Raw genomic sequence first — 56,958 nt, forward strand, 5'->3', positions numbered from 1 at the left:
TTGCGCGGGTCTCTTAAACACACCCACACCCCCACACCCCCCTACGTGGGGTTCCCCCCGGGCGCGCCCGCGGCGGCCGCCCCCCCCCCCGACGCGGTGCCCGTCAGTTCCGGTACCGGAACAGGATTCGGCCCCTGGTGAGGTCGTAGGGGCTCAGTTCCACCAGCACGCGATCCTCCGGCACGATCTTGATGTAGTTCTTCCGGATCTTGCCGCTGATGTGCGCGAGCACCTGATGGCCGTTGTGCAGGCGCACCGTGAAGGTGGCATTGCGCAGGCAGTCCACCACGATGCCCTCGATCTCGATGCCCTTGCTCTTGTTCGGATTCGTCATCGCAGCACCAGTTCCAGGTTGCTGCTCACCGGTCGCGCGCCGAGGCCTTCGAGCAGGGCGGTGGCGGCGAGATTGGACTCCTTGACCTCGGCCGAAGCGGTGCCGACACCGCGGTCGTGCAGGACGCCCAGGGTGTGCGCCAGCAGCGCGCGGGCGATGCCGCGGCGGTGCCGATCCGCCCGGACCGCCAGCAAACCGAGGCGTGGCACGCGGCTGACCTCCACCACGCGCAACAGACCCACGTATCGATCGGACTCCGCGGCCGCCACGTATTTCGACGGATCCACGATGGTGTCGCCGGGCCCGCCGAGGTTTTCGACGGGCATCTCCTGCCAGCCGACACTCGCCCCCACCTCGTCGCGGATCACGCGGTCCACCGCACGCAGCGGACCTTCCGCGGCTCGACCGGCGGGGACGATCGTGACTCCCGGTGGTGGTTGCACGTCGTGCAGTCCGGTGGTCCGGGGATCGGTGGGTAGGAGGTACTCCCATTCGCGTCGGCGCGTCACGAAACCGGCTCGCTGCCAACGCGACAGCAGGTCGGTGTCGTGCTCGTCGACGACGGTGTGCAGGGGTCTGCGCAGGGTGGGAAGCATGGCGGCCGCGATCCGGTCGAAGACCGCGTCGTGCCAGGCGTCGATGCTGACGAACAGGCGTCCGTCGGGTCGGGTGGAGAGCTCGCCGTCGCCGACCACTCGATCGTGGTCCACGGCCTGCCAATGGGTCAGTGCGACCCGGGTGACCTGCACGGCGGAATCATCCGCACGCGAGGTGAAAGCTGAAGTGTTCATTGTCGTCACCTTTCGGGATGCCTTGTCAGGCAGGCGCTCCCGGCGACGATCGAATCGCGCGCCTACCCGTGACGACGAGAGGGAGCCCCAAACATCAGTGCTGTGTACATGGGTCTCACCTCCTCAGGTGGTGTCACGGTCGGTCAGCAGGCTAGCAGGACTGCCGGATCTCGCGACAATTGTTTTTTGACCAGGGGTTTCGCATGGCTAGCGTCGTCGATAGGCGACCCGAACCGGGGCGGCAGGCCATTTCGTGCCGGTCGCGCCCGGCGTGGGGCGGGGTGTGCCGGTGGTCAGCTCCAGCTCGAACCCCGCGAGCACCCGGCACAGGATGACCAGCATCTCCGCCTCGGCGAACGGTTTGCCCAGGCAGCGGTGGGTGCCCGCGCCGAAACCGATGAGCGAGTTCAGGTTCGCCTTGCCGTCCTCGCCGAGGAAGCGGTCCGGGGCGTAGCCGAAGGGGCAGTTGAGGCCGTCGGTCATCCGGTGGGTCTGCGCGGGTGCGGCCAGCACCAGAGTGCCCTCGGGAATCAGGTACTCGCCGACCTGGGTGTCGGCGGTGACGCGGCGGGCCAGCATCGGGGCGATCGAATGTTGGTTCTCGCTCTCCTTCATGCAGGCGGTCAGCACGGTCATCCGATCCACTGCGGCGCGATCCAGGCTGCCGTCCTTGACGATCCGGTCGGCCTCCTCGCGGGCCCGGGCCAGGGTTCCGGACTCCAGCAGCAGGTCGGTGAGGGTCCAGGCGAGCTGACCGGCGGTCGTCTCGTAGCCCGCCCACGCCAGTAGCAGCACCATGTTGACCAGGATGTCGTCCGGGACCGGGGTGCCGTCCTCGTAGCGCTGGGTGACCAACTGCTGCAGGAAGTCCGGTTCCGCGAGCGGTCGGGTGCGGCGGCGCTCGATCATGGCTCCCAGTGCAGACTTCAGCCGGACGGCGGCGCGCTGGCTGCGCACATTGCGCGGGGTCTTGACCCAGCGCGGGATGAAGGTCATGCCGTCGGAGAAATTGCGGAACTCGCGGTAGAAGTCGGCGCCCATCTCCTGGGCGACCTGCTCACCGAGGAAGCAGGTGGAGGCGATCCGGAAGACCAGCGGGCCGAATTCGGCGGTGAGGTCGAATTCGCCCTTCTCCCCGAGGGATTCGAGGAAGGCGTCGGTCACCGCCTCGATGGTCGGGATGAACCCGCTGATCTGGGCGCGTTGGAACAACGGGATCAGCACGCGCTGCTGCCGGCGGTACTCGGATTCGGAGGCGAGACTGTAGAACCCGGGTGAGAACATCTTCTCGAAGAATGGTGTCGCGCCCTGGGTGGAAAAATTCTTGCTGTGGAAGAAAACCCATGAATTCTCCGCCCCGAGCATCACCACCGTGTCATTGCCGAACACGCGCATGCGGAAGGTTTCCCCGTGTTCGTCCAGCCCGCGCTGAAATACTCGCTCCGGGTTCCGCATGAACTCGGGTCCGAGCCCGACCAGGGGCAGACCACCGGAAACCATGGGCGGCAAGGCATTCGCAACTGTCATGAATCAACGCTAGAAACCCCGCCCCCGAACCTCCATCCCCCCGCACCGCGCCCCGACCATCAGCACCGGTCACAGCCCCGGACCGAAATTCCGGTCCGGAAATCCCGCTGATCACCGATTGACGACCCCCGCCACCGACTGGCAATGTCGCAGTCGACGAACGGATTCGAGAAGGGGTCATCGATGCCGAGAAACGTCGAATCAGCGGTCGCCGCCGGGGCGAGCAAAATCTCCACACTGCTCGGCCCGCGCATGATGCGCCGCCTCGCCCGCTTCAACAAGCGAGTCACCAACCCGATCCAACTACAGTGGGCGACCCGCATCGCCAACTACAGCGTCCTCGAACACGTGGGCCGCAAGTCCGGCAAGCACTACCGCACGCCCGTCATGGTGTTCGTGGACAACGACCGCATGTCGGTACTCGTCAACTACGGCACGAACTCCGACTGGGTCCGCAATATCCGCGCCGCCGGTTCCGCCGGAGTCATCCACCGCCGCAAGCACTACCGCTGGGTCGACGTCCAACTGGTACCCACCGATTCCGCCAACCTCCCCGAAACCGTCCGAGCAACCGGCACTCCCGACCACCACGCCCTGACCGGCACCCTGACACCGGTACATGGACCCCACGCCTGAGATCCGCACGACCGGCGGGCTGGTGCAAGGCCGCCGCGACCACACCCTCTCGGTCTTCCGGGGCATCCCTTACGCCGAGCCCCCATTCGGACCGCAACGCTTCCGCGCACCCCTGCCCGCTCGACCGTGGAAGGGCGTCCACAACGCCCTGGCCTTCGGCCCCGCTGTGCCACAAAGGTCGCACCCCGGCGCGGTCATGACCGCCGAGTCCGGCTGCGCCGCTGACGGTTCCGACAATTGCCTGACCCTCAACATCTGGTCACCGGACCTCACCGCCTCGCTGCCGGTGATGGTATGGATCCACGGGGGCGCATACCTCGAGGGCTCCGCCGCGAACCCGCACTACGACGGTGCCGCACTCGCTCGATGCGGTGTGGTGATGGTGAGCCTCAACTACCGCACGGGCGTCGAGGGATTCGCCCACATCGCCGGAGCACCCGACAACCGCGGCATCCTCGACCAGATCGCCGCCCTACGCTGGGTACGCGACAATATCGCCGCATTCGGCGGCGACCCCCGCACCGTCACGGTATTCGGACAATCCGCCGGCGCGGGCTGCATCGCAGCCCAACTCGCCATGCCCATGGCACAGGGCCTGTTTCGGCGCGCGATCCTCCAAAGCCTGCCCGGAACGTACTTCACTCCCGAACTGGCCGCCACGATCTCGACAACCATCGCGGCCGAGCTGGGTGTTCGCGCCACCCTCGACGACCTGTCCCCCAGTCCCCCGCGCACACTCCTCGACGCGACCTACGCGGTCATCGACCGCATGCCCGGCCTCGTCGATTCCTGGGGCCCCATGGCCCTGACCCCAACCCCGTTCTCCCCCATCGTCGACGGCAGCCTGCTTCCCCAATCTCCTTGGCGCGCACTCGAGAACGGTGCGGCCCGGGAAATCGACCTCCTGGTAGGCCACACCCGAGACGAATACCGCCTCATCGCCACCCATTTCGGCCTCGACATCACAGAGGCGCTGGTGACCCGCACCCTCCACGAGCTCGCGCCCACTCCCCACGGTGCGGCCTCCTACCGCACCGACCACCCCGCCCTCTCTCCCGCTGAACTCCACGAACTCGTCCACGCCGACTGGCTCTTCCGTATGCCCACCCTCCATCTGGCAGAAGCCCACCACCCGTCCCCCACCTGGCTCTACGAACTCACCTGGTCCTTCAACGAATCCGAGGGTGCCTCCCACAGCCTGGACTTCCTCCTGCTCTTCGACACCCTCACTCCTGCCGACATTCGCAATCACCCCACAGCCCATCCCACCGCCCTCGCGGAACTTCCCCGTATCTCCCACGAAATCCGCACCGCCTGGACAACATTCGCCGCCACCGGCACACCCGGCTGGGCGCCCTACACCCCCGACCAGGCGCTCACTCGCATCTACTCCGCGACCCCCACCACCGCCCCCTACCCCGAATCCTGCTCCCGCCGGATCTGGCAAACCCACCCCTTCGACGTCCTCCCCCTCTCGGATTCAGGACCAGGGTGTACTCATGGTGGCGATCCGGACAAAATTCCGCGCTGATTACACCTTGATCTTGGTCGGGGAGTTCTCGGGTCGGCGCGGCGTGGGCTGTGACGGGGGCGGGAGTTGCGGCGATAACCTGAGCGAAAGGTGGCGGTCAGAGCGTGGGATGGAGGGCTGTGGTGGGAATCGGAATGGGTGCGCGGGGAGTGCGGGTGGTGCCGGTTGCCGCAGTGATTGTGGCGTTGGCTGCTGGGTGTTCGGGTGGGGCGAGTTCGAGTGGTGGCGCGGGTACGCAGGCGGGTGGGACGAGTGCGGGGCCGGTGACCACGGTGCCTGGTCCGACGGGGACACAGGCGAATTCGAGTTCGGTCGCGCCTACTACGACTGTGCCCGTCGGGGTTTCGGGGTGTAAGACGGCGGAGTTGGGGGTGGCGCTCGGGCGGGGAGATGGGGCGGCGGGGAGTACTTATGTGCCGATTGTGTTTACCAATAATGGGTCTCGGGCTTGCTCGTTGACCGGGTATCCGGGGGTGTCCTATACGCAAGGGGCTAATGGGGAGCCGGTGGGGCCTGCGGCGACGCGGGAGGCATTCGAGGGGAATGACGGGGGTGTGGCGGTGGTGATCGCGGCCGGTGGGCGGGCGGCGGCTACGTTGCGGACGGTCAATGATGTGGGGGTTTATCCGGCGGATACGTGCGGTCCGGTGGCGGTTGCGGGGTTGCGGATTTATCCGCCGGACAATACCGAGTCGGTGTTCATTCCGATGGCGCGCCAAACCTGCACCAAGATAGGCATTTTGACGATTCGGGCGGTAGCGGCCTACAACGGGTGACGGCGGCGTTATTCGGCTGCGGCGCGGATGATTTCGGCTACGGCGGCCGGCTGGGAGACGTAGATGGCGTGGCTGCCGGGGGTTTCGTGGACCTTGGCGCCGATGCGTTCGGCCATGGACTGCTGGGCGGCCGGGGGGATCATGCGGTCCTCGGTGACGTGCAGGTACCAGCTGGGCTTGACGCGCCAGGCCGCCTCGCTGATGGTGCCTGCCAAAGCCTCGACACCCCAGGGCACTTGGGAGTCGGCGAGGAATGCGCCGTCGGCGGGTGAAAGGTCCCCGGCGAAGGAGGCGTGGAACTTGGCGCGGTCGAGGAAGAGGTAGCCGTCGACGGGCGGCAGGATGGGCGGCTGGGGACCGTCCTGCGGGAAGGTGGCGAGCAGGCTGTTCACCGATTCACCCTGGTCGGGGGCGAAGGCGGTGATGTAGACGAGGGCGGTCACCGACTCGTGCCGGCCTGCCTCGGTGATGACCGCCCCACCGTAGGAGTGGCCGACCAGGACCACGGGGCCGTCGATCTCGTCGAGGATGGCCTGGGTGGTCGCGGCGTCGTCGGCCAGCGACTTGGTGGCGTTCTGCACAATGCGGACCCGGAAGCCGTCGCGGGTCAACTCGTCGTAGACGGCTCGCCAGCCGGAACCGTCCACGAATCCGCCGTGGACGAGGACGACGGTCTTATCGGTTGCGGGCATGTCATGCTCCTTCGAGTCTGCGCTGGTCGGACACCAATGAACCTAGACACGCTGCCCGCGTACGTAATCCGTCAGATGACGTATGTGAGGCCCGCTGCGCGGGGTCAGTCTTCGCCGGTCTGCTGCCGCAACGCATCGCGGAGCGCGCCCCGGCGGGTGATTCCGAGTTTGTGGAAGACACGCTGCAGATGCGTGGACACCGTTCGCGCCGAGACGAACAGTTGCGCACCGATCTGCTTGTTGGTCAGTCCGATGGCCGCCAAGTCGGCGACGGCACGCTCCTGCGCGGTCAGTGGGGACGCGCCGGGACCGGTCGCTGACCCGCCTGCGGCACGCAGTTCGGCCTGTGTGCGCCGCGACCAGGGCTCGGCCTTCAAGTCGGCGAAAACCGTTGCTGCCGAAGACAGATGAGCCCTCGCAGCCACGGTCGCACGGTCACGTCGGAGTTGTTCGCCGTAGAGGAGTTCGATGCGAGCCCGGTCGAAGATCCACCGCTCGGTGCCGGGCGTGGTCAGCGCCGTATCGAACAGCGCGGCGCTCTCCTCGGGATGGGCGAGTGCCCGAGCGGCCTTGGTGATCATCGCCAGGCGCGGCGAGAATTCCTCCAGTGCAGCAGCTTCGGCTGCGGCGGCATGTGCCCGCGCCTCGGTGAGCCGTCCGCTGCGCGCCGCCGCCTCGGTGAGGTCGAGCACCGTCCACAGCGCCTGCGGGGTGTGGCGCAGGAAGGTTCCGGGCGGGTTGATGGACGCGGCATGCCGGTAGGCGTCGGCGAACGCGGAGGTCGCCAGGGCGTGCGCGCACCGGATATGAGAGGCGTAGTGAGCCAGCGCCAGCAGATTGCGCGGTGCGGCGAACATCAGCAACTGCTCGCTGATCCGCTCCATCGTCTCGATATCACCGCGCGCGGCCGCGACCATGCCGCGCAGGAACTTCCCGGGCCCGGCAGTGGTCAGATAGCCGAGGTCGTCGCACAACCCCAAACCCTCGCCGGTCACCTCGAGCAGGTGATCCCAACGGCCACAGAAGTAGTCGTCGTTCCCGATCAGGAACAGCGCGTCGATCCCCCGCGCCACCGCACCCCCGGCCCGCCCGTCCTCGATCACCCGCTGCAGCGGTTCCCGCACCCGCCAGATCCGATCCAGGTACGCCCCAGCCGTCGCGACCCGCACAATATGCACGGGATCGGCGGAGAACCGCAGCTCCTCCAACGCGGAGTCCAGATCCCCCAGCACCTTCGGCCCGGCATGCACCGGGTCCACGAACGGTCCGCTCAGCAGCGACAGCGTATCCATCGGTTCCGGCATCAACGTTTCCATCGCGGCCGTGATCGCAGGCCACAACTCCGCCCGCCCGCTGTAGAACCCGATGTAGAGCAGCGTATGCAACGCCTCCACCACCGTCTCCGGATCATCCTGCGCCGCATCGCCGCTGTGCAGGGCCGCCAGCAGCAGGCGGCTGGCGGTCGCGACATCGCCTTCGGCATTGAGCAATTGGAAGGCGGCGGCCAATGCGACCGCAAGCGAGTGGCCTCCGCTAGCGGATTCCGATGCGGCACGCAGCAATCGGCCGGTGTCGGAGAGGTCGCCGGTGAGCAGTGAACCCAGATACGCCGCTCGCGCGGTCCTACGCGCCCGATCGGCGACGGCCGGGGAGAGCTCGGCGGCGCGCAGCATGGTCGCGGCCGCGCGGACGCTGTCGCCGTCGTGCAGCATCCGCCGCGACACCGCTTCCAGCAGGCCCGCCACGTCCTCGTCGACATCGATCGCGGCCTGCCCCAGATGCCAGCCCCGACGCTGCGGCGACCGCGCGAACATGTCGGCCAACAGCAGATGAGCGGCCCGCCGCTCCTCGCTCGTCGACAACTCCACCACGGCCGACCGGATGAGAGGATGCCGGAACTCGAGCCGCCCCGTACCCGGATTGACACGCACCACCCCCGCCCGCTCCGCGGGTGCCAACCCGTCGGCACCGACCGGGCCGTGTGTCCATTCGATCGAGCCGGGTTCCGAGCCCGCGAGGACGATGAGGAGGAGGGTGCGGCGGGTGGGTTCGGGGAGGGCTTCGATGCGGGCGGTGAAGAGGCGTTGCAGGCGGCGGGTGAGAGGGAGGACTTCGGGGAGACGGCTACCGGGGCCGTGAGTTTCGAGGGCGATGGGCAGTTCCAGCAGGGCGAGGGGGTTGCCGCGGGCGTCGGCACGCAGGCGGCGACGGACGGTGTCGGGGAGGGCGGGGAATTGGGATTCCAGGAGTTGTTCGGCGCTGCGGTCGTCGAGGGCCGCGACCTCGTGCACGCGGAATCCGCTGCGGGTGAAGGCATCACCGGATTCGGAGCGTACCGCCGCCAGCAGTCGGATGTTCGCACCGTCCAGGCGGCGGAGCGCGAAGATGAGCGCCATGCTGCTGGAGAGGTCCAGCCATTGCACATCGTCCATGACCAGCAGCACCCCGGTGCCCTGCGCGCGAGCCCAGATCCGTAGCAGCGCAAGCGTTGCCGCGCCCGCCAGCAGCGTCGGCGGCAGGTGGCCCGAGGCCGATCCCATGATCACCCGCATGGCCGTGCGCTGGGGTGCATCGAGCTCGTCGACGAGCCCCGCCATCGGTTGCAGCAGTTGATTGAGTGCCCCGAATTGCAGGTCGGCCTCGAATTCCAGAGCGGCGGCGCGTAATACGCGCTGCCCCTGCCGGTGCGCGGTCTCCGCCGCCGCATCCAGCAACGCGGTTTTGCCGACCCCCGCCTCACCGCTCACCACCAGAACGGTCTCCGCGTCACCCGCGAGAAACGCGGAAATCATCTCGACCTCGACCACACGCCCGAACAGCATCCGCCACCGCATCCGTACCGACCCACATCCTCGAGCATCATTCTCACCACGCCGCGAAACCCGATGCGCCCGAAATGCCGAACCTGCCCGGCAGAGACGCCCGCCACTACCCGGCAGAGACGCCCGCCACTCCATGCCCGACACGCGTGGATGTGACGTTCATCCAGTTCAGCAACGGTATACCAATTGGTATATTGGAAATGTTTGCTGGGCGGGCCCGGACATCCCGTCCACTCTCGATCGGCCCTGGCTGGACTACCTGGAGGGACGATGAATCACTTTCGAACGATGGTTGCCGGCGCGCTCGCGGGCGCGGCCCTGAGCCTGCCCGCGGCCGCCTTGGGCGCGGGCATCGCGGCGGCGGATACGACGCCCGACGCGTCACAGTGCCAAACCGGCCAGCGGACTCCCACCGCCGACCCGTTCACCTACGACTCCTGCATTCACGACGAATGGGGCAATCTCCGCCAGTGCCCACCATTCACCGTGGTGGCCCAAGCCCCGGACGGCGACGTCCGCTGCATCCCGCAGTAATCCGACCGCTCACCGAACCCGAAACACATAGCGCCACTGGAGGATCCGGGCGTGAAGATGGCACGTCCCGATCGAATCGATGTGGTATACCGATTTTCGGGTCGGCATAACCGGTGCCGGTGGCATTCACCAAGGGGGATTTGGTGCGGCTTTCACGGCGAAATGTCCTAGGGATCTTTGCGCTTTCGGCTGCCGCGGGCTTCGGCGGCCCCCTCGCGGCCGCCCGGCCGCCCGCCCCGGACCTAGTGGCAGGGCTCGGCGACGATTTCCTGTGGGGTGTGGCCATGTCCGGGTTCCAATGCGAGGGCCATACACCCGACAGCAATCAACGCCGCTATTTCACCCGGTTGTCCGAGGAGCTGCGACAGCACCCCGACTGCACGGACTTCTACACCCCGATACCCCGCCGACATCGCCCTTGCCGCCGGTCTCGGCGTCGGCGTGTTCCGGCTCAGTATCGAGTGGGCGCGGCTGCAGCCCACGCCCGGCGAGTGGTCCGAGGACGGTTTCGCCTTCTACGACGCGGTCCTCGACACCCTGACCGCCAACGGGATTCGCCCGATGCTCGTCCTCGACCAATGGGTGTATCCCGGCTGGGTCGCCGATCGCGGTGGCTGGCGCAATCCGGCGATCGTGGACGACTGGCTGGCCAATGCGCACCGCGTCGTCGACCGCTACGCCGATCGCGACCCGCTCTGGATCACCTTCGTCGAGCCGGAGAACTACATCAAGTACGAATGGCGCGACGGCGACCTGCCGACCCTCGAGATCCCGGCCATGGGACAACGAATCGCCCAGGCGCACAACACGATCTACGACCATATTCACCGGGTGCAGCCGACGGCCATGGTGTCGGTGACCATCCCGTTCCTGGCGGGCGCGGCCGAACCGATCATGAACCTCCCGATCACCGACCCGGTCGCCGAACGCCTGGACTACATCGGTATCAGCCACTACTACACCCCGACCGTGCAGGATCTCGCGCGCAATCCGTTCGATCTGGCTCAGCCCGGGTCATGGTCGGTGCAGCCCGAGGACTTCTACTACGCGCTGGCCTTCTACGCGCGCCGCTATCCGGGCAAGCCGCTGTTCGTCGCGGAGGCCGGGCTCTACGACATCGACGGCAAGGCCCGCAGCGACGGCTACGACCGCGCCGATCACCTACGCGATGTCGTCTATTGGGTACAGCGGGCGCGCGCCGACGGCATCGACGTCCTGGGCTTCAACTACTGGAGCCTCACCGACTCCTACGAATGGGGCACGTACGCAATGCGTTTCGGCCTCTACACCGTCGATGTCCGCACGGATCCGACGCTGACCCGGCGGCCCACGCCGGTCGTGGACGCCTACCGCGCGATCATTCGCGCGTCCGGGGTATCCGCGGACTATCGGCCCACCCGCGCGCCGCTGTCTTGCTCGCTACTCGACACTCCCGGCAGCTGTACCGATCCGGTGACCGTGCCGCACTAGCGCCTAATTCGGGGTGAGTTCGGAGACCAGGCGACTGCCGGTGAGTTTGTAGTCCTCGCCGACGAGTTCGTACATGCTGACGAAGCCGTCGAGGTCGTCGCTATCGTGGTCGCCGCGCACGATCCAGAAGTGCGGGATGCCGAGCATCGAGTAGACCCGCAGTTTGTCGATGGCCTCGCCGACCTGCACGGGCTGCCACACCGCTTCGACGACCGCGAACAGCGCCGCGGGAGCATGCGTGGTGCTGTGTTTGCCGGGGCGATGGCCCGGCTGGAAGACCACGCCGTCGGCCACGAAGTTGTGCTGCCCGATATCGCCGCGCGCGAATCCGCTGTCGGCGATGTATTGGTCGCCCGCTATTTCATAACCGTGCCCGCGCCAGAAATCGAGCACCTGGAACACGATCCGGGAATACCAGAACGTGACGGGCATGAGGCTGAGCTCCAATCGGCCGGATCGCAATTCCCAGGCCCAGCCGCGCGGAACCGCCGGCAGGGTGTCGAATTCGGCCCGCGTGCGCACGCCGCTACGAGGCAGGTCCAACTGATAAATAACCGACTCCCTCCACGGTCCGATGCCAACAAGACTGGAACACCCTAACCTCACTTCCCCTCCCGTGAGACCTCCACCAGCACCTTTACCGCTCAGCCGGGCGATTCGGACAGAAAGGACATGGAACACGCAGGCTCGCGCAACGCCCCCTTCTCGGATCCATTCGCATTGGACAAGCCTGCTCGTCACGGCGGGGGCTCCACGGGACAGCTACGGCAGGCCGCGCGGCAAGGAGTGCGACCGGCGTCACAACGGCGATTCTGGCGCCAAAATCGGCTGGCGCGCTGACCGGCAGCACGATAGCGTCGAAGCGTCCAGAGGGGGAAGCCGGAGCTGTCCGCGGATATGGTTGCAGCGCAATATCTTTCGCTGCGATCGCGACGGAACTACGTCGACGTAGAGCACGTCGAGGATGTTCAGGGGATTCATCCACGGCAAACCTCTGGGTGGGGTCGAATTACGGGAGGGACAATGAGGGCTCGAATCATTTCTGCAGCGGTGACGCTTTGGATCGCGCTCGCCGGAACGGTGCTGGCAGCAGGCAATGCGGCAGCAGCCGACTGCTCGACATTGGAAGCCAGGATCACCGCTTTTAATGCCGAGTCGGCAAAGTACAACGGCGAGGTCAATGCACTCAACGCCAAGGGCGGAGGCCCCAGTTGGCAAGTCGCACAATATGACGCATGGAAGGCTCGCCTACAGACGACCAGTGCTCAACTTACCGCCGAGAAGACGGAGTGCGAGGGCGCGTCGAAACCAAAGACCAAACAGGAGTACGCAACTCAGGCAACTAGCCTCGGCTATACTCAGCGGATATCACCGCAGCGAGCACCGTTCGATTCACACGGCGAGGATGCCTTTTCCAACGGCACCAACTACATTACTCCAGACAATACGAGCCACAATGTCACGAACGGATGGAAGATGTTCGATAGGCGCGGCAACAGAACCGGCACATATTCCTGGGATCTGAAGACGCGGATCGGGGCCTGAGGTGGGAAGTTTCGACATCGACTTCACTGGTGAGCACTCCGAGCGGGACAGTTCGCTGGCAGTGGGCATCATCAGGCTGCGCGACATGGAGGAGCGCTTCCATGCTCCGATCGGGTTCTGGACGATCGAGGACTATCGCCGCAGTTGGGACGTCGCACTGCGCAAAGTAATCGATGATGCCGGCATCTCCTGCCTGGTCACGTCGATGCTGGATCCAGCCACGGCCAACTTCATCCAGGTCTGGCCGTTGTATCGAGACGGTGCCACGGTGCATGTTCAAAATCGGCTGATCTTCCTCGCGGAGGAACCCTCGTTCGATGCGACGGCCCCCTGGGATTGCCTGGGACCCCGCTCTACCGTCAACGAGGACGGAGACCACATCTCGGAGTGGTCGGTCAGCACGGCAGACGTCGAACACTTTCTCATCCAAAGCGATTCGTAACCGACGATGTGAACCTCCGCAGCGCCAGCAAAGTCCCAGAGATCAAACCAAGTGAGCGACCGCTCACCAGATTGAGCGATAGCCGACAGATTGCCATGTGCGCCCGGCGGTTACATCAAACCCCTTGTTACACATACCAACTCGGATAGCCCCGAGGTGACCAGTCACACAGCGGCGAAACGGCCATTCCGGTTGAATGGCCGTTTCGCGGTCCGTAAAGTTACTCATCAGTTAGGCACGATGGTGTTCCTACCTCGGCCCGACATTCTGCTAGGGGGCTAGCAATAACCGTCCGCATCCACCGACGCATGTCGGACGAACTCCGTTGGGTACCAACAGGTTCGTTATTAAGGAGGGGACGATGGTTTCGTACATCGTCACGGGCGGCACCGGTTTTCTGGGCCGCCGCGTCGTCGCGGCACTGCTGGAGCGCGACAAGGAAGCCGTTGTCCACGCACTGACCCGCGAGGCGTCGGTGGCCAAGCTGCGCGAGATGGCCGACGGCTGGGGAGCCGGGGACCGCGTGTTCCCGCTCGTCGGCGATCTCGCCGCACCGGGACTGGGTCTGGCCGGCGGGTACGCCGAGGCCCCGCAGGCCGATCATGTGATTCATCTGGGCGCGGTCTACGACATGACCGCCGACGAGGACGTCACCTACGCCGCCAATGTGGCGGGCACCGGCGCGGTCATCGACCTGGCGCTCGAGCTCGGCGCGGTGCTGCACCACGTGTCGTCGGTCGCGGTCGCGGGTGACCACAAGGGCAAGTTCTTCGAGGACGACTTCGATCTGGGCCAGGGCCTGCACTCGCCCTACCACCGCACCAAGTTCGAGGCCGAGAAGATGGTGCGCGAAGCCGCGGGCCTGCGCTGGCGGGTGTACCGACCGGCCATCGTGGTCGGCGATTCCCGCACCGGCGAGATGGACAAGATCGACGGTCCGTACTACTTCTTCCCGGCCATCGCCGGGCTGGCGGCGCTGCCGTCGGAGCTGCCCATGCCGATCCCGGACCTGGGCGCCACCAATGTGGTCCCGGTGAACTTCGTGGTCGACGCCATGGTCGAACTGATCAACCGGCCGGGCCTGATCGGGCGGACCTTCCACCTGACCAACCCGACGCCGCAGCCGTTCGCCGAGATCTACAACGCGCTGGCCCGCGCGGCCGGCGCGCCGACCGCGATCGGCACCGTGCCGGGCTCACACACCGCGCTGCACGCCCTGGGCGGGCTGCCGGGCGTGCCCGCGGTGCGGGATTTCCTGTTGGAGCGCTTCGGAATTCCGGCCGAGGTGGCCCCGCACACCTCGTTCGAGTCGAACTTCGTCTCCGAGTCGACGCAGGCGCAGTTGCGCGGCACCGGCATCGAGGTGCCGCCCTTCGCTGACTATGCCGACACCCTGTGGAAGTACTGGCAGGCCAATCTCGACCCCGATCGCGCCCGACGCAACGAGGGTGAACAGCTCGAAGGCCGCGTAGTGCTGATCACCGGCGCCTCCACCGGCATCGGCTTGGCCACCGCGCACGCCGTGGCCCGCCGCGGCGCGACCGTGCTCATGGTGGCCCGCACCGAGGAAGATATCGAGGCCGCCGCCGCCCAGGTGCGCGCGGAAAGCGGTGCGGCACAGGCGTACGTCTGCGACATCACCGACGAGAAGTCGGTCGAGCTGCTGGTCAAGCAGGCGCTCGCCGATCACGACCATGTCGACTACGTGGTCAACAACGCGGGCCGTTCGATCCGGCGTTCGGTGCTCAACTCCACCGACCGCATGCACGATTTCGAGCGGACCATGGCGGTCAACTACTTCGGTGCCGTCCGGCTGATCCTGGCGCTGCTGCCGTCCATGCGGGAGCGTCGCTTCGGGCATTTCGTGAACATCTCCTCGATCGCCGTGCAAACCAAGGTGCCGCGTTTCGCGGCGTACGTGGCCAGCAAGTCGGCGCTGGACAACTTCAGCGAGATCGCCGCGGTCGAGAACGCCGATGCCGGAATCACGTTCACCTCGGTGCGCATGCCGCTGGTGCGCACCGCCATGATCGCGCCGACGGATCTCTACAAGTCGATCCCGGTGCACAGCACCGAGCAGGCCGCCGACATCGTGGTCCGGGCGCTCGAACACCGCCCGAGCCGCATCGACACCCCCATCGGCACCTTCGCCCAGCTCGTCGACACCGTCATGCCGTCGGTGAAGCGGGCCATCCTGCACCAAGGCTTCCGGATGTTCGGCGAATCCAAGGCCGCGCGCACCGAACCCAAGACCGCGGTCACCACCGAAACCGGTGTCACCGAAACCAGTGCCGCCGAGACTGATTCGGCCAAGCCGCAATCGCGCAGCCCGTTGCTCGCGCTGGCCCCGATCGTGCAGCCCCTGATGGGCCTGCCCGCCCCGGCCGCGCGCATCACCAACCGGATCCCCGGCCTGCACTGGTAATCCCCTCCCCCGCACCACAACTCACTACAACGCAGTTCGGCCCGGCGTGCGACAGCACGCCGGGCCGAACCCTTCGGTCGTAGCTGTCGCGAAAATTCACTGCAACGATTGATGCACTTCAGCTATCGTCTATCTGTTCGATTCAGCATTGACTCGACAGGGGGCGGAGTGAGCCACAAACAAGGAGTGCGCTTCGAGCTTGCGCCTGACCCGGATCAGACGCTCTTGATGGGGCGTCATGCGGGCCTGTCACGGGTGGTGGAGAACTTTTGCCTCGAAATCGTGCAGAAGAAGTGGGCGCAACGCCAAGCCGAGCAAACGTACGGATTCACCGGCGAGGATCTGACCAAGGCGCCCTGGACCGCACCTGAGCTCGAAAAAGAATGGCGCGCTGCCCATCCCACAAGGTTCCCATGGTTCGGTGCCGGCAAGTTGTCGTCGCGGGTGCCAAAGGAGGCATGTCGGGTACGCGCGACCGGCTTCGCCACCTTTCTCAAATCCAGAACCGGGAACCGCAAGGGCGCGCCCGTAGGATTCCCGAGGTGGCGCAAACGCAAGCACGGCAGCCGATTCCGTTACGACGGTGACCGCGCGAAACCGGTCGATACCCGAGCCGTGTGGTTGCCCGGCATCGGCGCGGTGACCACTCGGGAAGATTTGTCATGGCTCACCGTCCGGTTGAGCGTCAGCACTGCCCGAATTCTCGGTGCCACCGTCCGGGAGCACGCCGGGCGATGGTGGGTGTCCTTCCAGCTCGAAATCGACCGCGATGACCTCAACCTCCGCCGCGCTGTGCCCCAGGACGCTCCACAGACAGGAATCGACCTGGGGCTCACGACTTTTGCGACGCTACGCGACGACAACGGCGCCATCCAGGAAATCCATGCACCCAAGCCCTTGGCGCGGGCACAACGGTCATTGGCGCGAGCGAACCGAAAACTCGCGCGCTGTCAGCCGGAGTCGAAAAATTGGCACAAAGCAAGAATCAAGCTCGCCCGGGTGCATCTGCGAGTGGCCAACCGACGCAACGATTTTCTACACAAGACCACCACGAGGCTGACGAGAACCAAGTCGGCCATCGCGGTGGAAACATTGAACGTCAAGGGAATGCAGGCCAATCGTCGCCTGGCGCGGGCCGTCGCGGATGCCGGATTCCGTGAGTTCGTGCGGCAACTCGACTACAAGGCGGCCTGGTACGGCTCGCAAGTGTGGAAAGCTGATCGCTGGTTCGCGTCTTCCAAGACATGCGGCGACTGCCTGACCATCAATCGGGCCCTGAGCCTCGGCGATCGCAGCTGGCAATGTCCAGGCTGTGGGGTAATCCACGAGCGTGATCGTAATGCCGCCGGAAACCTGCTCGCGGCGATGCTCGCCGACACCGAGTTTCAGCAAACAGTACTCGCCGGGAAGTTGCCCGGAGAGGCTAAACGCCTCGTGGAGGCCATGTGAGACCACACTTCTCCGGAAGTCGGCTGTGGCCAATGAAGCAGGAAGGATTTCAGCGAGGGAATCACCTGGAGTCCATCTCAACGGTTTCGGATGTGTCCGTACTGGGCTGCACGAGAAGTCCGAGGAACAGCGCGCGAACCAGTAAGCTTCTACCCAATAGTCGAATTCGGCCCGGCATGGAACATGCATACCGGGCCGAACCCTTCGGTATCCACTAGGCCGAGGTGGGACAGAGGCGCCAAGTGCCATGACATCTGACGCCCCACGACCTGGGATACCAGGACCGCCCTGGGGCTTCGGATTGTGCCCGCCGAAACCGCTCGAGGGTTGGGCCCTTGCCCCTCCCCGGATCAGAGGTGGTCGGCGGCGAAGTTCGCCGCATCCACCAGGTCGCTGCCGTAGGCCACGTGGGCATTGGCATCGACGCCGGAGCCGCACACCGGATCGCCTCCGGTGCACCAGTCTCCGGTGCGGCCGAGGAACTGGCCGGGGACCGTCCAGCCGAGGCCGCGCACGGGATCACCGAAGAGCAGTACCGCCGCGACCCGACCGCCGAGCCAGTCGGGCAGTTGCACGCGGCCCGGGTACCAGGACACCGCGCCGGTGCCGAGCGCGGCCTGCACGACCGCCGCGCCCTGCGAGTAGCCGACCAGGACGAACTGCTGGCCCGGGCAGGCGGCGGCCTGGGCGACCATGTGCCCCACCAGATCCGCGGTGCCCGCGCCGACATTGAAGCTGTAATCGGCGGGATAGTTCACGCGGTAGGCGGTGGTCGAGAGGGGTAACCGGTCCTGCAGCATGCCGTATAGGGGATCGCCTATCTCGTCGCCGAGCCAGCCGGGTTCGCCTGTGCCCCTTGCCACTACCACGTCCACGGCGGCGCATCCGTCCGCGTGGGCCGTCGATGGTGGAATGAACACCGTCGCCGCGATGGTCACCATCGCCGCGAGACCCCATGCCGTACGCCATTTTCCAGGCAGCAGTACCTTCCGGTCGCCCATTGTCCTCACCTCACGTCGTTGTGAGAAGCCCGGTGACTCTTGTCATTGACTAGAGAACGATCACCGGGCTATGTGACCCAAGGTAGGAACGGACGAATCGGGCGGCAACGAATTCTACTGGAGAGTCACCTAATTGGTACCCAACCGTTTCATCATGAAACTTGTTATCTACGTGCTATTTTGGGGCTACGAAATGGCATCGGACGGGATTCGAACCACACCGCGAACGCCGCGCAAAATGGAACCAGTTCTCATAGTGTGTTGGTATGGAACGACTTACCGGGCTCGACGCGAGCTTCCTCTATCTCGAAACAGACACCCAGCTGCTGCACGTCTGCGCAATGCTGATACTCGACCCCGCCGCCGAGGGGGTGAGTTACGAGCACGAAGCCTTCAAGGCCGAACTCGGGCGGCGACTGCACCTCATTCCTGCCATGACGCGGCGGCTGCACAGCGTGCCGCTCAACCTCGATCATCCGGTGTGGGTGCGGGATTCGAACTTCGATCTCGACTACCACATCCGGCGGCTGGCCCTGCCCAGCGGAGCCGGGGACGCGGGGCTGGCCGAATTGGCCGCTGACATCGCCGGACGCCCGCTCGACCGGAGCAAGCCGCTGTGGGAGATGTGGGTCATCGAAGGCCTGCCGTACGGCAAGGTCGCGGTGGTGTCCAAGTACCACCACGCCATCGTGGACGGCATCACCGGCACCAACATGATGATGCACCTGTGCGATATGCAGCCCGGGGTCTCCTACACCCCGCCCGCACTCGAAATCGGTACGGACGAACCGGAACCCAATGATCTTCAACTGGCCGGTGAGGCACTGCTGAAGCTGCCGGGCCGACTCGGAATGGTCGGCATGGTGCCCAAGACCGTCGGCATTCTGGGCGGTCTGGTGCAGCGCCGGCGCGAGAACGGCAGCCGCGGCATGGCTTTGCCGTTCACCGCGCCGCGCACCCCGTTCAATCGAGCTATCACCCCGCATCGCGCCATTTCCTTCGTGCAGACCGAGCTGTCGGATATCAAGGAGATAAAGACCGCCTTCGGCGTGAAGGTCAACGACGTGGTGCTGGCCGTGGTCGGCGGGGCGCTGCGCAGCTACCTCGAACTGCACGACGAACTGCCCGAAACCTCACTGGTGGCCTCGGTTCCGGTATCCACGCACGAGACCTCGCGCCACGAGGAGGGCACCAACAAGGTGTCGACCATCTTCGCGCGCCTCTACACCGATATCGAGAATCCGGTCGCCCGCATGCAGGCCATCGCCGAGGACAATCGCGGCGCCAAGGAGGAACACCACCTCATCGGCGCCGACTTCCTGCAGGATTGGGCACAGTACGCGCCGCCCAACACCTTCCAGCTGGCCGCGCGGGCGTACTCCTCGCTCAAGCTGGCCGAACATCACCCGGTGGTGCACAACCTGGTGGTGTCGAACGTGCCGGGACCCAACTTCCCCATGTATTTCCTGGGAGTGCGGGTGGCCTCGATGTATCCGTTCGGGCCGGTGTTCCACGGCGCGGGCCTGACCGCCACCGTCATCTCCAACAACGGCCACCTGGACTTCGGCTTCATCGCCTGCCGGGAACTGGTGCCCGATGTGGGCGCGATCGCCGACGCCGTCCCCGAGGTGATCACCGAACTGCTCAAGGCCGCACGCGAAAAGGCCTGAGCTACAAGCGCTCCACCACCGATTGAACGGCCTCGAGGAACACCGGGACAAAGACGTCCGCCTCGAGTGCGCAGGCCGCGTGACCGGCCTTGGCGAGGAAGATCTCCGCTCCCGGAATCGCTTTCGCCATTTCCAGCTGACGGAAGACGGGCAGGGCCCGATCCCGCGTGGTGATCACCACCGCCGTCGGCACTTTCAACGTCGAGATCCATTCCGACGAATCGAATTGCCCCAGCACCACGAGCGCCTGTGCGAGCGCCCACCCGCTGGTGGCCCGCAATTCCGCCATGGCCCAGCGGTCCATCCGGCCCACCGGCCAGGAGGATTCCGGCAGCATCGGGAGTTTGTCGCGGCGCAGTTCCGCACGGCGGAACGACCATTCGGAGAACATCGTCGCGGTGGCCGCCCAGCCGCGGTGGAAGGCGCGCTCGCGCCACTTCTCCTGGAAGCGGTAGGTGGTGGCGGCCAGTACCAGCCCACCCACCCGATCCGGATGCCGGTGCGCGACCAGTTGCGCGACCACGCCGCCCATGGAATAGCCCGCCAGGATGGGCCGTTCGATACCCACCGCGTCCGCGACCGCGACGACGTCGTCGGCCAGATCATCGAGATCGAAACGCTCGGAACGGATTCCGTGCCCGTGCCAGCGCTGATCGAACAGCACCACCCGGTAGCGCTCGTTGAGTTCACGCAGGGACGGGAACCAGTTGAGCATGGCGGTGGTCGCCATGCCGTGCAGGAGCAACACCGTCGGCGAGTCCGCCGCCGGGCCCGCCAGATCCACCACGTAGGTGCTGCCGCGACCGGGTAGTTCCACCATGCTGCCCTGCGGGACCTCGGTCAGCCGCGAGATGCGCGGCGACAGCCGGCGGCCGCGGCTGGGCGCGGCGGGCGGCACGGTCGGATTCCAGCTGGGGTTCGTCATCGAAGGCCTCCCGGCACACCGCTGCGGCGGTCGAAAATGGAACACGTTTCACTTGATGATGCCATACCGGGCCGGGAGTGGCCGGTTACGGCTTACAGGGCTCCGGCGCGGCGACCACCGTGGTGACGACCACGGGCGCGGTCGGCGGGGGCGGGGTGGCGGGTGGCTCGACCGGGATCTCGTAGAGACGAATTCCGGTGTGGCGCAACTGCCCCGGGGTGATGGTGACGCCGGAGATGAAGGCGGCGTGGCCGTAGATATCGGTGACCTCGGCGGTGAACGGGCCCGCGCCCGCGCCAGAAATGCTCCAGTAATTGTCGTTGCCGCGCCGCAAGGGCAGGTAGTCGCCGCTGGAATCCGGCTTCAAGGAGACTTGCGCGATGGGATTCCCGGTGCCCGAGAACAGGATTCCGATCCAGCTGGCCGACGAACTCGGCTCGACCCGATACACCAGCTCCGGGGCCGGATTGGGGTCGCGCACCTGACCGATGCGGACCTGCGCGACACCGTCGGTGGAGTTGGCTATCGCCTCGAAAGCCGAACGGCTCAAATCGTATTGGTTGGGGCCGCAACCGGGGCAGCGGTCGACGACCTCGGCGCGGACACTGCCGAGCGGGCCGTCGATGTCGACGTAGGAGCCACACGGGGCGGAACCGTTGTATTGACCGGTCGGAACCCCGACGTAGTAGCCGTCCAGCGGCAGATCCGGCAGCGAGCAGGCCACGCCCTGACTGAAGGCATAGAAGCGAGCCTCGCCCGGTTGCGGGGCCGGTTGCGATTCCGGCGGCTGAATCTGCTGGGTAGTAACCGAACTCGGGGCCGGTGCGGCGGGAAGCGTGATAACGGTTGTGGTGGGTGTGGCGGCGTGACAGCTGAGCGACTGCGGCCGGATCCACCACGTGGCCAGCCCTACCACCACCGCTCCCGCTAGGATCGTCCACAACCATGGCCTGCCAGAATGGACCTCTTCGAGCCCCGTGCGGTGCATGGCTGGTCCCCAACCCTCCGAATTGTGTTTGCTGAAGCGATGCTGCCCGTCACATCAGGAAAGCAGTCGCCGCCGTTACGGCGGGCTCGAATCGGAAACTCGGACTGAAAAACACGGCGTGTTGGCGGTGTGTCATGGATGTAGAACCGGGAGCGGCTCCGCCTCGTATGTCCTGGTGTCCCCCCATAACGCACCCGCGGATGTCGGCCCGCCCCAGGAGAGTTCCGCCATGGCCCAGCTCGCACCCTTCTACCGGCAGGTGCAATCGCACTACGACCTGTCCGACGATTTCTACGCCCTGTTCCTCGACCCCTCCATGACCTACAGTTGCGCCTTCTTCGAGCGTGCGAGCATGAGCCTGGAGGAGGCCCAGCAGGCCAAGATCGACCTGGCGCTCGGCAAACTCGGGCTCGAACCGGGCATGACGCTGCTCGATGTCGGCTGCGGCTGGGGGTCGACCATGATCCGCGCCGTACTCACCTACGGGGTGCGCGTCATCGGACTCACCTTGAGCCGCAACCAGTTCGATCATGTGCAGACCCAGCTGCGGGAGCTCGGCATCACCGAAGCCGAAGTGCGCCTGCAGGGTTGGGAGGAATTCGACGGCACCGCCGACCGGATCGTCAGCATCGGCGCGTTCGAACACTTCCGCAAGGAGCGCTATCCGGAGTTCTTCGCCCGCTGCCACCGGCTGCTTCCTGCGGACGGCCGCATGCTGTTGCACACCATCATCGGCCGCACCCTGGCCGAGCTGCGCGCCAACGACATCCCCGTCACCCGCGACGACGCCCTGTTCCACATCTTCATGAAGCGCGAGATCTTCCCCGGCGGCCAACTCCCCCAACCCGACACCGTCACCGGCAATGCCGAACCCGCCGGATTCCGCACCACCCGCATCCAATCCCTGCGCCCCCACTACGCCCGCACCCTGGACCTATGGGCCGATGCCCTCGAAGCCCACCACGACGAGGCGGTCCACCTCACCTCCGAAGAGGTCTACCAGCGCTACCTCAAGTACCTCACCGGCTGCGCCCACTACTTCCGCGCCGGCCACCTCGACGTCATGCAGTTCACGCTGCAGAAGTAGGCAGCTCAGGCACTGTCGCGGCGAGTCATCAGGGCCGCGTCGAGGTGCCCCAGCACCGCGTGGCGCAGCGCGTCGAGTGGCGGCCCGGTGAGCGGCACCCGCGCCAGCGCGAGAACCGTGGTCGAGCGGGTCGGCGACGCCGCCTCGAGCGCCAAACAGCGGCGGGTTACCTCGTCGAGACAGCCTGCGGCCGTGGCGGTTGCGATGACATGGACATAATCGGGCCCCAAGGTGTGCGCGGCCGACCGGGCCAGCGTCCACAGGTCGTCGGCGCGCCGCTCCGGAGGCAGCAGCGCCGCGGCATGGCGGGTCTCGAAGTCGATCCACCGGGCAGCAGGCACGTCGTGGAACGCCGAGCCGAGTAGCACACCCTGGTCGATGGGTAGCACGGGTTCGAGCAAGACGTTGCCGAGGATCGCGTCGCCATGAGTTTCGGCTGCGGCGTGGAGCTTTCGCAGCGCCATGGTGGCGGCGGTGAGCGCGGCAACAGGATCAACCGCGAAATCGCGAAGCAATTCGTCGGCGGGTGCGCCCGGCAAGAGCGGAACCAGCAGCCTGCGGCCGACAGATCGAACCGTGTCGTTGCCGTTCCGGTTGCGGTGCAGCACACGTTCGCGGGCATGCCAAGCTCGGCCCGACAACACGCGGATCGGTTCACCGAATCCTGCCAGCCAGAGATTCCACAGCGGAATCAATACGAGAAAGCTTGGGCGACGCCACTTCTCGACCTGCAATGCCCGGTCATCCACCCGCAGGGTATGCATCGGCGCGGCGGATACCGCCCGAGCAAGCCACCGCGAGAAGGCCCCAGGCAGGCGCGCCGGCAGCACGGTGGAGATGCCCGGGCACGACACCGGAATCGGCGTCACCGCCGCAGCGGTTACCGACGCATCCGACGTGCGGGCGCGCACGATCGAGGCGGAATCGAAGGAGGCGGTCCCGGTGCCGTCCACCGGGGCGGAGGGAACGGCGGTCAGGGCTGGAGTGCGGAAGGTGTCGGGGTAGTGGGTGCGGCCGGACGGCTGGAGTACGGCCCAGACGTATTTCGCAAAAGTGCGGGTGTAGCCGAAGGGTTGGAGGTGCATTCGGCGGCTGGAGGTTCGGGCGGTGAGGTGGCGATCGTGGTGGAAGTGGGTGGGGCGGGTGCGGTAGAGGCCGGCGAGGATGGGCCATTCTTCGGACAGTTGGACGGATTCGGCGAAGGGGCCGAAGGTTTCGAAGGCTTCTCGGGTGCAGAACATGAAGGCGGACATGGCTTTTGCGCGGGGCAGCGGGAGGAGGCGGATGTGGTCCCAGAACAGCCACCAGAGGTGGGCGCGGAGGCCGCCGTCGAGGGCCGCCAGGCGGGAGAAGCCGCCGTCGAAGCCGTTGGCGTGGTGGGTGAGTACACGGGTGAAAGCGTCCAGGGGGACGTGGGTGTCTGCGTCGACGAAGACGAGCAGGTCGCTGCGGGCGTGGCGGGCGCCGAGGTTGCGGGCGCGGCCCGCGCCGGGGAGCGGCGATTCGAGCACACGGACGCCGAAGGAGCGCGCCAGATCGGCGGTGCCATCGGTGCTCGCACTGTCCACGACGAGGATTTCGATTCGGGCCGGCTCCGCGAAAGCGGCTGCGGCCAGCAGGGATCGGAGGGTCGAGGCGAGTGCCGCCGCCTCGTTGCGGGCGGGGACGATGACCGAGAGGATCACTGGGCTCTGTCGAACACGAACAGGTCGCGCCCGCCGAAGGGCACCGGTAGTCGATCCGGTTCGAAGGCGATCTCGCGCAGGCCCGCCGCGTACGCGGCCGTGCGCACGTCCTCGCGCGACAAAACCCGGCGCACGTGCAAAGCCACTCCGGCCGCCATCCCCGAATCGATGAACCCGACCAGGCGCGACACCTGAAATGCCAAGCGGCCGAAAACGAATCCTCGCGCCACGAGCGCCGCCCGGCCGAGCACTCCCCCGGTGGTGGACTGCAGCACCACCACCCGCGACGCCACCCGTGCCGTCTCCGCGAGCACGGCCGTCGGATCTGCCGGGAACTGCAGCACGTGCAACACCACCGCCGCCCCGAACGCGTCATCCGCGAACGGCAACACCCCATCCGCGCACAACACCGGTCCTACCCCGACGACATGCATGTCCACGACATCGGTCTCGACCACCTCCAGCCCGACCACCCGCCGCAGCGCGTCGGCATTGTGCCCGGTACCGGACCCCACATCGAGCACCCGCCCGCCCGCCGGCAGATGCCCGCGAATTCGCCCCACGATCCGAACGGCCCGCTCCCGAGCCGCCCGCTCCAATCGAGCCTTCACCGAACCCACTCCCCGCGCCCCCGACCCGATTCGACGATCCCGCAGTCCCGAGCTCCCACAAGCGATCTCCACCCCACCGCCCGAACATATCACCGCCTCGCGCCCGCCTTCCCCGCCCGACTACGCGACCGCGCGGGGGCTCCACGCACGCGGTGAGATCCGCCACTCGACGGTACCGATCGAGCAATGCCGGGTCGCCCGCAAACCTGCACGTTATTGCGTTGTGCGCGAATATCCGCGGTCGGATCGACTACCGGTACGTAAATGTTCCAACACGCTGTTCACACAATCTGACGCACAGCGCCAAACCGGAACCGACGGAACTCGATACCGATCGTCGATCACCTCAGCTAGGCCGCTCGCGGCCGCATTCGCGCCTTATCGGGGCCACTGACATCCCGTGCCAACCAGGTTTACCCAACCGTCCGCGATCGTTAACTGGAAGGGAACACGAGCCCTGGTCAGCGGGTCAGAGTCCCCTTGGAGAGACACCGGGTGGCGTGACGAAACCCACTGAGCTGCACAGTTGTTGGACTTCGAGCGGAATTGACACGAAGCCGCAGCGCCGCTAGCGTGTCGCCATAACGTTGCCGGTCAGATGACCAGCAACGCAGAAGGGTCGGGGAAGTTCTCGTGAACGGTTTTTCCACAGGGCCAGAGCTTTTCAAGCCCGATAACAATTCATCCGGTCGCGAAGCCATGCCGTCGCTAATTGCCGCGGTCGTCATCGATGAACTCGTGCGCAATGGCGTGAAATGGTTTGTCTATTGCCCGGGTTCGCGGAACGGTCCGCTGGGATTCGAACTCGCGCGCCGTGCGCGGGCCGGGGAAATCAAATTCCAGGTGCGACTCGACGAGCGTTCGGCGGCTTTCGTGGCACTCGGGATCACCAAGGCCGGCGGGCAGCCCGCGGCGGTCGTGACGACCTCCGGCACCGCGGTGTCCAACCTGCTGCCCGCCGTCACCGAGGCGAACTACTCCGATCTGCCGCTGGTGCTCGTCACCGCCAATCGACCGCCCGAGGTGCTCGGCACCGGGGCGTCGCAGACCGTCGAACAGACCGCGCTGCTCACCTCGCAGACCCGGCACGTGCAGCAGGTCTGGTCGGGCGAATCGTTCGGGCCCGAGGCGAACGGCATCCTCCGCTCGCAGGTGTGCCGCGCGCTGGGGATCGGGACCGGGCAGTTGCTCGGACGTCCCGGCCCGGTGCAACTCGATGTCCCGCTGACCTCCGGCCTGCCACCCGCCGGTGAAATCGCTTGTCCCCCGGGCCGATCCGACGACGCGCCCTGGATCCGCATGCCCGGTGCGGCTCGCCGCACCACCTCCGGTTCGACGGCCGTCGACCTGCGCCGCCCCACCCTGATCATCGCCGGTGACGGCACCGATCCCGCCGCCCTGCCGCCACGAATGCCCGTTATGGCCGAACCGACGGTGGAGCTCGGCGACCGCAAACGCCTGCACCCCTGGGTCCTCGACTACGTCGACCCCGAGCAGGTGGTGGTCTACGGCCGCCCGACCCTGCACCGCAATGTCGGGCGACTGCTGGCCCGCGACGGCGTGCGCGCAGTGCTGGCGAGCGGACCGGGCGACTGGATCTACGCCGCACCCGATATCGAAGTGCTGTCGGGCAATCCGCGATTCCACGGCGAAGCCGATGCGGCCTGGACCGAGGAACTCGGGCTGACCGACGCGATCGTGCGCGGACAGTGGACCCGGGTCATGAACGAGACCGCCGACCGCATCGGACTCGGGGTCGCCCGCGCGGTGCTCGCGGGCCTGCAACCCGGCGACCTACTGTGGCTCGGCGCATCCAATCCGATCCGCGATGTGTCGCTGGCCGGTGTGGTCCCCGCCGGGGTCCAGGTGCTGTCCAATCGGGGTGTCGCCGGGATCGACGGCAATGTGAGCGCTGCGATCGGCGCGGCACTCTCGGCACCGGATCGCACGGTGGTGGCGCTGCTGGGCGATCTCACCTTCGCCTACGACGCCTCGGGCCTGCAGACCGGACAGCTGGAGCAGGTGCCCGGCAATCTGATCCTGGTGGTGTCCAACGATGCCGGGGGCGGCATCTTCGAACTGCTCGAGCAAGGGCACACCCGCTATCGGCAAGAGCCCTACGGCGACACGTTCGAACGGATCTACGGGACCCCGCAGCGCGTCGACATCGCGCAATTGTGCGGCGCGTACGACGTCGCACACCGCCGCGTCGAACTGGGCGATCTCGGGATCGCGCTGCGGCAGGAGCGCCTCGCGCGACGGCTCTCGGTGCTCGAAATCCCGGTCGCGCGCACCGCTTTACGCGATGTGCACGCCACCGCGCGGCAGGCGGTCGACGCGGCCTTCGCATCGGCATCCGCCGAGGTCGCCGACGCCGCGCTCGAACTGGAACTGCAGACCCCCGAACTCACCGGAAACCTCGAGTACTCCTGATGAGCGACACCATGACTTCCGTTCCACTGACGCCCCTGCTCCTCCCCGAGGATGCGGATATCGCCGTCGCGACCCTGCAGCGCGCCCTCGAGGCGGTCCACCGCGGCGATCGGGCCATCGCGCCCATCACCGAGCCCGGCCAGGCGCAAGGGCTGCCCGAACGGGTTCCGGCCGGGACCGCGGCGGTCCTGTCGACCTCGGGTTCCAGCGGCGTGCCGAAGCGAACCATCCTGTCCCGCAAGGCCTTGCTGGCCTCGGCCACGGCCACCTCGGAGCGGCTCGGCGGTGCGGGCGACTGGCTGTTGTGCCTGCCGGCCGGATTCGTCGCGGGGTTCCAGGTGATCTCGCGGGCGGTGCTGAGCGGCACCCGGGTCGCGACGCTGCGCGAGGGCCGGTTCGATCCGGCCGGTTTCGCCGCCGCCGCACGCCGCATGCCGCCCGGTCGCCGCTACACCTCGCTGGTGCCCACCCAGGTTTCACGATTGCTCGCCGAGCCCGAATCCCGTTCCGCGCTGGCTGTTTTCGACACCGTCCTGATCGGCGGGGCCCGCCTGGACGCGGCGACCGACCGCCGCCTGCGCGAGGTCACCGACGCGGTGGTGACCTACGGAATGACCGAGACCTGCGGGGGCTGCGTCTACGACGGGGTCCCGCTGCGCGGGGTCGACGTGCGAATCATCGACGACATCGTTCACATCGGCGGTGACGTGGTGGCCGACGGCTACCTGGAGTCTCCGGGCGAGGTGCCCTTCTACGCCGAGGGCGAGACCCGCTGGTATCGCACCGCCGACCGTGGCGTGTTCACGAACGGCGTTCTCGTACCGACCGGACGCATCGACGATCTGATCAACACCGGCGGCGTCAAGGTCTCCGCGGTCGCGATCGAACAGGCCCTCGCCGAGCTGCCCGCCATCGCGTCCGTCGTGGTCATGGGCATCCCCGACACCGAATGGGGCGAACTCGTCGCCGCGTATATCGTTCCGCGCCAAGGTGTTTCGATGCCCGAACCGGAACTGCTGCGGGACCTGGTGCGGCAGCGGCTCGGGCGCGCCGCCGTCCCGAAGCGCTTCGTCGTCGGTACCGAGCTGCCGCTGCTGCCCAATTCGAAGATCGACCGCCGCGCCGTCCACGGACGGCTGACAACCGGAACGGAGCATGCGCGTGCGTGAACCCGTGCGATTTCGCCTCAGCGGCGCCAACGGCCCGGTGGGCCTCGACGGCCCGCTGATCTGCTACCACAGCCTCGCGGAAGCCGAGGCCGCGGTTCGCGCGGGCAACTACGGCAATCTCGTCGCCGGGTCCATCCCCTTCGACGACGATGCCGCCAACCATTCGCTGTATCTGGGCTGGCGCATCACCAATCGGAGCGGTGCGGACTCGAAGGCCAACGCGGCGGCCCATTTTCGCGCCGATATCGACTTCAACGACACCTCCATCGCGAACTATCTGCGCCTGATCGACGACGCGCTGCTGCTGCTGCGGTCGCCGGATTCGGCGCTGGAGAAGATCGTCATCGCGCGGTCGGAGCGCTACTTCTACGACGGCGTGGTGGACCCGGTCGCGCTCTTCGAGCGGATCGCGGCGCTGTACCCGAACGCGCGCAGCTACTTCGTCGAGCACCTGGAGCATCCGGGCGTGTACACGATGGGCGCGAGCCCGGAGTTGTTCCTGCGCAAGACCGGCTACACGATCACCATGACACCGCTGGCCGGTACCGTCACCCGCGATACCCGGCTGCCCGAATCCGAGGATCGGGCACGTGCCCAGGCCCTGCTGTTCGACGAGAAGTATCTGGCCGAGCATCGGCACCTGGTCGACTTCATGGTCAAGGGTCTGGCACCGTTCTGCGCCGACCTCGACTTCCCCGACGAGCCCGAGTTGGTGACCGCTCCGGGCCTGTGGCACTTGGGCACTCCCATCACCGCCCGCCTGCTCGATCACGAGACGCCGGTCGCCGACCTGGTCGCGACGCTGCATCCCTCCCCCGCCGTCTGCGGTGTCCCGCAGGAGGATGCCCGTCGCATGATCGCGGGCTACGAATCGGCCCGGGAGTACTACGGCGGTCTGGTCGGCTGGCTCGACGCCGAGGGCGATTGCGAATTCCATATGGCGCTGCGCGGTCTCGAACTCGATTCGCACCGTGGACATCTGACGCTGCGCGCCGGCGGCGGCGTGGTGTCCCGCAGTCGTATCGACACCGAATTCGCCGAGACCTCGGCCAAACTCGCCACCATGCGCCGGGTGCTGGGGATCCCCCGATGAGCCCGCGCGACGCGGTGATCGTCGCGGCGGTGCGCACGCCGATCGGACGGGGAAAGCAGGGCGGCGCGCTCGACGGCGTGCACCCGGTGGATCTGATGGCGCACAGTCTGCGTGCGGTGGTGGCCGAGGCGGGAATCGAACCGGCGCTCGTCGACGAGGTCATCGGCGGTGTGGTCAGCCAGGTGGGCGAGCAGGCCACCAACGTGACCCGGCGCGCGGCGCTGGCCGCCGGGCTGCCGGAATCGGTGCCCGCCAGCACCATCGACCGGCAATGCAGTGCGAGCCAGCAGGCGCTGCGGTTCGCCGCGCACGCGGTGATCGCGGGCGACTGTGAGCTGGTGATCGCCGCGGGCGTGGAATCGGTGAGCCGAATTCCCATGGGCACCAGCCTGCTCGACGCCGACAACCTCACCGGGTCGGCATTTCTGGAACGCTATCCGCAGGGCGTGCCGTGGCAGGGCATCAGTGCCGAACTCATCACCGCGCGTTGGGGATTCAGCCGCGCCCAGCTCGACGACTACGCGCTCGAGAGCCACCGCCGCGCCGCCGAGGCCACCAAGAACGGTCATTTCGATGCCGAATTGACCCCGCCGATCAACCAGCTGGCCCTGGACGAGGCCATCCGATTCGACGCCAGCGCAACGGGACTCGGCGCGCTCCCGGCGGCGTTCCGCAACGAGGCGATCGCCGCGCGCTTCCCCGAGATCCAGTGGCACATCACCGCCGGCAATGCCAGCCAGCTCGGCGACGGCAGCGCGGCGGTGATGGTGACCACCAGCGAGAACGCCCGCCGACTCGGGTTGACCCCGCTGGCCCGCATCCGCAGCCACATCGCCGTCGGCGACGACCCGTTCCTCATGTTGACCGCGGTCATCCCCGCCACCGAGAAGGTGTTGAAGCACAGCGGACTTCAACTCTCCGACATCGATCTGCTCGAGGTCAACGAGGCGTACTCCAGCGTCGTGCTGGCCTGGGCGCAGGAAACCGGGGCCGACCTGAGCCGCGTCAACGTACACGGCGGCGCGATCTCACTGGGCCACCCCCTCGGCGCGAGCGGCGTCCGCATCACCGCGACCCTCCTGCACGCCCTGCGCGAACGCGGAGCCCGCTACGGCCTGCAGACCATGTGCGAATCCGGCGGCCAGGCCAATGCGATGATCCTGGAGACGCTCTGAGCTCAGCCCGGGGCGAGGGCGGTGCGCAGGAAGCCGATCGACTGGTCGCGGACGCGGTCCTGGGTGAGGCCGTCCGCGCCTGCGCGCAGGGCCGACAGGAGCGCGGAGACCAGTACCGAGAGCAGTACTTCGCCCGCGATGTGCGGGTCGAGGTCGAGGTCGAGGTAGCCTGCGGCGATGCCGTGGCGGATCATGTCCACCGACTGCTCGCCGTAGCCGCGGGCATTGTGCATGCAGCGCTGCAACACTCGGTCGTCGATGGCGGAGGCCTCCAGCAGGAAGAAGTTCACCAGGCCGGGTTCGGTGGCGACCAGGTCGTAGAGGCGGTCGATGACCCGGCCGTAGCGGGCGCAGAAGGCGTCCAGGGATTCCGGCGGGTCATCGCCCTCGGGACCGAGCACACGCAGGCGCAACTGGGTGAAGCAGTGGTCGATGACGGCGTCGAGGATGTCACGCTTGTTGGTGAAATAGTTGTAGTAGGTGCCGTGACTGACGCCCGCGGCGGTGGCGATATCGTCCACGCCGATGCCGCGGAAGCCGCGGGTCATCACCAATTCGTAGGCCGCGGCGATCAATTGGTCGCGGCGGCGCTCGGTGCGGGTCCGGCCGCCGACGGCCGGAGCGTCTTCTCCACCAGGCCGAGGGCCACGGTCATGCTGCGGTCGCGGATGGCCGGACTGCCCGCGCCCAGCAGTTCCCGCATGATCCACGGCCCGGCCATCGTGAAGATGGTGTGCCCCAGCACGTCCGGGTCGATGTCGGGACGGATCCAACCTTCCTCCATGCCACGTGTCAGTTCCCCCGCGATCAATGAGGCCGTCATCGCCTCCAGCCCGAAGAGACGATGCGACAGTTCGGGATCGATGGCCCCCGCCTCCACCACCAGCAGCCGCAGCACCCGCGGCTCCCGCTCGAACAGCGCGTAGAGCCGCTCCACCGCCGCCCGCACCGCCGCCACCAGCTCACCGACATCACCCGCGGACCCGAACACCCGATGCAGTTCCATCGCATCGGTCACCTTGCCGACACCGAGATCGATGACGTGGTCCAGGATTTCGCGTTTACTGCCGAAGTAGCGGTAGACGGTGCCCTGGCCGATGCCCGCGCGGGCGGCGACCTCGGAGATGGCGGTGGCCTCGTACCCGTTGGCCGTGAAGACCTCGAAAGCGGCTTCGATGATCTGCTGCCGCCGCCGCGACGGGAGTTCGGTCTGCGGCGGGCGGCCGAGCTTTCTCGAGGGCGATTCGTGCGCCCGCCCCGAGGCTATTTCGCGGCCCCGCTCTTCGCGCCGACATCCTTGGGGCCGTAATCGGTGACCACCCAGTCGCCGCCGTTCTTGGCCACCGTCAGCACCAGCAGGTTGGGCACGGTCGCCGGGTCCTGCTGCTGTACGTTCTGGGTCTTCTGGGTGGCGTAGACGGTGACCGTGTACTGGTCGTTGCCCTTCGAATCCACCGAGGTGCCGACCACGTCGCCGGTGGCCACCACCTGGGCATCGGTCATGATCTTGGCGAGGGTGTCGTGGAACTGGGTGTAGCGGTCGCGCAACGCGTTCGAGGTGCCCCGCTGCACGCCGTCGAAGAAGGCGGGCAGGTTGCGGTAGTCGTAGGTCAGCGAGCGCAGGGTGTATTCCTTGGCGATCTCGGCGGCCCGATCCCGGTCCGTCTGACTGGATTTCAGCGCGTCGTAGTCGCCGGCCGAGTTGTGCCAGAACACCCCGAACACCACGGCTACGACCGCGAACAACGCGGCGGCGGCCGCGACGAACGGGAAGGCGCGCTCCCCGAAACTCTTGGCGGGCAGCGGCTTCGGAGTCGTCACCGGCGGGGCATCCTGCACCGGGGCGGGTTCGATCGTCACCGGCGGCTGCGGGATCGTTTCGGTGACCTGCTCGATCGTGGCGGTTTCACTCACGTCGGTCTCACTCATGAAATGCCTTCTCTCTAGCGAGGAGTTTCGATGGCCACGTGCGCCGCGCCGTCGCCGGGGAATACCGTGGCCAGCAGGTCCACGATCGATCCGGCGTCGACCCGCAGCGGTTTGATGGCGGTGGTGGCGGGCTTCAGGACGGTGGCGAAATGGCTCAGATCGGGCCCGACCAGCTGCAGGTAGTCGTTGATCTTGTTGACCAGCGGCCCGATCGGATCGTCGAAGATCTGCTGACCGACGTACGAGTAGTTCTGGAACGCCCCGATGATGTGCAGCAGCTCCGGCAGCGCGGCATCGATATCGCCCGCCGAGGCGCTGAGAGTGGGTGCGCGCCCGTCGAACTTGTCGCCTAGATTCTGCACATTGGAGTACAGGCGGGCGATGGCATCGTGCTTGTCGTGCAACAGCTTCGCGGTATCGATCAGGGTGGTGGTCAGTTTCGCGACGTCGGCGTCGCGGCCTTCGAATCCGGTCGCCACCGTGGACGCCAGATTCTGCAGCTTGGCCGGATCCAGTTGGGCGGTCAGCGCATCCAGCTTGGCCAGCGCGTCACCGACGGTGGTGGCGATCTTGACCTGCCGGTTGGGGACGATGCTGCCGTCGCGCAGGAACGGGCCCGCGGTGCCGCTGGGGCGGAAGTCGACGAACTGCTCGCCGGCCGCCGAGAGGTTGCCGATCTGCACGACACTGTCGACCGGGATCTTGTACTTGCTGTCGTATTCCAGCGTCACCGACAGCCCGCGCGCGGTCGCGCCGATATCGCGCACCTTGCCGATCGGCAGACCGCGCAGGGTCACCTCGGAGGTCTTCATCAGACCGCCCGAACTGTCGAGCAGGATGGTCACGGTGTTGTTCTGGCGGCGCGGATCCAGGTTCAGCACCCCGACCGCCATATAGCTGCCGCAGACCAGTGTCAGGATCAGCAGCAGTACCAGCGAAACCGGCCCGGAGAGTGAGAGTTTCATCTAGGGCACCATTCCGATCGAGCGCAGTGTGGTGATCAACTGGTCGGCCTGCACGTCGGCGGAGATCTTCTGCACCTTCACATCCGGTGACTGCAGGAACGGAATGATCTTGTCCCGCAGCAGGGTGTGCAGGGCGTCGAGATCCGAGCCGAGCGTGAGGTCGGCGTATCCGGCGGTCACCGCGGTCGGCGCGAGGATCGCCACGATGGACCGGAAGTCACCGACGTGCGGCAGCAGCAGGTTTCCGGCGTTCCCGGCCAGCGCGCCGCCGCTGATGATCAGATTGACCACCGCCAGCAGCACATCCGACAGACCCGCCGCGCGATCCGGGCCGACGGTGAGGATCCGGTCCAGCGACCCGCGTCCGGACTCCAGCTTGGCGGTGATCGCCTGCGCCGAGGTGAGGATGCGGTTCAAATCGTCGGTGTGCGCGGCCATATCGTGCAGGGCCGCGCGGCCGGCGTTGTTGATCCGATCCAGCTCGGCCGGATCCGACGGGAACGCGGCGTTCACGTCGACGACCATCTTCTGGATATCGGTCCAGCGGCCGCCCGTGATGATGTTCGACAGCGCCCGCAGAATGTCCTCCACATTCGTGGCGGGAATGGTCTGCGACGCGGGGATCACATCACCATTGCCCAGGAACGCGGCATCGGAGTTCTTCGGGGCCTCGAGCGCGATGTGGATATCGCCGAGAATGGTGTCCTGCCGCAGTTCCGCCGTCGTGGTCTTGGGCAGTTTGGCGTCGGTGTGCAGTTTGACCGTCGCCACCGCGGTGGTGCCGATCAGGTCGATGTGGTCGAGCATGCCGATCTCGACACCGTCGGCGATCACCTTGGCCCGGTCGGGGAGGTTGAGCACCGAGCCGAATTCGATACGCACCGTGTAGGTGTCGCCGCTGGGATAGGTGCCAGGGATCGGGATGTCGGTCGCCTTCACACCGCATCCGGTCAGCACCAGCGTGGCCGCGGTGATGATCGGCAGCAGCCGGATTACCGTGCGTCTCATTTCGCACCCACCTGCGGTAGCTGGGCGGCCAGCGGCGGCAACGCCGCGAGCAGCGAGTCGATATCGCCCTGGTGCTGCTGGATCAGCGTGTGCGCCTGCGGCAGCACCGAATCCAGCAGTCCGTAGATCTGGCTGTCGTACTTGCCGACATTCCGGGCGATCACGGGCAGGAACTCCACCGCGATATCCACCGCACCGGCGAACTCGGCCGAGAAGTCCCCGATCAACTTCAAGCCGTTGCGCAGATTGTCGAGCACCTGCGCCATATCCGGCCAGTTGGTCACGAACATGGTGGTGAGCTGATCCAGATTGTCGACCAGCCGCCGGAATACGGCGTCCTTCTGGGTGGGATCGCCGATGGCGGCGGAGAGCCGCTGCAGCAATTGATTCCACTGCTGGCCGGTGCCGTCGATGGCATTGTTGGCCGCCGTCAGCGTGTCGTCGAGGAGCGTGTCCGGCTTGCCGCCGGGGCCGGTGCCACCGGTCAGATCCCCGGCCAGCTTGCCCATGGCGTCGAGGGCCTCGCTGATGCCGATCGGCGTCTTGGTGTGGTCGAGCGGAATGCATTTCGACGTGTCGTAGCGCGCCCCGCCGGTGTACGGCTTGGTGAGCTCCACATGCCGGTCGGTCACAATGGAACTCGACATGGTGACGGCCTGGATATCGGCCGGAAGTTTCACCGAATCCTTCACGTGCATGGTGACCCGCATGCGGTCACCGAGCGCCTCGATCTTCGACACCGTGCCGATCTCGACACCGAGCATGGTGACACTGTTGCCCTCGTAAAGCCCGACCGTGTCGGTGAATTCGGCGCACACGCTCTGCTTCGGATCGCGTGCGGTGTTCGCCCACGAGACCCCCACCGCACCGGCGGCCACCACCGCGACGGCGACCCCGGCGGCGAGTGCTGTTCTACCCCATCTCATTCAGCACGCCTTGCCTTCGTAGGGAATGCACAACTGGACCCCGGCGGCCGGTGCGTCGACCTTCACCTGGTTGCCCAGCAGGCCGTTCAGCTTGGTGATGACGTCGCGCAGGCCGTTGATCACCGTGTCGATCCGGTTGGGATCGTCGACGAGCTTGGAGAACAACTGCTCGGCCTGGGTCACCGACGGTTCGATGCTGTCGCCGTAGGCCATGATCGGCCGGTCCAGCACCACCAACAGGCGCTTGACCAGGTTGAACAGGCCCACAATGTCATTGCGGCGGTTGCCCAGCCGATCGGCGACCCCGCCGAGCTGTTTGACGAAATCCGCCAGCACCGTCTTGTCGCCGGCAATGGCCGCGATGTACTCGTCGGAGACGTCGAGCGCAGTATTGAGCTGATCGGTGCGCTGCGCGAGCATTCCGGTCAGGTCGTTGGCATTGCCGATCACGCTGCGCAGCGCGTCCGGCTGGCCCTGCAGGGCGGTGTTCAGCTGCCCGATGGTGTCGCGCATGGTGGAGGCATCCACCTTGCCGAAGATCGGGGTGCCCTTGTCGAGAATGTCGCTCAGTTCGAACGGGGTGGCGGTGCGGTCGGGGGGAATGTGGCCGGTGCCCAGGTTCTTGTCACCGGCCGGGGCCAGCGCCAGATAGTGGCCGCCGATCGGGGTCAGCATCTTGACCTCGACGGCCGACCGATCCCCCACGTGCACATCCTGATTCACCGTGAAGGCAACCTCCACGTGATCGCCGACCAGGTCCACGCTGCGGATCTTGCCGACATTGATGCCCGCGACCCGCACCTCGTCGCCCGAGCGGGCCCCGCCCGAGATCTTGAAATCGGCGACGTAGGTGCGCTGCCCGAACGGGATGACATAGAGCGCACCGGCGACGGCCAGCGCGATGACGCACACCACGACTCCGGCCATGCCCCAGCGCAATTGGGTGTTCTGGTCGCCGCGCCCGGCGACGATGTCGCGAATCAGCTCGCCGACATAGGTGATCAAACCTCGCATCAGTTGCACACCACCAAGTTCTGGGTGGACAGGACCGCTCCGACCACCGCGGGCAACGTCGCCTCACCGTTGGAGCAGGCGATCCGCGGCTTATAGCCCTGACCGGGGGTCGACTGGTTGAGGCCGGTCACCAATTGCGGTGTGAGGGCCAGAATCTGGGTGAGCTGATCGGTCTGCGGCACGATCCGCCGCAACAGCCCGTCGATCGGACCGTAGCCCTGGTCGTAGGCGTCGCGGGTCTGCTCGAGCAGCGGGATCAGCGGGCCCAGTACCGAATTGGCGGTGTCGACCGCGTTGAGCATGGTATCGGTCTTGGAGGTGAACTGGTGCAGGATGCCCGCCAGCTGTTGCACCAGATCACCGACCGCCTGCGACTTGCCGCCGATGGCGTCGGCGACCACGCCCAGATTGCGGATCAGCAGCACGATCACCGCTTCGCTGTTCTTGGCGTGCCGGGTGAGGGTGTCGACATCCGCGAGCACCGGGCCGATACCGGAGCCGTCGCCCTGGATCACCCGCAGCAGGTTGTTGCCGAGCTGATTGAGCTGCGCGGGATCCAAGGTGTCGAACATCGGCTTGAAACCGTTGAAGAGTTTGGACACGTCGAAGCTGGGGATGGTCCGTTCCACCGGAATGGTCGCGCCCGCAGCCAGTTTCGCCCCGCCCTGGCCGTCGGTGAGCAGTTCCACGTACCGCTGCCCGATGAGGTTCTGATAGCGCACCGCGGCCTTGGTGTTGTCGTAGACCGGGCGGGTCTTGTCGACGGTGAAGTGCACGCGCGCCTTGGTGCCGCCGTCCAGGTTCACCGCCTCGACCTTGCCGACCGCGACTCCGGACATGCGCACCGAGTCGCCGGCGAAAAGCCCGGAGACATCGGTGAACACGGCGTCGTAGGTGACCTTGTCACCCGGGATCGGGTTGCGCAGCGCGGTCACGATGAACGTCGTGCAGGCGGCCACGATCAGGAGGAAGACGGTGAGTTTGACGGCGGACTTGGTGATGTCGCTCATTTGGTCCCTCCCGCCAGCGAATCCGCCAGGTACGGCATGGTTTTGGCGATCAGCTCGAGTTGCAGCTGCACGTGACCGTCCACCACCGGCATCGCGTCGTTCATGGCGGCCAGCAGATTCGGGATCCGGTTGTAGGCCGGGGCCACCGAACCGATCGAAACGCTCAACGGCACCGCCAGATCCAGCACGCCGTCGAGGATCTTCTCCAGGTCAGGATTGTTCTGCTGCAACAGATTCGAGATGCCGATCAGCACCGCCTGATCCACCCCGGTGGTGGCCTTGTTGGTACGCGCCCGGTTGTCGGCGTCACCGAAGTAGGCGCTCTGCTCGAGCACCGCCAGGATGGCGTGCCCGGCCGAAGGAGTCAGATCCCGGAACGCGCCGGTCATGTCCCCACCGATGCGCAGGTAGTGCGCGAGGGTGTTCTGCTGGCCGTCGGCCAGGGTCTCGGCGGTCTCGAAGAACGACTGCAGCACCGGGCCCAGACTGGCGGTGTTGTCGAGCAGCAGATCGAAGAGCCGGTGCACCGACGCCGAATCCAGCACCTGGGTCAGGCGCGCGGCCCGGCGGAAGACACCGGCCACGGTCGCGGTCGTGGCGTTCTCGCCGATCTGCAGGATGGCGTGTTCCTTCAGCTTGCGGCCGCCCGCGCCGGGTACCAATTCGATGGCGCTGGAACCGAAGACGTTCGAGGAGGTGAAGCGCGCGGTCACGTCGTCGGTGAGCGCGTCGGCTTGGCGACGCTCGATCTCGAGCGAAATGCGTTGATGCCCGTAGCCGATGGTCTGGACGTTCTTCACCGTGCCGATGGCGTAGCCGCGGAACTTCACCTCCGCGCCGGGCGCGAGCCCCTCACCCAGCGTCGCCGCGTCCACGGTGACTTCGAAGCGGCCAGCGAAACTGCCACGCGCATAGGAACTCACCGCGATCGCCACCACGACCAGCACGACGGCGAGCACCACGCCCCGCACCCGCAGCATCCACGGTCCGGCGCTACGCCCGGAATGATCCTTGAAAATGGCCATGATTCACCCCGAGATCCGGATGCCGACATCCAGGCCCCAGATCACGATCGTCAGGATCATGTCCAGGATGACCACCAGCACCAGGCTGGCGCGGATGGCGCGACCGGAGGCCCGGCCCACGCCCTCCGGGCCGCCCGAGGCGTAGAAGCCCTGGTAGCCGTGGATGAGAATGATGGCGACCACGAAGATCGTCGCCTTGATCAGTGAGGCGACCACGTCGCCGGGTTGCAGGAAGGCGTCGAAATAGTGGTAATAGGTGCCCGAGGACTGCCCGTGCAGCACGTTCACCACGGTCGCGCACGACAGGTACGACAGGATCAGCGTGAGCAGGTGCAGCGGCACGATGGTGATGACGCCGGCGATGACGCGGGTGGTCACCACGAACGGCATCGGCCGGATGCCGATGGCCTCGAGCGCGTCGATCTCCTCGGCGATGCGCATCGCCCCGATCTCGGCGGTCATGCGGCAACCCGCCTGTGCCGCAAAGCCGATCGCCGCGACCATGGGTGCCATCTCACGGGTGTTGGCGTAGGCGGAGACGAACCCGGTGAGCGGGCCCATGCCGACCATGTTGAGCGCGGTGAAACCCTCCACGCCGATGGAACCGCCGACCGCGATGCCCAGGAACGCCAGCACCGCAACGGTGCCGCCGCCCACGATGATCGCCCCGGAACCCCAGGTGATGTCGGAGAGGATGAGCATGGTCTGACGCCGGTAGTACTTGAGCGTGTGCGGAATCGCGGCGAGCACGTCGATCACGAAAGTCGCCTGGTGGCCCAGGGATTCGAAGACGGTCATGGGCGCTCGAGCGGTCTGACCGATGACCCGGCCCGCGTGGCCGAGCGGTGTGTATCTGGCCGGTACCTGAGTCATCAGCCCACCTGCGTCGGTAGGAACATCGAAACCAGCTGCGTGATCACGAGATTCACGCCGAAGGCCGCGATCACGCCGATCACCACCGCCGCGTTCACGGCATTGGCGACGCCGCGCGGGCCGGAGGTGGCCTCGAGTCCGCGCTGACACGACACGATGAGCACGATGATCCCGAAGATGACCGCCTTCACGATGGCCACCCACAGGTCGCTCATCTTCGCGAAGGCCGAGAAGGCCGACAGGTAGGAACCCGGGGTGACGCCCTGGAATCCGACGGCGATCACATAGCCGGTGAACACGCCCATGAAGATGATCAGCATGCACAGCAGCGGGGTCAGCACGATCATGGCCGCCAGCCGCGGCGCGACCAGGCGACGCACCGGGTCGATGCCCATGACGCGCAAGGCATCCACTTCGTCGCGGATGGTGCGCGCACCCAGATCCGAGGCGATGGCCGAACCGGCCGCGCCGCCCAGCAGCAGCGCGGTCACCATGGGCGCGCCCTGACGGATCACGCCCAGACCGCCGGCCGCACCGGAGACCGAGCTCGCGCCGACCTGCTGGGTCAGGCTCCCCACCTGCACCGCCACGATGACGCCGAACGGAACCGATACCAGCACAGCGGGAATCGCGGTCACGCTGACGATGAACCAGCCCTGCTGTAGCGTGTCACGCCACGGATGGCGCAGTTTGACGATGTCGACGATCAGGAATCGGAACGCCGCGATCGCCAGCTGAATTGTCCGTCCGAATGTCCGCAGTCCCGAAAGTACGAATTCGACGGCCTGCCGTAGTAACGGATCCGGCCCTCGAACAGCCTTGTCGACCAATGTTCACCACCCCACAGCCCCACTGTTTTGGTCGCCGCCGACCGGCCCCTCTGTTGGCCGGTTCCGACTGACCGAGACAGTAATACACATTTCGGACTGACGTGTCAGTCTTCACGGAAATATCTCGGGGGTTGACAGGGCTTGCCGTGCCGGTGAAAAATGCGCGCGCCGCGCAATTAGCACGCTCTACCAGCAGTTTTCAGCTATGGGTCGGCAAATGCGAAATGCCGCCAGACCAGTCGGTAGGTCCAGCGGCATTTCAGATTTAGCGGGTCGTTAGCTCAACTGCGGGCGCATGACCTCACGACTGTCCGGACAGTTCGGCCACCGATCCCAGCGGCAGCGCTTCATCCGCACACGCGACCCGATCCACCTGCGCGGCGCGGCCGATCAGATCCCGGGCGGCACGGAACTCCGCCGGGCGCGCGATGGTCACGACCCCGGTCGCCACACCCTCGCGCAGGGCGAGCACGGTCGCGTCACCCGACTCGACGCTGCCCCGCACCACCAGCTCATCCGAAGCCCGAATAGTGCCCGCGAACTGGATGTTTCGGCCATACTGCAGCGACCATCCCCACGCCACCTCACCCGGGAGCGGCGGCAACCCGAGCATGGAACGCGCCACTCCGGCCCCCTGCGCCTGAGCGCTGTTCCAATGCTCCTCCCGCCGATGCACACCGGCCGCCGCATCGAATCGGCTGGCCGCGTCGCCGGCCGCGTAAACCCCCGCTGCCGACGTCCGATAGCACTCATCCACCCGAATTCCATCGGCCACGACCAGTCCCGCGGCCTCGGCAAGCCGAGTGTCCGGGACAGATCCGATCGCGACCAGCACAGTGGCCGCCGCCCACCTGTTGTCAGCCGCCCCGACCGCCACCATCCGGTCGCCGTGGCACTCCAATCCGCGCAACCTGACATCGGTATGGATCGCGACCCCATTGTCGGCGTGCAACTTCCGCACGAAATCGCCGATCATCCTCGGCGCGACCCGCTCGAGCGGCCCACCCGCCGCATCCAACACCGTGACCTCCGCCCCCAGTCCCCGCGCGGTTGCCGCAACCTCGCACCCGATGAGCCCGGCCCCGACGATGAGCAAGGACCCACCCCGCCCGATCGCCGCCCGCAGGGCCTCCGCATCCGCCCGGCCACGCAACACATGAACCCGTGCGGCAGCACTCGCATCCCCGAAACCGCCCCGGATTGTGGCACTTCCGGACAAGGTCGACGGGAGTCTGCGGGGGCGAGCGCCGGTGGCCAGGAGCAGGTTGTCGTAGCCGATGGCGGAGCCGTCTTCGAGCCAGACCAGGCCGGGGCCCGGGTCGATGGATTCGACCAGGGTGCCGAGGCGCAGTTCGATGTCGTGGGTGCGCCAGAACTCGCTGGGCTGCAGCAGGGTTCGGCGATCCTCGGCGGTGCCGGCCAGGATTTCCTTGGAGACCATGGGCCGCCGGTAGGGCGGTTCGGGTTCCGCGCCGAGGAGGATGATCTCGCCGGTGTAGCCCTCGGTGCGCAGGGTGCGGGCGGCGGTCGCGCCCGCGACGCCCGCGCCGACGATGACGATGCGGCCGGTCACGCGCGGCTGACCTCGACCATGTCGAAATCGGCCTTGGCGGCACCGCAATCCGGGCAGGACCAGTCTTCGGGGATGTCGGCCCAGCGGGTGCCGGGCGCGATGCCGTCCTCGGGCCAGCCCAGGGCCTCGTCGTATTCGAAGCCGCACTGCACGCACTGGAAGAGTTTGTAATCGGTGGTCATGGCAAGGTCCTGTCTAGGTGGGTTCGAAGTCGAGTTTTTCGCGGACGCCGCAGTCGGGGCAGCACCAGTCGTCGGGGACGGCCGACCAGGCGGTGCCTACCGGGAAGCCTTCGCGGGGAGCGCCTTTCGACTCGTCATAGACGTAGTCGCAGACCGGGCAGCGGTAGGCGGCCATCACGCCACCCCGTACTTCGCCAGCACGCGCGCCCGCTTGCGGGGCTGGATGTTGACGCGGGTGATGTCGCCCGAATAGTGCTCCAGCACGCGGTGATCCATCACGCGACGCCACAGTGGCGGGAAGTATGCCAGCGAGATCATGCTCGCGTAGCCGCTCGGCAGGTTCGGCGCGCCGTCCATGCTGCGCAGGATCTGGTAGCGGCGAGTGGGATTCGCGTGATGATCGCTGTGCCGCTGCAGGTGGTAGAGGAAGATATTGGTGACGATGTGGTCGGAGTTCCAGCTGTGCTCCGGCGTGCAGCGCTCATAGCGGCCATTGGCCGTCTTCTGCCGCATCAGACCGTAGTGCTCGAGGTAGTTGACGGTCTCGAGCAGCGCGAAACCATAGACGGCCTGGATTACCAGCCAGGGCAGGATCGACGGGCCGAACGCCGCGACCAGCGCGCCCCACAGCACCACCGACATCAGCCACGCGTTGAGGACGTCATTGCGAATCGTCCACGGCCGCTTGCCGAGTCGCTCGAGTCGCTTGGCCTCCAGCTCCCACGACGACCGCAGACTCCCCCACACGCTGCGCGGCAGGAACGCCCAGAAGGTCTCCGCGAAGCGGGCGCTGGCCGGATCCTCGGGGGTGGCGACCCGCACGTGGTGGCCGCGATTGTGCTCGATGTAGAAGTGCCCGTAGAACGTCTGGGCCAGTGTGATTTTCGAGAGCCAGCGCTCCAGTTCGTCCTTCTTGTGGCCGAGTTCGTGCGCGGTATTGATGCCGACGCCGCCCATCACGCCCATGCTCAGCGCCAGCCCGAGCTTGGAGACCACGCCCAGGCCGCCGTCGATGCCCAGCCACGACAGGTCGCTCGCGGTCCACAGGTAGCAGGCGGCGGTGAGGCTGACCAGCTGGAAGGGGATGTAGGCGTAGGTGCAGTAGCGGTAGTACTTGTCGTTCTCGAGGTACTCCATCACCTCGTCGGGCGGGTTCTGCCCGTCGGGTCCGAAGAAGCGGTCCAGTAGCGGCAGCAGGCCGTAGACCAGCAGCGGGCCGATCCACCACCAGACCGGGGAGACCGCCGAGAGGCCGAGCTCGTTGAAGGCCCAGACCAGGGCGGTGGCCAGGAACAGGGCGGTCGGCGGCACCAGGCCGAACAACCACAGATACCGCTTGCGGTCACGCCAGAGCGGAGGCGTTTCCTCTCCGCTGCGAATCACCCGGGAACGAGACGTCGTCATTGCCGTACTCCTAGCATTTACACTTTCCGAAGAACTGTATTCATTAGATACAGAGTCGCGTAATCTGTCAACGACAGGACGAAAGGCGAGCTCATGTACGATCGGGGCGTGGTTGAAGCGCCGAACTTCCAGAACGAGATGCGGCAACTGTTGCGCGAGCGGATCGTGGACGCCGGACGCCGCATCGTCGTCACCGAGGGCTGGGGCGCGGTCAACATGTCGCGGCTGGCCAAAGAGGTCGGCGTTAGCCGGCCGGTGCTCTACAAGGAGTTCTCCAACAAGCACGAACTGGCCGAAGTGGTGGTCCGCCAAGAGGTCGACGGGTTCCTGATCGGCATCGCCGAGAGCCTGGCCGCGCATCCGGCGGACGCGGTAGGGGGCTTTACGGCAGCGGTCGAATACACGCTGCGGACCGGTGCCGACAACACTTTGCTCAAGGCGGTGCTGGCCGGGCGGTCGGCCACCGACACCGCCCTGCTACCGGTGCTGATGACCGAGACCGAACCCGTGCTCGGGCGCGCGATCAGCGCCCTGACCGCCGCCATTCGCGCGCAGTACGGGCTCGACGAGATGGACGATGCCGGACTCGGTTCGATGACCGAAGTGCTGGTCCGGCTCGCCCTGAGCCATCTGTTCCAGCCGACCGGGCCCGTGGATCGGGCGGTCGCGCAGATCCGGCTGGTGATCTCGGCGACGTTCGGCGCGGCCCTCGGGTCGATCTCGACTTCAGCCGCGCCGCAACGGGATTAACTCACCTCGGAGTCACTGCAACCGGGCGGCGAGCCGGGTGGCGTTCATGTAGGCGATGGATTCGATGCTGACCATCGGGTTCACGCCCGAGGCGGTCGGGAAGCAGGAGCCGTCGGCCACCACGATATTCGGCACTTCCCAGGTCACGCCGTCGGGATTGGTCGCCGAATCCGCCGGCGAGCCGCCCATGCGCGCGGAGCCCATGATGTGCAGCGCACCCATGGAACACCTGCCCGGGGCGTACCCGGCCTCGGCGGCCCGCTGCGCGAACTCGTCGTGCGAGCCGCTCACGCCGGGCTCGTAGCCGACCCCAGCCTGATGGCCGGAGAAGATCCGCTGCGCGCCCGCCGCCTCCAGAATGCTTGCGGCATTGACGATTCCGGTGTGCATGTGGGCGGCGTCGCGGGCGGAGAGGCGATAGTGCACCACGGCCTCCCCCACCTTGTCGGTCTCGACCGAGCCGTGGTCGCGGTCGCGGGTGATGACGCCGACGGCCACGGTGTTGGCCAATTTCAGCATCTGGTCGCGATGCGCGGCCCCGCCGGTCCACGCTTGGAAGCCCACCGACATGCCCGGGGTCATGGGCCCGGTCTCGTAGATGACCCCGTAGCCGTGGCCGTCCAGATCACGGTCCTGCTTGGAATAGCGGGTCTGCATGCCGCCCTCCCAAGGGCGGATGTCCTCGTCGAAGACGCCGAAAACGGCTGTGGCCGGGTGCAATCGGAGGAAGTCGCCGATATTGCGGTTACCCAGACCCGAGCGGCGCAGCAGAGCGGGGGTCTGCACCGCACCGGCCGCGACGACCACCGCGCGGGCGCGCACCCACACCGAATGCCCGTCCGCCGTCACGGCTTCCACTCCGGTGGCGCTGCCGTTGCTGACCACGATGCGGCGCACATCGGTGCCCACCAGCAGCCGTGCGCCCGCCTCGGCGGCATCCGCCAGCCAGGTCTTGACCACCGACTGTTTCGCGCCGACACGACAGCCGAAACCGCAACGGCCGCAGTCGATCCCGGCGTCGCAGGCGGCTCCCACATTGCGGGGCAGCGGCTCGACATGCCAATCCAGTTTGCGCAGACCACGTTCGAGGATCTCGTCGCGATGCGACGCCGGGGAGTGCTCCTGATTCACCCCCAGCCGGGCGACCACCGCGTCGAGCGCGTCGGTGTACTCCTGCTGGTCGAACTGCTCAGCACCGAGTCCGGCCCATTCCGCGCGGACATCGTCGGGGGTGCGGAAGGAGGTGGTCCAGTTGACCACGGTGCCGCCGCCGAGGGCGGTGCCCGCCACCAGCCCGAGCTGCCCCTCCGCCGTGGTGGCCGGTCCCGGGGCGTACAGGCGCAGGAAGCCGTCCTTCTCCCCGGTACCGAAATCGGGGTCGTCGTAATAGTCCCCGCGTTCCAGCACAACGACTTCCAGCCCGGCCTTCGCGAGCACCGCGGCGGCCGTGCCGCCACCCGCGCCCGAGCCGATGACGACCACATCGCACACCACGGTGGTATCGGCGTCGGGCCGCTCCGGGGTCAGCCCGCGCTTCGCGTCCTCGACCGGGCCGAAGGCGGGCGGGATGCCCATCCGATCCCAGACCGGGTTCTGCCCGGTCGGTCCCGGCGTCAGATAGTAGGAGGTGACCGCCGCGCCCTTGAGCGCCTGGAACAGTGCGCGTTTCTTCTCGAGCCGGGAGTTGGCCATCCCCAGCAGCCACCGCTCGCGCGCCTCCGGGGTCAGTCGCGAGAACTTCTTGAAGCCCGCCCCGTTGAGCGCACCGAAGATCCGGGTGTCCCACACCCGCATGAGCAGTTCGAACTGCCGTCGTTCCGCCGCGCGCGGATTGCGCCCGAGCAATTCGGTCACGGTGTCGACGACCCCCAGCTCGGAGGCCGTCGCCAGCTCACCGCCGTCCCCCGGTGTGAAGCTGTCACAAATCATCCCGAGTGCGGCACGCCCCGCCGCGTTTGAAGCCATGCCGCCATCATGCGCCACACCCCCGCCCCTGTCCCCGCAATTGCGGCACGCCGCCCTCACTTGCCTGCGGGGTGCGCGGTGCCCAGGGGTCGCACAAAGGGTCGAAAGTCCTTCGCAGGTTGGCACAATTCGGCACTTCTCTCGGGGCGTCGTCCGTGCGACAGTGTCTCGGCGACAAGTGCGGTGACCGGCGGTGTGAGGTGTGGGCATGATGATCACGGTGTGGGTGGTGCTGCCCTACGCGGCCGTGGTGTCGTGTGTGGCGGGGCATATCTGGCGGTACCGCCGCGACGGATTCCTGGGATACCTGTACGGGCCGAACATCGATCGGGTGCAGCACATCGGGATCACGGCCGTGCGGGCCGGACTCCCCCTCGTTTTCATCGTGCGGATCGCGGAAATGCTGGCCTCCGGACCACATTCGCGACCGGATCACGACATTCAGGTGCTGCTGGCCGTCGTCCAGGTGGTCACGGTGCCGATCACCATCGTCGGGGTCGCGCTGATCCTGATTCCGCCGCTCATCTCCGCGGACATCCGCAGCCGGGTCACGCCGCTGGATCGGCTCACCCTGCCATTGACCGCCGCCGCGCTGTTGTCGGCGGTGCTGGTGACCTTCGACGGCGGCTCCACCGACACCCGATTCCGTACCGCCGAAACGCTTTTCGCGTGGGTCCGCTCCCTGCTGGCCCTGCATCCGGACCCGCAGGTCATGAGCCACGCCCCGGCCGTCTACCAGGTACGCGGGCTGATCATCATGCTGCTGATCGCCGTCTGGCCCTACACCCGGCTGGCCGGCATCATCACCGTCCCGACCCTCCGTCTGCTGCGCCAACTCGTCCCGGCCCCCTACCGGTCCGCGCCGACAGGGTAGCGGAGGCCGGACTCCGTTAGAGTCGGTCATCGAGCGGTTCGTCCAGTACATCCCCATCGGATGGGAGCCACCGTCATGCACGATGATCGCCGTTTGATCGAGGATCGGCTCGGGCGGGTGCTCGGGGGCCGCATCGTTCCCGCCATCTACCCGGAATCGGTGCCGCTGCGGGCGTCGATGTGGGTCGCGCCGGACGAACCCGTCCCTGTCGCAACGGGTTTGGCCGCGCCGCGCACGGCGGTGGAGCCGGGGGCACGGTGGGGTGCGCCGTGGGGAACCAGCTGGCTCACCGTCGAGGGGACGGTGCCGGAGTCCTGGGCGGGGAAGATCGTCGAGGCGATCATCGATCTCGGATTCGACGGCGGCATGACCGGATTCCAGTGCGAGGGCCTGGTGTATCGGGCCGACGGGTCGCCGGTGAAGGGGTTGCATCCGCAGAACCGGTGGGTGCGGGTGGCGGCGCCGGCGGTGGGCGGTGAGCAGGTGCTGCTGCATGTCGAGGCGGCATCCAATCCGCAGATCCCGTTCTTCGGGCCGACCGCGCTCGGCGACAAGTCGACGGCGGGTTCCGAGCCCCAATACCGTTTGGGCCGTATGGATCTCGTGGTGTTCGACGAGCAGGTGTGGCAGCTCGTGCAGGACCTCGAGGTACTGGGCGAGCTGATGCACGAGATGCCCGAGGATCCCGCGCGCCGCTACGACATCGTGCGGGCGATCGAACGCGCGCTCGACACCGTCGACCTGCGGGACGTGAACGGCACCGCTGCGGTCGCCCGCGCATGCCTGGCGGACGTGCTGGCGCGACCGGCCATCGGATCGGCCCATCGCATCTCCGCCGTCGGTCACGCACATATCGACACCGCGTGGCTGTGGCCGCTGCGCGAGACGGTCCGCAAGGTGGCGCGCACCGCCGCCAATATGACCGCGCTGCTCGACGACGAGCCCGACTTCATCTACACGATGTCGCAGGCGGCCCAATTCGACTTCCTCAAACAGCATCGGCCCGAGGTGTATTCGCGGGTCAAGGAGGCGGTCGCGGCGGGCCGGTTCGTGCCCGCGGGCGGCATGTGGGTGGAGGCCGACACCAATATGCCGGGCTCGGAGGCGATGGCACGGCAGTTCGTGCACGGCAAACGGTTCTTCCTCGAGGAATTCGGCATCGACAACGAGGAAGCGTGGCTGCCCGACACCTTCGGGTTCGCGGCCGGGCTGCCGCAGATCATCAAGGCGGCGGGATCGAAATGGCTGCTGACACAGAAGATCTCCTGGAGTCAGACCAATCAGTTCCCGCACCACACGTTTCTGTGGGAGGGCATCGACGGCACCCGGATCTTCACCCACTTCCCGCCGGTCGACACCTACAACTGCTCCATGCAGGGGCGCGAGATCGCCCATGCGGCACGCAATTTCAAGGAGAAGGGCCGGGCGTCGCGATCGCTCGCGCCGACCGGGTGGGGCGACGGCGGTGGCGGCACGACCCGCGAGATGATCGCCAAGGCCGCCCGCATGCGCGACCTGGAGGGTTCCCCGAAGGTGGTGTGGGAGCGGCCCGCCGACTTCTTCCGTGCCGCCGAAGCCGAATACCCCGAACCCGCGGTGTGGGTGGGTGAACTGTATCTGGAGCTGCATCGCGCGACGCTGACCAGCCAGGCCAAGACCAAGCACGGCAATCGGCGCAGCGAGCATCTGCTGCGCGAGGCCGAACTGTGGGCGGCCACCGCGACGGTGCGCACCGGTCTCGACTACCCGTACGCGGATCTGGACCGGCTCTGGAAAACCGTGCTGCTGCACCAGTTTCACGACATCCTGCCCGGATCCTCCATCGCCTGGGTGCATCGGGAGGCCGCACAGACCTACGCGACGGTGGCCGCGGAACTGTCCTCCCTGATCGAGCGCGCGCAGTGGATGCTCGGCGGCCGGGAGTCGGGGCCGCACGTGTTCAACCCGGCCCCGCACGCCTGGCGCGGGATCCCCGCCGGCGGCGCGGGGCGCGAGGCCACGAAGCAGCGTTGCTCGGTGACCGAACACGCGGGCGGCGGCTTCGTACTCGCCAACGATCTGCTGCGGGCCGAGGTGGACGGGCGGGGCCTGGTGGTCTCCCTGGTCGACCTGACACACGACCGGGAGGCGCTGCCGCCGGGCGCGACCGCCAATCTGCTGCAGTTGCACCCGGATCTCCCGAACTCCTGGGACGCCTGGGACGTCGACCGGTTCTACCGCAACCGGGTCACGGATCTGACGGAGCTGGATTTCCTTGCCGCGGAACCGGATTCACTGTCCGCCGCCGTGCGCCTGACCCGCTCCTTCGGCTCCTCCACCGTCGAGCAGACCCTCACCCTGCGGCCCGGCTCCCCCGCACTCGAGATCGAGACCACCGTCGACTGGCACGAGACCGAGAAGTTCCTGAAACTCGCCTTCCCCCTGGACATTCACGCCGACCGCTACGCCGCCGAAACCCAGTTCGGCCACCTGTACCGGCCCACCCACACCAACACCAGCTGGGAATGGGCGAAGTTCGAGGCCTGCAATCACCGTTTCGTGCATATCGCCGAACCCGGCTGGGGTGTGGCCCTCACCAACGACTCGACCTACGGCCACGACCTCACCCGCACCGTCCGTCCCGACGGCGGCACCACCACGACCGTGCGCGCCTCACTACTGCGCGCCCCACAGTTCCCCGACCCCGACACCGACCACGGCACACACCTTTTCCGCCACGCGCTGATCCCCGGCGCGAGCATCACCGACGCCGTCCGCGAGGGCTACCGCACCAACCTCCAGCCCTTCACCCCCGGTGTCGCCGCGCCTGTCGAACCGCTGTTCACCCTCGACAACGACGACATCGTCACCAGCGCGGTCAAACTCGCCGACGACGGCTCCGGCGACGTGATCATCCGCCTCTACGAGGCCGCCGGCGCACGCACCACAGGCCTACTCACCCCCGGCTTCGACACCACCGGCCACTACACCTGCGACCTACTGGAACGCCCAGCTCCCACCGACGCCGTCACCGCGGACGGCGACCGAATCCGCCTGCAACTACGCCCCTTCCAACTGGTGACCCTGCGCTTCACCCGCCCCGGCCAGTAGTTCTTCGTAGCGGGTTTCCTTCTCCACCAGCATGGCTCGGGCCTGCTGCAGGTGAGCGATGTTCGAGTCCAGCACCGCCAGGTATTCGCGGATGGTGGTGAGCCGCTCGGGCACGGTGTCCGGACCCTGCCGCGCCAGGTCGGCGAATCGTTTGATATCGGCGATCGGCATGCCGGTATCGCGCAGGCACCTCAGCAGGCGCAGCCACAGCACCGCCTCGCCGGTGTAGCGGCGGTGGCCGTGGGCGTCGCGCTGGACGGTGTCGCCCAGCAGCCCCTCGGACTCGTAGTAGCGCAGGGTGTGGGGCGTGATGCCGAGTCGTTCGGCGACCTGACTCACGGTGAGCGCCTCAGTCATTGATCGCCCGCAGATTCCGGTAGGTCTCCTCGGCGAAGACATAGGCGTCCGGGTCGGCGAGCGGGTTCGCGCGGCGCTGTTCGTCGAGGGCATCGACCGCGCGCATATCGGCGGCGCTGAGTTCGAAATCGAAAAGGTCGGCGTTCGAGCGCATGTGGTCGGGGCTGGTCGAGCGCGGGATCACCCGCAGGCCGTGCTGCAGGTGCCAGCGCAGGATGATCTGCGCCGGTGTCCGGCCGTGTGCCTGCGCCAGGCCGGTGAGGACCGGGTGGCCCAGCAGCTCACCGCCCTGCATGAGCGGGCTCCAGGATTCGATCTGAATGCCCTGCGCCGCACAGTAATCCCGCATTCCGGTCTGGGCCAGCCGCGGGTGCAGCTCGATCTGATTCACCTGCGGACGCACCCGCGCGCTCGCCAGCAGCTTCCCCAGGCGGGCCTGCGAGAAGTTCGAGACGCCGATGGCCCGCACCAGTCCGGCGTCGTACAGATCCTCGAAGGCCCGCCACGTCTCGGCGATCGACTCGTCGAAGGGCCAGTGGATCAGGTACAGATCCAGAAACTCCAGGCCGAGCCGGTCCAGGCTGGCCCGGCAGCTGTCCACGGCGTCCGAATAGCCTTCGCGACTCACCAGTTTCGTGGTCACGAACAGTTCCGAGCGGTCGAGCCCCGCATCGCGCACCGCCCGCCCGACGCCGCGCTCGTTGCCGTACGCGGCGGCGGTGTCCACGCTGCGGTACCCGGCCGCGAACGCCTCCACCACCGCTCGCTCGGCGACCTCGTCCGTCAGCTGCCAGGTGCCGAAACCCACGGCGGGAAAGGCAATTCCGTTGTTCAACGCCAGCATGTTGTCCGTCATCTCGAATCCTCTCATCGTGACCGCAGCCGACGTTAGAGGTTCGAGTGGACTCGAAGGCAAGCTATTGCTCGCGCAGCCGTTCGTGTAGGCGGTCGCGGACCTGTTCCGGGGTGTAGGCGCGGCGTTTACGTTCCGACCGCACGATGACCACTCCGGTCGCGGCGACACCCGCGGCCCCTGCCAAGCCGAGCACCTTCCACCAACGCATGCGCCTAGGCTAGTCCTCGTGCCCCATGAAGCGCTGTCGAGTATCGGTTTGGACCAAGCGGTAGAGCTCACCCGGACCGGCGATCTGTGGTTGTTCCGAGGACATTCCGGTGCCGACCGCGCGATCCGCGGGCTCACCAACAGCCCGGTCAACCATGTCGGCATGGCCCTGGTGATCGATGATCTCCCGGCCTTGATCTGGCATGCCGAGCTCGGCAAGGCGCTACCTGACGTGTGGTCGGGCAACCATCATCGCGGCGCGCAACTGCACGACCTGCGGGCCGCGGCGATGCGCTGGGCCAATACGTACGGGCAGCAGGCTTGGCTGCGCCAGCTGAACCGGCCGGTGTCCCCCGAGATGGAGAATGCCGCCCTGCGTGCGGTGGCCCGTCTCGACGGCATGCCGTTCCCCTCCACCAGTGCCCTGGCCGGACGCTGGTTCCGCGGCCGCGTCCCGCTCCCGAACCGCCCGAAATCCGCTGCCGCCGAAGCCGATCTGGAAAGCGCCTACTGCGCCGAGATCGTCGCCATGACCTACCAATCGATGGGCCTGCTCCCCCAGAAGCGCCCGAACCGCTACGACCCGGGCAGCTTCTGGAGCGGCGACAACCTCCGCCTCCCCGACGGCTATCACCTCGGCGGCGAGATCGAGGTCAAGATCCCCGCCGCCTGATCGGTCAGCATCCTTGATGGTTCACATCGATGGTGACCACCGTGGCGGGCTGCTCCGGCATACTCGTTTGGAGGCCGACGGCCACGGTCTCGTCCTCCACATCGAGCCACCAGCCGGTCAACCGGCAGGTCTCCCACTGTTTCAAGTCGCCGTCACCGCCACGTGGCGGCAGCGGCAGGTCACGCACGTCCTGCAGATAGCGCACGACCCGGTCGGCGACCTGCGCGTCGGAGGCCCCGTCGGTGCTGCCGATGGCGAACTCACGTTCACAGTAGGGTCCCCAGTTGGTCCGCGAACAGGTGGCCGACGTGCTCAGCACCGTCAAACCCGCAGGCAAGGAACCCAATTCATCCGCCGGTGGAATCGGCGGAAACTTGCCGCCGTTTCCGCCGGGCCCATCCAGGGTGCCGGAGCTGACCAGCGTGAGCCACAAGGTTCCGAGCACCAGCGCGGCACAGTAGAGCGTCGCCGGGACCGCACCCACGCTGATTCGAGCAAGCGGCGTGTCGGTACTTCGCACCTCGCGGATGAGCCCGGCCACCAGCACCGCCCCAGCGACGAAACTCAACAGCACTTCGACGCTCTCGAAACATGACCGCAGCGCCCATGATTGGAACGAGACCACCAACTGGACCACGAGGATCGCCGTCAACGCCAGTCCGATATACAGGCGTGCACGCGACGGCCGAGCCGCCAGCAGCCAGCACACCAGCGGAATCAAGAAGATCAACCGGACCACGGCGGCAGTATAGGCAGACCGCTCAGCCGGTCACCTCATACTTTTCCAGCATCACGGAATCGAGCTCGATGCCGAGGCCGGGGCGGTCCGGGATGTGAACGTGGTTGGCGGCGTAGTGGAGTCGGGATTCGGGGGTGAGGAGAAGCTCGAAGTTGTAGATGCCTTTTTCGAGAGCGAAGTATTCGACCACCAGGGCGTTGGGGATGGCGCCGCAGAGGTGGGCGTGCAGGTTGTGGTGCCAGTGGGGGGCCATGTGCAGGCCGAAGGTGGCGGCGGTGTTGGCGATGCGGAGCCATTCGGTTACTCCGCCTGTGACACCGGCGTCGCATTGCAGGACGGGGATGCCCGCTTCGATGAGAGGCCGGAATTCCCAGCGGGTTTGGTGGATTTCGCCGGTGGCGACGGGGGTGCGGATGGTGCGGGAGAGTTCGGCGTGGCCGGCGAACGCTTCGGGCGAGAGGGGCTCCTCGAACCACCACAGGGGGCCGCCGGCGGCGCGTTCGAAAGCCTCGATGGCAGTGCGGGCCTCGGCGACCGAGCGGTAGGCGTTGTTGGCGTCCAAGGAGACTCGGCCGCCCTCGCCCGCAGCCTCGACGGCGGCGGCGACGCGGCGGGCGTCGTCGGCGACAGACAGCCCACCAACCTTGATCTTGTGGTCGGTGAAGCCCTGGGAGGCGTTGAAGGCGATCTCGCGCGTCACGGCCTCGGTCCAGGAGCCCTCGTCCGGCTGGTAGTAGCCGCCGGAGGCGTAGGACGGCAGCGGCGCGGTCGACCCGCCGAGCAGGCTCACCAGTGGCAGGCCTGCGCGCTTGGCGCGCAGATCCCACAGCGCGATGTCGAGGGCCGACAAGGCGCGAATCACGGTGCCGCGCCGCCCTTCCAGCAGTGTCTCCTGATAGGCGCGCTCCCACAGTCCCGCCACATCGTTCTCGTCCGCGCCCAGGTAGACCGGCGCCAGCAGCTCGTCGGCGGCCAGTTTGGCCAGCAGGCCCGCACCGGTCCCGGCATAGGTGTAGCCGACACCGGTGTACCCGTCGGCCTCCACCTCCACCAGCAGGTAGTGGCGAACGTTCAACTCGCGGTTGGACATCCGGGTCGGCTTGTCGACGGGCACGGCGACGGCGCGGGTGCGGATACTGGTGATGGTCACGGGTGGCTCCTCGAGGTCGCGGCGCAGCGCACCGTCTGGACATTGGCGAATTCGGTGACGCCGTAATGGGATAGCTCGCGGCCGTAGCCGCTGGCCTTGACGCCACCGACGGGCAGGCGCGGATCGGATTCGGAGATGCGGTTCACGAATACCGAACCGGTATGCAGGCGGCGGGCGATGCGGTCGATGGTGTCGCGGTCGGTGCCCCACAGCGAGCAGCTCAATCCGTAGACCGAGTCCTCGGCCGCGGCGACGGCCGCCTCCTCCGAACTCACCGCCAGTACCGCACCCAGCGGGCCGAACGTCTCCTCCCGGAAGGCGGCCGCGTCGGTGTCACGCACCTGCACCAGAGTGGGCGGGAACCACGCCCCCGCCCGGTGATCGGCCTTGCCGCCGAACAGGATCCGGGCCCCGGAGGACACCGTCGTCTCCAGTTGACGGCGTAACTCGTTGCGCAGATCCACGCGCGCCATCGGCCCGATATCGGTATCGGATTCGGTGGGCGCGCCGTAGACCAGCTTGCCCAGCTCGTTCACCATGGCCTCGACGAAATCGCCGAAGACGCCGCGCTGCACGATGATCCGCTTGGCCGCGATGCAACTCTGCCCCGCATTGAGGAACCGTGAACGCACCGCGGCCGCCGCGGCGGCCGACACATCGGCGTCGTCGAGCACGATGAACGGATCCGACCCGCCCAGCTCGAGCACCGACTTCTTCACCGCCCGACCGGCGGTCGAGGCCACCAGCGCGCCCACTCGATTGCTGCCGGTGAACGCCACCCCGGCGATCACCGGATGCTCGATCAGCGGCGCGACCCGGTGCGGGGGCAGCACCACATGGGTGAGCACCCCGTAGCCGAAGGTCTCGTCGAACAGCGACTGCAGCACCTTCGCGCACCCGGTGACATTGTCGGCATGCTTGAGCACCACCGCGTTGCCGACCGCGATGGCGGGCAGCATCGCCCGAATCACCTGCCAGAACGGGTAATTCCACGGCATGATCGCCAGCAGCACGCCCAGCGGCCGCAGCCGCACCTCCGCCGTATCGGGCGCGACATCCACCCGCTGCGGGGCCAGCAGTTCGGCCATGCTGTCGGCGTAGAAGTCACACGCCAGCGCGCACTTGTCGATCTCCGCCCAGGACTGGGTGATCGGCTTGCCCATCTCGACGGTCATCAGCAACCCGAGATCCTCCCGGCGCTCCCGCAACAGCTGCGCGAGAATCCGGAACTCCGCGATCCGATCGTCGACCGGTCGATCGGCATTGATCCGGACCGCGGAATGCGCGCGCCGCAGGCGCAGTTCCAGCTCGCGGTCGGAGGTGAAGCGGTAGGTATCCAGGGTGCGTCCGGTGGTCGGATCGACGGTCCCGATCACAGCAGCACCTCCGCCGCCGCGGTGACCTGGGCGGCCAGCCAGTCCTGGAAGCGGCGGCCGATGATCACCGGATCCTCCAGCAGCTTGGGTACATTCGTCGCGTTCCCGACCTCGAGGTGGACGTGCAGTAGAACCGGGCCCGCCAGCTCCGTCACCGCACGCATCGCGGTATGCAGCTCGTCGGGGTCGGCCGCGCGCCGCACCGTCCAGCCGCTCGCCTCGGCCAGCAGACCCAGATCGATGTCCTCGGCATAGGTGGGCAGATTGGCCGTGGCCCCGTAGACGGCGTTGTCCAGCAGCACCATCACCAGCTTGTCCGGCCGCAGAAACCCACCCGTGGCAAGCACATTCGGGTTCATCAGCAGCGAGCCGTCGCCTTCGATGACGATCACCTTCGGCACCGGGGTGTCGTCGAGGGCCATCGCGATGCCGGTCGCCACCGAGCCCGCCAGCCCCATGGAATCCAGCAGATACAAATGATTGGGCCGGTCCGCCACGGCCGCCAGCTCCCGGCTGGAGGCTGCGCAGGTGACCACCACCGGCAGTTCGGCGGTGTGCTCGGCCAGGATCCGCAGGGCGTCGATGCGCTTCACGCTCAGGCCGCCTTTCCGTCGGTGTTCCAGAAATGGGCCAGCACGATCGCGGGCCGGAAGGTCATGCGCGCGTGTACGCCCGCCTCGGTGACCACCGCCTCCCAGTCCGAAGCCGCACTGCGCCGGTCGATTTCGAAGACCGGCAACCCGATCTCGCGCAGCAACGCGGGCGCGTACTGGCTGAAGGTGTGGATCATCGAGTTGTATTCGCCGAGCCCGCCGCGGGTGTTGGCCACGATCAGCAGCGGCAGATGGTAGGCGATGTTGAAGGTGGTCAGGGCGGTCAGCGCATTGCCGAAACCGTTGTCCTGCATGACGATCGCGCCGAACTTACCCGCCAGCGGGAGCGCGCCGAGCACGCCCGCCGCCTCCTCCTCGCGGGAGAGCGGGAAGACGGTGCGCGAGCGGCCGGCGTTGCCGCCGCTGGTATCCACGAGCGCGGAGATGACGGGGGCGACGCTGACCGAGGGAACGTATCCGACCAGATCGACCTGCGCCGCCCAGATCCCCCGCGCGATCGATGCCGCATATGAATTGGGGTCCACAGCATGTCCTTTCACAGGGACCAACTGCCGAGTGGCAGTTCAATAACCACTCACAACATACTAATTAAGGTGAGTAGCATGCAACTGATTGATAGAAGTTAGCTGAATCCGATCCGACTCAGCTTCCGGGAGGTGCAGCCGGCGAGTGGAGCGACAGCTCAGTAGGTGATCTGCTCGCCCTCGGGCACCGAGACCGACACCCAGCGCCGCCATTCCGCCACCAGGCCGCGCTC

At 67.0% G+C, this 56,958-nt stretch carries 55 protein-coding genes and 1 pseudogene (1 of these 56 cut by a window edge); 19 read left to right on the top strand and 37 right to left on the bottom strand.

Features of this window, described 5'->3' with window-relative positions; all coding sequences use genetic code 11:
* Nucleotides 1–103 precede the first annotated feature (103 nt).
* The 3 genes from infA to ACFXHA_RS41375 all read right to left on the bottom strand — a co-directional run bounded on the left by infA (nt 104) and on the right by ACFXHA_RS41375 (nt 2,652).
* On the bottom strand, nt 104–334 hold the full coding sequence (infA, locus tag ACFXHA_RS41365) for a translation initiation factor IF-1 (RefSeq protein ID WP_379366193.1): 231 nt from the start codon (nt 332–334) through the stop codon (nt 104–106).
* Nucleotides 331–1,125: a GNAT family N-acetyltransferase gene (locus ACFXHA_RS41370; protein ID WP_379366195.1), complete on the bottom strand. Its 795-nt coding sequence runs from the start codon at nt 1,123–1,125 to the stop codon at nt 331–333. Before ACFXHA_RS41370 ends, infA begins: the two co-directional genes overlap by 4 nt.
* A gap of 207 nt (nt 1,126–1,332) precedes the next feature.
* The gene (locus ACFXHA_RS41375; RefSeq protein ID WP_379366196.1) at nt 1,333–2,652 is read right to left on the bottom strand and encodes a cytochrome P450; all 1,320 of its coding nucleotides are present in this window, start codon (nt 2,650–2,652) and stop codon (nt 1,333–1,335) included.
* A gap of 183 nt (nt 2,653–2,835) precedes the next feature.
* On the opposite strand from ACFXHA_RS41375, the gene ACFXHA_RS41380 reads away from it, so the two are divergent.
* The 3 genes from ACFXHA_RS41380 to ACFXHA_RS41390 all read left to right on the top strand — a co-directional run bounded on the left by ACFXHA_RS41380 (nt 2,836) and on the right by ACFXHA_RS41390 (nt 5,595).
* A complete protein-coding gene (locus ACFXHA_RS41380) occupies nt 2,836–3,288 on the top strand; it encodes a nitroreductase family deazaflavin-dependent oxidoreductase (RefSeq protein WP_379366198.1) in 453 nt (150 codons plus the stop codon).
* Entirely contained in the window at nt 3,272–4,819 is a 1,548-nt protein-coding gene (locus tag ACFXHA_RS41385) for a carboxylesterase/lipase family protein (RefSeq protein WP_379366200.1), read from the top strand. The genes ACFXHA_RS41380 and ACFXHA_RS41385 overlap by 17 nt, the downstream gene beginning before the upstream one ends.
* 134 nt (nt 4,820–4,953) lie before the next feature.
* The gene (locus tag ACFXHA_RS41390) at nt 4,954–5,595 is read left to right on the top strand and encodes a DUF4232 domain-containing protein (RefSeq protein ID WP_379366312.1); all 642 of its coding nucleotides are present in this window, start codon (nt 4,954–4,956) and stop codon (nt 5,593–5,595) included.
* 8 nt (nt 5,596–5,603) lie between these two features.
* On the opposite strand, the gene ACFXHA_RS41395 is transcribed toward ACFXHA_RS41390, so the two are convergent.
* A complete protein-coding gene (locus tag ACFXHA_RS41395) occupies nt 5,604–6,287 on the bottom strand; it encodes an alpha/beta fold hydrolase (RefSeq protein ID WP_379366202.1) in 684 nt (227 codons plus the stop codon).
* 104 nt (nt 6,288–6,391) lie between these two features.
* Nucleotides 6,392–9,109: an AAA family ATPase gene (locus ACFXHA_RS41400; protein ID WP_379366204.1), complete on the bottom strand. Its 2,718-nt coding sequence runs from the start codon at nt 9,107–9,109 to the stop codon at nt 6,392–6,394.
* A gap of 270 nt (nt 9,110–9,379) precedes the next feature.
* On the opposite strand from ACFXHA_RS41400, the gene ACFXHA_RS41405 reads away from it, so the two are divergent.
* Nucleotides 9,380–9,643: a hypothetical protein gene (locus ACFXHA_RS41405; protein WP_379366205.1), complete on the top strand. Its 264-nt coding sequence runs from the start codon at nt 9,380–9,382 to the stop codon at nt 9,641–9,643.
* A gap of 441 nt (nt 9,644–10,084) precedes the next feature.
* Nucleotides 10,085–11,113, top strand: coding sequence for a family 1 glycosylhydrolase (locus ACFXHA_RS41410; protein ID WP_379366207.1), 1,029 nt, complete (start codon nt 10,085–10,087; stop codon nt 11,111–11,113).
* A 3-nt stretch (nt 11,114–11,116) separates the two neighbouring features.
* Here ACFXHA_RS41410 and ACFXHA_RS41415 read toward each other — a convergent pair whose 3' ends face one another.
* Entirely contained in the window at nt 11,117–11,635 is a 519-nt protein-coding gene (locus ACFXHA_RS41415) for a Uma2 family endonuclease (protein ID WP_379366209.1), read from the bottom strand.
* A gap of 501 nt (nt 11,636–12,136) precedes the next feature.
* Between ACFXHA_RS41415 and ACFXHA_RS41420 the strand changes: the two genes are divergently transcribed.
* The 4 genes from ACFXHA_RS41420 (at nt 12,137) to ACFXHA_RS41435 (ending at nt 16,974) form a co-directional block, all read left to right on the top strand.
* Nucleotides 12,137–12,658 carry a hypothetical protein gene (locus ACFXHA_RS41420; RefSeq protein ID WP_379366211.1) on the top strand — a complete coding sequence of 174 codons (522 nt, stop codon included), beginning with the start codon at nt 12,137–12,139 and terminating at the stop codon, nt 12,656–12,658.
* A gap of 1 nt (nt 12,659) precedes the next feature.
* Nucleotides 12,660–13,100, top strand: a complete 441-nt coding sequence (locus ACFXHA_RS41425; RefSeq protein ID WP_379366213.1) for a hypothetical protein — start codon at nt 12,660–12,662, stop codon at nt 13,098–13,100.
* A gap of 361 nt (nt 13,101–13,461) precedes the next feature.
* Nucleotides 13,462–15,525, top strand: a complete 2,064-nt coding sequence (locus ACFXHA_RS41430; RefSeq protein WP_379366215.1) for an SDR family oxidoreductase — start codon at nt 13,462–13,464, stop codon at nt 15,523–15,525.
* 168 nt (nt 15,526–15,693) lie between these two features.
* Complete coding sequence (locus ACFXHA_RS41435; protein WP_379366216.1) at nt 15,694–16,974, top strand: RNA-guided endonuclease InsQ/TnpB family protein; 1,281 nt, start codon at nt 15,694–15,696, stop codon at nt 16,972–16,974.
* Between the two features lie 350 nt (nt 16,975–17,324).
* Here the strand turns inward: ACFXHA_RS41435 and ACFXHA_RS41440 are convergent, their stop codons facing one another.
* Nucleotides 17,325–17,975, bottom strand: a complete 651-nt coding sequence (locus ACFXHA_RS41440) for a cutinase family protein (RefSeq protein WP_379366218.1) — start codon at nt 17,973–17,975, stop codon at nt 17,325–17,327.
* Between the two features lie 266 nt (nt 17,976–18,241).
* On the opposite strand from ACFXHA_RS41440, the gene ACFXHA_RS41445 reads away from it, so the two are divergent.
* On the top strand, nt 18,242–19,645 hold the full coding sequence (locus tag ACFXHA_RS41445; RefSeq protein WP_379366220.1) for a wax ester/triacylglycerol synthase family O-acyltransferase: 1,404 nt from the start codon (nt 18,242–18,244) through the stop codon (nt 19,643–19,645).
* A 1-nt stretch (nt 19,646) separates the two neighbouring features.
* Here the strand turns inward: ACFXHA_RS41445 and ACFXHA_RS41450 are convergent, their stop codons facing one another.
* Nucleotides 19,647–20,570 carry an alpha/beta fold hydrolase gene (locus ACFXHA_RS41450; RefSeq protein WP_379366222.1) on the bottom strand — a complete coding sequence of 308 codons (924 nt, stop codon included), beginning with the start codon at nt 20,568–20,570 and terminating at the stop codon, nt 19,647–19,649.
* A gap of 85 nt (nt 20,571–20,655) precedes the next feature.
* Nucleotides 20,656–21,486 (bottom strand): expansin EXLX1 family cellulose-binding protein, encoded by an 831-nt coding sequence (locus ACFXHA_RS41455; protein WP_379366224.1) that lies wholly within the window; start codon nt 21,484–21,486, stop codon nt 20,656–20,658.
* Nucleotides 21,487–21,787: 301 nt separating this feature from the next.
* On the opposite strand from ACFXHA_RS41455, the gene ACFXHA_RS41460 reads away from it, so the two are divergent.
* Complete coding sequence (locus ACFXHA_RS41460; protein WP_379366225.1) at nt 21,788–22,645, top strand: cyclopropane mycolic acid synthase family methyltransferase; 858 nt, start codon at nt 21,788–21,790, stop codon at nt 22,643–22,645.
* Between the two features lie 5 nt (nt 22,646–22,650).
* Here ACFXHA_RS41460 and ACFXHA_RS41465 read toward each other — a convergent pair whose 3' ends face one another.
* Both ACFXHA_RS41465 and ACFXHA_RS41470 read right to left on the bottom strand, forming a co-directional pair.
* Nucleotides 22,651–24,330 carry a glycosyltransferase gene (locus tag ACFXHA_RS41465; RefSeq protein WP_379366227.1) on the bottom strand — a complete coding sequence of 560 codons (1,680 nt, stop codon included), beginning with the start codon at nt 24,328–24,330 and terminating at the stop codon, nt 22,651–22,653.
* A complete protein-coding gene (locus ACFXHA_RS41470; RefSeq protein ID WP_379366228.1) occupies nt 24,327–24,941 on the bottom strand; it encodes a methyltransferase domain-containing protein in 615 nt (204 codons plus the stop codon). Before ACFXHA_RS41470 ends, ACFXHA_RS41465 begins: the two co-directional genes overlap by 4 nt.
* A gap of 699 nt (nt 24,942–25,640) precedes the next feature.
* Between ACFXHA_RS41470 and menD the strand changes: the two genes are divergently transcribed.
* The 4 genes from menD to ACFXHA_RS41490 are packed head-to-tail and all read left to right on the top strand — an operon-like array spanning nt 25,641 to nt 30,811.
* On the top strand, nt 25,641–27,374 hold the full coding sequence (gene menD / locus ACFXHA_RS41475) for a 2-succinyl-5-enolpyruvyl-6-hydroxy-3-cyclohexene-1-carboxylic-acid synthase (protein WP_379366230.1): 1,734 nt from the start codon (nt 25,641–25,643) through the stop codon (nt 27,372–27,374).
* The gene (locus ACFXHA_RS41480) at nt 27,374–28,543 is read left to right on the top strand and encodes an AMP-binding protein (RefSeq protein WP_379366232.1); all 1,170 of its coding nucleotides are present in this window, start codon (nt 27,374–27,376) and stop codon (nt 28,541–28,543) included. The genes menD and ACFXHA_RS41480 overlap by 1 nt, the downstream gene beginning before the upstream one ends.
* Nucleotides 28,536–29,636 carry an isochorismate synthase MenF gene (locus tag ACFXHA_RS41485; protein ID WP_379366233.1) on the top strand — a complete coding sequence of 367 codons (1,101 nt, stop codon included), beginning with the start codon at nt 28,536–28,538 and terminating at the stop codon, nt 29,634–29,636. The genes ACFXHA_RS41480 and ACFXHA_RS41485 overlap by 8 nt, the downstream gene beginning before the upstream one ends.
* Nucleotides 29,633–30,811, top strand: coding sequence for a thiolase family protein (locus ACFXHA_RS41490; protein WP_379366235.1), 1,179 nt, complete (start codon nt 29,633–29,635; stop codon nt 30,809–30,811). Before ACFXHA_RS41485 ends, ACFXHA_RS41490 begins: the two co-directional genes overlap by 4 nt.
* Before the next feature lie 2 nt (nt 30,812–30,813).
* Here ACFXHA_RS41490 and ACFXHA_RS41495 read toward each other — a convergent pair whose 3' ends face one another.
* From ACFXHA_RS41495 to ACFXHA_RS41570, 16 genes and pseudogenes are all read right to left on the bottom strand, one after another.
* Nucleotides 30,814–31,359, bottom strand: coding sequence for a TetR/AcrR family transcriptional regulator (locus ACFXHA_RS41495; protein ID WP_379366237.1), 546 nt, complete (start codon nt 31,357–31,359; stop codon nt 30,814–30,816).
* Nucleotides 31,360–31,382: 23 nt separating this feature from the next.
* A complete protein-coding gene (locus ACFXHA_RS41500; RefSeq protein WP_379366239.1) occupies nt 31,383–31,817 on the bottom strand; it encodes a hypothetical protein in 435 nt (144 codons plus the stop codon).
* Nucleotides 31,818–31,913: 96 nt separating this feature from the next.
* Nucleotides 31,914–32,135, bottom strand: a pseudogene (locus ACFXHA_RS41505) (TetR family transcriptional regulator); the annotation flags it as partial.
* Nucleotides 32,075–32,740 (bottom strand): hypothetical protein, encoded by a 666-nt coding sequence (locus ACFXHA_RS41510; RefSeq protein WP_379366241.1) that lies wholly within the window; start codon nt 32,738–32,740, stop codon nt 32,075–32,077. The pseudogene ACFXHA_RS41505 and the gene ACFXHA_RS41510, both read right to left, overlap by 61 nt.
* A 14-nt stretch (nt 32,741–32,754) precedes the next feature.
* Complete coding sequence (locus ACFXHA_RS41515; protein ID WP_379366243.1) at nt 32,755–33,705, bottom strand: MlaD family protein; 951 nt, start codon at nt 33,703–33,705, stop codon at nt 32,755–32,757.
* A complete protein-coding gene (locus ACFXHA_RS41520; protein WP_379366245.1) occupies nt 33,706–34,713 on the bottom strand; it encodes an MlaD family protein in 1,008 nt (335 codons plus the stop codon).
* Nucleotides 34,710–35,639, bottom strand: a complete 930-nt coding sequence (locus ACFXHA_RS41525) for an MCE family protein (protein ID WP_379366247.1) — start codon at nt 35,637–35,639, stop codon at nt 34,710–34,712. Before ACFXHA_RS41525 ends, ACFXHA_RS41520 begins: the two co-directional genes overlap by 4 nt.
* Complete coding sequence (locus ACFXHA_RS41530; protein WP_379366249.1) at nt 35,640–36,653, bottom strand: MlaD family protein; 1,014 nt, start codon at nt 36,651–36,653, stop codon at nt 35,640–35,642. It lies immediately after the preceding gene.
* A complete protein-coding gene (locus tag ACFXHA_RS41535; protein WP_379366251.1) occupies nt 36,653–37,663 on the bottom strand; it encodes an MlaD family protein in 1,011 nt (336 codons plus the stop codon). Before ACFXHA_RS41535 ends, ACFXHA_RS41530 begins: the two co-directional genes overlap by 1 nt.
* On the bottom strand, nt 37,660–38,688 hold the full coding sequence (locus ACFXHA_RS41540; protein ID WP_379366253.1) for an MlaD family protein: 1,029 nt from the start codon (nt 38,686–38,688) through the stop codon (nt 37,660–37,662). The genes ACFXHA_RS41535 and ACFXHA_RS41540 overlap by 4 nt, the downstream gene beginning before the upstream one ends.
* Nucleotides 38,689–38,691: 3 nt before the next feature.
* Entirely contained in the window at nt 38,692–39,561 is an 870-nt protein-coding gene (locus ACFXHA_RS41545; RefSeq protein ID WP_379366255.1) for an MlaE family ABC transporter permease, read from the bottom strand.
* Nucleotides 39,561–40,391, bottom strand: a complete 831-nt coding sequence (locus ACFXHA_RS41550) for an MlaE family ABC transporter permease (RefSeq protein WP_379366257.1) — start codon at nt 40,389–40,391, stop codon at nt 39,561–39,563. Before ACFXHA_RS41550 ends, ACFXHA_RS41545 begins: the two co-directional genes overlap by 1 nt.
* Before the next feature lie 301 nt (nt 40,392–40,692).
* Entirely contained in the window at nt 40,693–41,964 is a 1,272-nt protein-coding gene (locus tag ACFXHA_RS41555) for an NAD(P)/FAD-dependent oxidoreductase (RefSeq protein WP_379366259.1), read from the bottom strand.
* Nucleotides 41,961–42,146, bottom strand: coding sequence for a rubredoxin (locus ACFXHA_RS41560; protein ID WP_379366261.1), 186 nt, complete (start codon nt 42,144–42,146; stop codon nt 41,961–41,963). The genes ACFXHA_RS41555 and ACFXHA_RS41560 overlap by 4 nt, the downstream gene beginning before the upstream one ends.
* A gap of 13 nt (nt 42,147–42,159) precedes the next feature.
* Nucleotides 42,160–42,321, bottom strand: coding sequence for a rubredoxin (locus ACFXHA_RS41565; protein WP_379366263.1), 162 nt, complete (start codon nt 42,319–42,321; stop codon nt 42,160–42,162).
* The gene (locus ACFXHA_RS41570; RefSeq protein WP_379366265.1) at nt 42,321–43,550 is read right to left on the bottom strand and encodes an alkane 1-monooxygenase; all 1,230 of its coding nucleotides are present in this window, start codon (nt 43,548–43,550) and stop codon (nt 42,321–42,323) included. The genes ACFXHA_RS41565 and ACFXHA_RS41570 overlap by 1 nt, the downstream gene beginning before the upstream one ends.
* Nucleotides 43,551–43,658: 108 nt before the next feature.
* On the opposite strand from ACFXHA_RS41570, the gene ACFXHA_RS41575 reads away from it, so the two are divergent.
* Nucleotides 43,659–44,300, top strand: a complete 642-nt coding sequence (locus ACFXHA_RS41575) for a TetR family transcriptional regulator (protein WP_379366267.1) — start codon at nt 43,659–43,661, stop codon at nt 44,298–44,300.
* A gap of 12 nt (nt 44,301–44,312) precedes the next feature.
* Here ACFXHA_RS41575 and ACFXHA_RS41580 read toward each other — a convergent pair whose 3' ends face one another.
* A complete protein-coding gene (locus tag ACFXHA_RS41580; protein WP_379366269.1) occupies nt 44,313–46,265 on the bottom strand; it encodes a GMC family oxidoreductase in 1,953 nt (650 codons plus the stop codon).
* A 208-nt stretch (nt 46,266–46,473) separates the two neighbouring features.
* Between ACFXHA_RS41580 and ACFXHA_RS41585 the strand changes: the two genes are divergently transcribed.
* On the top strand, nt 46,474–47,139 hold the full coding sequence (locus tag ACFXHA_RS41585) for a respiratory nitrate reductase subunit gamma (protein WP_379366271.1): 666 nt from the start codon (nt 46,474–46,476) through the stop codon (nt 47,137–47,139).
* Nucleotides 47,140–47,214: 75 nt separating this feature from the next.
* Nucleotides 47,215–50,229, top strand: a complete 3,015-nt coding sequence (locus ACFXHA_RS41590; protein WP_379366273.1) for an alpha-mannosidase — start codon at nt 47,215–47,217, stop codon at nt 50,227–50,229.
* On the opposite strand, the gene ACFXHA_RS41595 is transcribed toward ACFXHA_RS41590, so the two are convergent.
* From ACFXHA_RS41595 to ACFXHA_RS41605, 3 genes are all read right to left on the bottom strand, one after another.
* Nucleotides 50,179–50,586, bottom strand: coding sequence for a MerR family transcriptional regulator (locus ACFXHA_RS41595; RefSeq protein WP_379366275.1), 408 nt, complete (start codon nt 50,584–50,586; stop codon nt 50,179–50,181). The two genes, ACFXHA_RS41590 and ACFXHA_RS41595, sit on opposite strands and share 51 nt — an antisense overlap.
* Nucleotides 50,579–51,442, bottom strand: a complete 864-nt coding sequence (locus tag ACFXHA_RS41600) for an aldo/keto reductase (RefSeq protein ID WP_379366277.1) — start codon at nt 51,440–51,442, stop codon at nt 50,579–50,581. The genes ACFXHA_RS41595 and ACFXHA_RS41600 overlap by 8 nt, the downstream gene beginning before the upstream one ends.
* Nucleotides 51,443–51,503: 61 nt before the next feature.
* A complete protein-coding gene (locus ACFXHA_RS41605) occupies nt 51,504–51,650 on the bottom strand; it encodes a hypothetical protein (RefSeq protein ID WP_379366279.1) in 147 nt (48 codons plus the stop codon).
* 18 nt (nt 51,651–51,668) lie between these two features.
* Here ACFXHA_RS41605 and ACFXHA_RS41610 point away from each other — a divergent pair, with 18 nt between their 5' ends.
* Nucleotides 51,669–52,322: a hypothetical protein gene (locus ACFXHA_RS41610; RefSeq protein WP_379366281.1), complete on the top strand. Its 654-nt coding sequence runs from the start codon at nt 51,669–51,671 to the stop codon at nt 52,320–52,322.
* Between the two features lie 4 nt (nt 52,323–52,326).
* Here ACFXHA_RS41610 and ACFXHA_RS41615 read toward each other — a convergent pair whose 3' ends face one another.
* The 6 genes from ACFXHA_RS41615 to ACFXHA_RS41640 form a co-directional block, all read right to left on the bottom strand.
* The gene (locus ACFXHA_RS41615; protein ID WP_379366283.1) at nt 52,327–53,061 is read right to left on the bottom strand and encodes a hypothetical protein; all 735 of its coding nucleotides are present in this window, start codon (nt 53,059–53,061) and stop codon (nt 52,327–52,329) included.
* Between the two features lie 22 nt (nt 53,062–53,083).
* Nucleotides 53,084–54,211 (bottom strand): mandelate racemase/muconate lactonizing enzyme family protein, encoded by a 1,128-nt coding sequence (locus ACFXHA_RS41620; RefSeq protein ID WP_379366285.1) that lies wholly within the window; start codon nt 54,209–54,211, stop codon nt 53,084–53,086.
* Nucleotides 54,208–55,587: an aldehyde dehydrogenase family protein gene (locus ACFXHA_RS41625; protein WP_379366287.1), complete on the bottom strand. Its 1,380-nt coding sequence runs from the start codon at nt 55,585–55,587 to the stop codon at nt 54,208–54,210. Before ACFXHA_RS41625 ends, ACFXHA_RS41620 begins: the two co-directional genes overlap by 4 nt.
* Nucleotides 55,584–56,180 (bottom strand): thiamine pyrophosphate-dependent enzyme, encoded by a 597-nt coding sequence (locus ACFXHA_RS41630; protein WP_379366289.1) that lies wholly within the window; start codon nt 56,178–56,180, stop codon nt 55,584–55,586. Before ACFXHA_RS41630 ends, ACFXHA_RS41625 begins: the two co-directional genes overlap by 4 nt.
* A 2-nt stretch (nt 56,181–56,182) precedes the next feature.
* Nucleotides 56,183–56,725, bottom strand: coding sequence for a thiamine pyrophosphate-binding protein (locus ACFXHA_RS41635; RefSeq protein WP_379366291.1), 543 nt, complete (start codon nt 56,723–56,725; stop codon nt 56,183–56,185).
* A 158-nt stretch (nt 56,726–56,883) separates the two neighbouring features.
* Nucleotides 56,884–56,958, bottom strand: partial view of a GntR family transcriptional regulator gene (locus ACFXHA_RS41640; RefSeq protein ID WP_379366293.1) — the 3' end only. The gene runs 648 nt beyond the window's last position; the window shows 75 of its 723 coding nt (coding positions 649–723); its start codon lies beyond the right edge, outside the window — the gene reads right to left on this strand; it ends in the stop codon at nt 56,884–56,886.

The sequence above is a fragment of the Nocardia sp. NPDC059240 genome (assembly GCF_042753865.1).
Lineage (GTDB): Bacteria > Actinomycetota > Actinomycetes > Mycobacteriales > Mycobacteriaceae > Nocardia.

Excerpts from the sequence above, each read along its gene's own strand:
- ACFXHA_RS41535 (WP_379366251.1), bottom strand. The coding sequence starts at position 37,663 with ATGAGCGACATCACCAAGTCCGCCGTCAAACTCACCGTCTTCCTCCTG.
- ACFXHA_RS41480 (WP_379366232.1), top strand. The coding sequence starts at position 27,374 with ATGAGCGACACCATGACTTCCGTTCCACTGACGCCCCTGCTCCTCCCC.
- ACFXHA_RS41430 (WP_379366215.1), top strand. The coding sequence starts at position 13,462 with ATGGTTTCGTACATCGTCACGGGCGGCACCGGTTTTCTGGGCCGCCGC.
- ACFXHA_RS41595 (WP_379366275.1), bottom strand. The coding sequence starts at position 50,586 with ATGACTGAGGCGCTCACCGTGAGTCAGGTCGCCGAACGACTCGGCATC.
- ACFXHA_RS41460 (WP_379366225.1), top strand. The coding sequence starts at position 21,788 with ATGGCCCAGCTCGCACCCTTCTACCGGCAGGTGCAATCGCACTACGAC.
- ACFXHA_RS41515 (WP_379366243.1), bottom strand. The coding sequence starts at position 33,705 with ATGAAACTCTCACTCTCCGGGCCGGTTTCGCTGGTACTGCTGCTGATC.
- ACFXHA_RS41585 (WP_379366271.1), top strand. The coding sequence starts at position 46,474 with ATGATGATCACGGTGTGGGTGGTGCTGCCCTACGCGGCCGTGGTGTCG.
- ACFXHA_RS41385 (WP_379366200.1), top strand. The coding sequence starts at position 3,272 with ATGGACCCCACGCCTGAGATCCGCACGACCGGCGGGCTGGTGCAAGGC.
- ACFXHA_RS41580 (WP_379366269.1), bottom strand. The coding sequence starts at position 46,265 with ATGGCTTCAAACGCGGCGGGGCGTGCCGCACTCGGGATGATTTGTGAC.
- ACFXHA_RS41380 (WP_379366198.1), top strand. The coding sequence starts at position 2,836 with ATGCCGAGAAACGTCGAATCAGCGGTCGCCGCCGGGGCGAGCAAAATC.
- ACFXHA_RS41605 (WP_379366279.1), bottom strand. The coding sequence starts at position 51,650 with ATGCGTTGGTGGAAGGTGCTCGGCTTGGCAGGGGCCGCGGGTGTCGCC.
- ACFXHA_RS41390 (WP_379366312.1), top strand. The coding sequence starts at position 4,954 with ATGGGTGCGCGGGGAGTGCGGGTGGTGCCGGTTGCCGCAGTGATTGTG.
- ACFXHA_RS41450 (WP_379366222.1), bottom strand. The coding sequence starts at position 20,570 with ATGACGAACCCCAGCTGGAATCCGACCGTGCCGCCCGCCGCGCCCAGC.
- ACFXHA_RS41500 (WP_379366239.1), bottom strand. The coding sequence starts at position 31,817 with ATGGAACTGCATCGGGTGTTCGGGTCCGCGGGTGATGTCGGTGAGCTG.
- ACFXHA_RS41600 (WP_379366277.1), bottom strand. The coding sequence starts at position 51,442 with ATGACGGACAACATGCTGGCGTTGAACAACGGAATTGCCTTTCCCGCC.
- ACFXHA_RS41395 (WP_379366202.1), bottom strand. The coding sequence starts at position 6,287 with ATGCCCGCAACCGATAAGACCGTCGTCCTCGTCCACGGCGGATTCGTG.
- ACFXHA_RS41560 (WP_379366261.1), bottom strand. The coding sequence starts at position 42,146 with ATGACCACCGATTACAAACTCTTCCAGTGCGTGCAGTGCGGCTTCGAA.
- ACFXHA_RS41445 (WP_379366220.1), top strand. The coding sequence starts at position 18,242 with ATGGAACGACTTACCGGGCTCGACGCGAGCTTCCTCTATCTCGAAACA.
- ACFXHA_RS41490 (WP_379366235.1), top strand. The coding sequence starts at position 29,633 with ATGAGCCCGCGCGACGCGGTGATCGTCGCGGCGGTGCGCACGCCGATC.
- ACFXHA_RS41440 (WP_379366218.1), bottom strand. The coding sequence starts at position 17,975 with ATGGGCGACCGGAAGGTACTGCTGCCTGGAAAATGGCGTACGGCATGG.
- ACFXHA_RS41405 (WP_379366205.1), top strand. The coding sequence starts at position 9,380 with ATGAATCACTTTCGAACGATGGTTGCCGGCGCGCTCGCGGGCGCGGCC.
- ACFXHA_RS41510 (WP_379366241.1), bottom strand. The coding sequence starts at position 32,740 with ATGAGTGAGACCGACGTGAGTGAAACCGCCACGATCGAGCAGGTCACC.
- ACFXHA_RS41570 (WP_379366265.1), bottom strand. The coding sequence starts at position 43,550 with ATGACGACGTCTCGTTCCCGGGTGATTCGCAGCGGAGAGGAAACGCCT.
- ACFXHA_RS41565 (WP_379366263.1), bottom strand. The coding sequence starts at position 42,321 with ATGGCCGCCTACCGCTGCCCGGTCTGCGACTACGTCTATGACGAGTCG.
- ACFXHA_RS41495 (WP_379366237.1), bottom strand. The coding sequence starts at position 31,359 with ATGACCCGCGGCTTCCGCGGCATCGGCGTGGACGATATCGCCACCGCC.
- ACFXHA_RS41520 (WP_379366245.1), bottom strand. The coding sequence starts at position 34,713 with ATGAGACGCACGGTAATCCGGCTGCTGCCGATCATCACCGCGGCCACG.
- menD (WP_379366230.1), top strand. The coding sequence starts at position 25,641 with ATGCCGTCGCTAATTGCCGCGGTCGTCATCGATGAACTCGTGCGCAAT.
- ACFXHA_RS41375 (WP_379366196.1), bottom strand. The coding sequence starts at position 2,652 with ATGACAGTTGCGAATGCCTTGCCGCCCATGGTTTCCGGTGGTCTGCCC.
- infA (WP_379366193.1), bottom strand. The coding sequence starts at position 334 with ATGACGAATCCGAACAAGAGCAAGGGCATCGAGATCGAGGGCATCGTG.
- ACFXHA_RS41420 (WP_379366211.1), top strand. The coding sequence starts at position 12,137 with ATGAGGGCTCGAATCATTTCTGCAGCGGTGACGCTTTGGATCGCGCTC.
- ACFXHA_RS41590 (WP_379366273.1), top strand. The coding sequence starts at position 47,215 with ATGCACGATGATCGCCGTTTGATCGAGGATCGGCTCGGGCGGGTGCTC.
- ACFXHA_RS41540 (WP_379366253.1), bottom strand. The coding sequence starts at position 38,688 with ATGGCCATTTTCAAGGATCATTCCGGGCGTAGCGCCGGACCGTGGATG.
- ACFXHA_RS41545 (WP_379366255.1), bottom strand. The coding sequence starts at position 39,561 with ATGACTCAGGTACCGGCCAGATACACACCGCTCGGCCACGCGGGCCGG.
- ACFXHA_RS41400 (WP_379366204.1), bottom strand. The coding sequence starts at position 9,109 with ATGCTGTTCGGGCGTGTGGTCGAGGTCGAGATGATTTCCGCGTTTCTC.
- ACFXHA_RS41370 (WP_379366195.1), bottom strand. The coding sequence starts at position 1,125 with ATGAACACTTCAGCTTTCACCTCGCGTGCGGATGATTCCGCCGTGCAG.
- ACFXHA_RS41525 (WP_379366247.1), bottom strand. The coding sequence starts at position 35,639 with ATGAGATGGGGTAGAACAGCACTCGCCGCCGGGGTCGCCGTCGCGGTG.
- ACFXHA_RS41530 (WP_379366249.1), bottom strand. The coding sequence starts at position 36,653 with ATGCGAGGTTTGATCACCTATGTCGGCGAGCTGATTCGCGACATCGTC.